45 protein-coding genes (2 of these 45 cut by a window edge) are annotated in these 57,671 nt (G+C 72.3%); 26 read left to right on the top strand and 19 right to left on the bottom strand.

Annotation, left to right across the window (positions count from 1 at the left end):
* The 10 genes from BM290_RS04230 to BM290_RS04185 form a co-directional block, all read left to right on the top strand.
* A protein-coding gene (locus BM290_RS04230; protein WP_093610195.1) for an extracellular solute-binding protein crosses the window boundary here: on the top strand, positions 1 to 337 show its end. The gene continues 977 nt to the left of window position 1, outside the view; only the last 337 of its 1,314 coding nucleotides appear in the window; its start codon lies beyond the left edge, outside the window; the stop codon is at positions 335 to 337.
* Positions 337 to 1,386, top strand: a complete 1,050-nt coding sequence (locus BM290_RS04225; protein WP_239143376.1) for a carbohydrate ABC transporter permease — start codon at positions 337 to 339, stop codon at positions 1,384 to 1,386. Before BM290_RS04230 ends, BM290_RS04225 begins: the two co-directional genes overlap by 1 nt.
* Positions 1,386 to 2,243, top strand: coding sequence for a carbohydrate ABC transporter permease (locus tag BM290_RS04220; RefSeq protein ID WP_093610193.1), 858 nt, complete (start codon positions 1,386 to 1,388; stop codon positions 2,241 to 2,243). The genes BM290_RS04225 and BM290_RS04220 overlap by 1 nt, the downstream gene beginning before the upstream one ends.
* Positions 2,244 to 2,258: 15 nt before the next feature.
* Entirely contained in the window at positions 2,259 to 3,704 is a 1,446-nt protein-coding gene (ngcE, locus tag BM290_RS04215) for an N-acetylglucosamine/diacetylchitobiose ABC transporter substrate-binding protein (protein ID WP_093610191.1), read from the top strand.
* Between the two features lie 46 nt (positions 3,705 to 3,750).
* Complete coding sequence (locus tag BM290_RS04210; protein WP_093610189.1) at positions 3,751 to 4,656, top strand: carbohydrate ABC transporter permease; 906 nt, start codon at positions 3,751 to 3,753, stop codon at positions 4,654 to 4,656.
* Between the two features lie 22 nt (positions 4,657 to 4,678).
* Entirely contained in the window at positions 4,679 to 5,584 is a 906-nt protein-coding gene (locus BM290_RS04205; protein WP_093610187.1) for a carbohydrate ABC transporter permease, read from the top strand.
* 42 nt (positions 5,585 to 5,626) lie between these two features.
* Positions 5,627 to 7,264, top strand: coding sequence for a bifunctional 3'-5' exonuclease/DNA polymerase (locus BM290_RS04200; RefSeq protein WP_275413145.1), 1,638 nt, complete (start codon positions 5,627 to 5,629; stop codon positions 7,262 to 7,264).
* A 119-nt stretch (positions 7,265 to 7,383) separates the two neighbouring features.
* Positions 7,384 to 10,983 carry a methionine synthase gene (metH, locus tag BM290_RS04195; RefSeq protein ID WP_093610185.1) on the top strand — a complete coding sequence of 1,200 codons (3,600 nt, stop codon included), beginning with the start codon at positions 7,384 to 7,386 and terminating at the stop codon, positions 10,981 to 10,983.
* Positions 10,984 to 11,223: 240 nt separating this feature from the next.
* Positions 11,224 to 12,447 (top strand): HEAT repeat domain-containing protein, encoded by a 1,224-nt coding sequence (locus BM290_RS04190; protein ID WP_093610183.1) that lies wholly within the window; start codon positions 11,224 to 11,226, stop codon positions 12,445 to 12,447.
* A 46-nt stretch (positions 12,448 to 12,493) separates the two neighbouring features.
* The gene (locus BM290_RS04185; protein WP_093610181.1) at positions 12,494 to 13,678 is read left to right on the top strand and encodes a zinc-dependent alcohol dehydrogenase; all 1,185 of its coding nucleotides are present in this window, start codon (positions 12,494 to 12,496) and stop codon (positions 13,676 to 13,678) included.
* A gap of 1 nt (position 13,679) precedes the next feature.
* On the opposite strand, the gene BM290_RS04180 is transcribed toward BM290_RS04185, so the two are convergent.
* Entirely contained in the window at positions 13,680 to 14,501 is an 822-nt protein-coding gene (locus BM290_RS04180) for a metal-dependent hydrolase (RefSeq protein WP_093610179.1), read from the bottom strand.
* A 111-nt stretch (positions 14,502 to 14,612) separates the two neighbouring features.
* Positions 14,613 to 15,041 (bottom strand): DUF1707 SHOCT-like domain-containing protein, encoded by a 429-nt coding sequence (locus BM290_RS04175; RefSeq protein WP_093610177.1) that lies wholly within the window; start codon positions 15,039 to 15,041, stop codon positions 14,613 to 14,615.
* A 226-nt stretch (positions 15,042 to 15,267) separates the two neighbouring features.
* On the opposite strand from BM290_RS04175, the gene BM290_RS04170 reads away from it, so the two are divergent.
* Positions 15,268 to 16,653: a sensor histidine kinase gene (locus BM290_RS04170; RefSeq protein WP_093610175.1), complete on the top strand. Its 1,386-nt coding sequence runs from the start codon at positions 15,268 to 15,270 to the stop codon at positions 16,651 to 16,653.
* A complete protein-coding gene (locus BM290_RS04165; protein WP_093610173.1) occupies positions 16,650 to 17,327 on the top strand; it encodes a response regulator in 678 nt (225 codons plus the stop codon). Before BM290_RS04170 ends, BM290_RS04165 begins: the two co-directional genes overlap by 4 nt.
* On the opposite strand, the gene BM290_RS04160 is transcribed toward BM290_RS04165, so the two are convergent.
* Both BM290_RS04160 and BM290_RS04155 read right to left on the bottom strand, forming a co-directional pair.
* Positions 17,328 to 18,794, bottom strand: coding sequence for a GGDEF domain-containing protein (locus tag BM290_RS04160; protein WP_239143375.1), 1,467 nt, complete (start codon positions 18,792 to 18,794; stop codon positions 17,328 to 17,330).
* 59 nt (positions 18,795 to 18,853) lie between these two features.
* Positions 18,854 to 20,662: an amylo-alpha-1,6-glucosidase gene (locus BM290_RS04155; RefSeq protein ID WP_239143374.1), complete on the bottom strand. Its 1,809-nt coding sequence runs from the start codon at positions 20,660 to 20,662 to the stop codon at positions 18,854 to 18,856.
* Positions 20,663 to 20,845: 183 nt separating this feature from the next.
* Here BM290_RS04155 and BM290_RS04150 point away from each other — a divergent pair, with 183 nt between their 5' ends.
* Positions 20,846 to 23,491, top strand: coding sequence for an MGH1-like glycoside hydrolase domain-containing protein (locus BM290_RS04150; RefSeq protein WP_093611165.1), 2,646 nt, complete (start codon positions 20,846 to 20,848; stop codon positions 23,489 to 23,491).
* Positions 23,492 to 23,563: 72 nt separating this feature from the next.
* A complete protein-coding gene (locus BM290_RS04145) occupies positions 23,564 to 24,298 on the top strand; it encodes a hypothetical protein (RefSeq protein WP_143133610.1) in 735 nt (244 codons plus the stop codon).
* Positions 24,299 to 24,347: 49 nt separating this feature from the next.
* Here the strand turns inward: BM290_RS04145 and BM290_RS04140 are convergent, their stop codons facing one another.
* The 3 genes from BM290_RS04140 to BM290_RS04130 all read right to left on the bottom strand — a co-directional run bounded on the left by BM290_RS04140 (position 24,348) and on the right by BM290_RS04130 (position 27,072).
* A complete protein-coding gene (locus tag BM290_RS04140; protein ID WP_093610167.1) occupies positions 24,348 to 24,620 on the bottom strand; it encodes a hypothetical protein in 273 nt (90 codons plus the stop codon).
* A gap of 179 nt (positions 24,621 to 24,799) precedes the next feature.
* Complete coding sequence (locus BM290_RS04135; protein WP_093610165.1) at positions 24,800 to 26,605, bottom strand: chorismate-binding protein; 1,806 nt, start codon at positions 26,603 to 26,605, stop codon at positions 24,800 to 24,802.
* 233 nt (positions 26,606 to 26,838) lie between these two features.
* Positions 26,839 to 27,072, bottom strand: a complete 234-nt coding sequence (locus BM290_RS04130; protein WP_093610163.1) for a hypothetical protein — start codon at positions 27,070 to 27,072, stop codon at positions 26,839 to 26,841.
* 184 nt (positions 27,073 to 27,256) lie between these two features.
* Between BM290_RS04130 and BM290_RS04125 the strand changes: the two genes are divergently transcribed.
* Entirely contained in the window at positions 27,257 to 27,631 is a 375-nt protein-coding gene (locus BM290_RS04125) for a response regulator (RefSeq protein ID WP_093610161.1), read from the top strand.
* 5 nt (positions 27,632 to 27,636) lie between these two features.
* Here BM290_RS04125 and BM290_RS04120 read toward each other — a convergent pair whose 3' ends face one another.
* A complete protein-coding gene (locus BM290_RS04120; RefSeq protein WP_093610159.1) occupies positions 27,637 to 29,841 on the bottom strand; it encodes a glycoside hydrolase family 3 C-terminal domain-containing protein in 2,205 nt (734 codons plus the stop codon).
* Positions 29,842 to 29,953: 112 nt separating this feature from the next.
* Here BM290_RS04120 and BM290_RS04115 point away from each other — a divergent pair, with 112 nt between their 5' ends.
* Positions 29,954 to 30,556 (top strand): TetR/AcrR family transcriptional regulator, encoded by a 603-nt coding sequence (locus BM290_RS04115; protein ID WP_239143373.1) that lies wholly within the window; start codon positions 29,954 to 29,956, stop codon positions 30,554 to 30,556.
* Here BM290_RS04115 and BM290_RS04110 read toward each other — a convergent pair.
* Complete coding sequence (locus BM290_RS04110; protein WP_093610157.1) at positions 30,553 to 31,791, bottom strand: NYN domain-containing protein; 1,239 nt, start codon at positions 31,789 to 31,791, stop codon at positions 30,553 to 30,555. The genes BM290_RS04115 and BM290_RS04110 overlap by 4 nt on opposite strands.
* A gap of 96 nt (positions 31,792 to 31,887) precedes the next feature.
* On the opposite strand from BM290_RS04110, the gene BM290_RS04105 reads away from it, so the two are divergent.
* A complete protein-coding gene (locus BM290_RS04105) occupies positions 31,888 to 32,385 on the top strand; it encodes a hypothetical protein (protein WP_093610155.1) in 498 nt (165 codons plus the stop codon).
* Between the two features lie 56 nt (positions 32,386 to 32,441).
* On the opposite strand, the gene BM290_RS04100 is transcribed toward BM290_RS04105, so the two are convergent.
* The 3 genes from BM290_RS04100 to BM290_RS04090 are packed head-to-tail and all read right to left on the bottom strand — an operon-like array spanning position 32,442 to position 37,435.
* Positions 32,442 to 34,211: a vWA domain-containing protein gene (locus BM290_RS04100; RefSeq protein WP_425319626.1), complete on the bottom strand. Its 1,770-nt coding sequence runs from the start codon at positions 34,209 to 34,211 to the stop codon at positions 32,442 to 32,444.
* A gap of 32 nt (positions 34,212 to 34,243) precedes the next feature.
* A complete protein-coding gene (locus BM290_RS04095; RefSeq protein WP_093611159.1) occupies positions 34,244 to 35,287 on the bottom strand; it encodes an ATP-binding protein in 1,044 nt (347 codons plus the stop codon).
* 60 nt (positions 35,288 to 35,347) lie between these two features.
* Positions 35,348 to 37,435: a sigma-70 family RNA polymerase sigma factor gene (locus tag BM290_RS04090; RefSeq protein ID WP_239143372.1), complete on the bottom strand. Its 2,088-nt coding sequence runs from the start codon at positions 37,433 to 37,435 to the stop codon at positions 35,348 to 35,350.
* Positions 37,436 to 37,920: 485 nt separating this feature from the next.
* On the opposite strand from BM290_RS04090, the gene BM290_RS49505 reads away from it, so the two are divergent.
* The 8 genes from BM290_RS49505 (at position 37,921) to BM290_RS04045 (ending at position 48,090) form a co-directional block, all read left to right on the top strand.
* On the top strand, positions 37,921 to 39,948 hold the full coding sequence (locus BM290_RS49505) for a DNA polymerase IV (protein ID WP_239143368.1): 2,028 nt from the start codon (positions 37,921 to 37,923) through the stop codon (positions 39,946 to 39,948).
* A 362-nt stretch (positions 39,949 to 40,310) separates the two neighbouring features.
* A complete protein-coding gene (locus BM290_RS04075) occupies positions 40,311 to 41,744 on the top strand; it encodes a sensor histidine kinase (protein ID WP_203779158.1) in 1,434 nt (477 codons plus the stop codon).
* On the top strand, positions 41,741 to 42,397 hold the full coding sequence (locus BM290_RS04070) for a response regulator (protein ID WP_093610151.1): 657 nt from the start codon (positions 41,741 to 41,743) through the stop codon (positions 42,395 to 42,397). Before BM290_RS04075 ends, BM290_RS04070 begins: the two co-directional genes overlap by 4 nt.
* 85 nt (positions 42,398 to 42,482) lie before the next feature.
* Positions 42,483 to 42,758, top strand: coding sequence for a DUF4190 domain-containing protein (locus BM290_RS04065; protein ID WP_143133609.1), 276 nt, complete (start codon positions 42,483 to 42,485; stop codon positions 42,756 to 42,758).
* A gap of 152 nt (positions 42,759 to 42,910) precedes the next feature.
* Positions 42,911 to 44,659 carry an aa3-type cytochrome oxidase subunit I gene (gene ctaD / locus BM290_RS04060; protein ID WP_093610147.1) on the top strand — a complete coding sequence of 583 codons (1,749 nt, stop codon included), beginning with the start codon at positions 42,911 to 42,913 and terminating at the stop codon, positions 44,657 to 44,659.
* A 135-nt stretch (positions 44,660 to 44,794) separates the two neighbouring features.
* A complete protein-coding gene (locus BM290_RS48070; protein ID WP_093610145.1) occupies positions 44,795 to 46,213 on the top strand; it encodes a hypothetical protein in 1,419 nt (472 codons plus the stop codon).
* An 85-nt stretch (positions 46,214 to 46,298) separates the two neighbouring features.
* Positions 46,299 to 47,459 carry a M20 family metallopeptidase gene (locus BM290_RS04050; RefSeq protein ID WP_093610143.1) on the top strand — a complete coding sequence of 387 codons (1,161 nt, stop codon included), beginning with the start codon at positions 46,299 to 46,301 and terminating at the stop codon, positions 47,457 to 47,459.
* Positions 47,460 to 47,616: 157 nt separating this feature from the next.
* Entirely contained in the window at positions 47,617 to 48,090 is a 474-nt protein-coding gene (locus tag BM290_RS04045; RefSeq protein WP_093610141.1) for a nuclear transport factor 2 family protein, read from the top strand.
* A 28-nt stretch (positions 48,091 to 48,118) separates the two neighbouring features.
* On the opposite strand, the gene BM290_RS04040 is transcribed toward BM290_RS04045, so the two are convergent.
* The 7 genes from BM290_RS04040 to BM290_RS04010 all read right to left on the bottom strand — a co-directional run bounded on the left by BM290_RS04040 (position 48,119) and on the right by BM290_RS04010 (position 56,692).
* Positions 48,119 to 49,930 carry an AfsR/SARP family transcriptional regulator gene (locus BM290_RS04040; protein ID WP_093610139.1) on the bottom strand — a complete coding sequence of 604 codons (1,812 nt, stop codon included), beginning with the start codon at positions 49,928 to 49,930 and terminating at the stop codon, positions 48,119 to 48,121.
* Positions 49,931 to 50,190: 260 nt separating this feature from the next.
* Positions 50,191 to 51,114, bottom strand: coding sequence for an NAD-dependent epimerase/dehydratase family protein (locus BM290_RS04035; protein WP_093610137.1), 924 nt, complete (start codon positions 51,112 to 51,114; stop codon positions 50,191 to 50,193).
* Positions 51,115 to 51,585: 471 nt separating this feature from the next.
* Positions 51,586 to 52,668, bottom strand: coding sequence for a cytochrome P450 family protein (locus BM290_RS04030; protein ID WP_093610135.1), 1,083 nt, complete (start codon positions 52,666 to 52,668; stop codon positions 51,586 to 51,588).
* An 80-nt stretch (positions 52,669 to 52,748) separates the two neighbouring features.
* Positions 52,749 to 53,519 (bottom strand): glycosyltransferase family 2 protein, encoded by a 771-nt coding sequence (locus BM290_RS04025; RefSeq protein WP_093610133.1) that lies wholly within the window; start codon positions 53,517 to 53,519, stop codon positions 52,749 to 52,751.
* The gene (locus tag BM290_RS04020) at positions 53,516 to 54,967 is read right to left on the bottom strand and encodes a class I adenylate-forming enzyme family protein (RefSeq protein ID WP_093610131.1); all 1,452 of its coding nucleotides are present in this window, start codon (positions 54,965 to 54,967) and stop codon (positions 53,516 to 53,518) included. Before BM290_RS04020 ends, BM290_RS04025 begins: the two co-directional genes overlap by 4 nt.
* Positions 54,968 to 54,977: 10 nt before the next feature.
* Entirely contained in the window at positions 54,978 to 55,715 is a 738-nt protein-coding gene (locus BM290_RS04015; RefSeq protein ID WP_093611155.1) for a glycosyltransferase family 2 protein, read from the bottom strand.
* Positions 55,712 to 56,692 carry a 3-oxoacyl-ACP synthase III family protein gene (locus tag BM290_RS04010; protein ID WP_093610129.1) on the bottom strand — a complete coding sequence of 327 codons (981 nt, stop codon included), beginning with the start codon at positions 56,690 to 56,692 and terminating at the stop codon, positions 55,712 to 55,714. Before BM290_RS04010 ends, BM290_RS04015 begins: the two co-directional genes overlap by 4 nt.
* 51 nt (positions 56,693 to 56,743) lie before the next feature.
* Between BM290_RS04010 and BM290_RS04005 the strand changes: the two genes are divergently transcribed.
* Positions 56,744 to 57,671: the 5' portion of a PAS domain S-box protein gene (locus BM290_RS04005; protein ID WP_093610127.1), read on the top strand. It continues 746 nt past the right edge of the window; only the first 928 of its 1,674 coding nucleotides appear in the window; it begins with the start codon at positions 56,744 to 56,746; the stop codon falls past the right edge of the window.

Genomic DNA, 57,671 nt, shown 5'->3' with positions numbered 1-57,671 from the left:
GGGCGTCACCGCCAAGAGCGGCAACAAGGAGCTGGCCGCTCAGTGGATCAAGGCCTTCACCGACGCCAAGTCGATGGAGGGCCTGGCCAAGGCCGGCGCGCTGCCGAACGCGACCAACCTGCTGGACAAGGCCGCGTCCGACAACCCGAAGATCGCCCCGGCCGCGCTCGCCGCGAAGAACAGCTGGTTCCCGCCGAACGCCGAGAAGTGGGCCGACGTGGAGAAGGCCAGCATCCTGCAGACCATGCTGACCGACGTCCTGACCGGCAAGAAGTCGGTGGCCGACGGCGCCAAGTGGGCTGACGAGCAGATCGCCGCCACGCTCAACGAGGCCTGATGACCCGTGCCGCCCGCCCGTCCTTCTGCCGGGCGGGCGGCACACCCCTCCTCACGGTGGAAGAGGAACTGAAGATGCACGCCGTCGACTCCCGGCCGACCCCGGCGGACACGCCGCAGGCACCGCCGCCGCGGCACGTGTCCCGGGTACGCAACCGCAGCCAGCGCGACTCTCGGGTGGCGTGGCTGCTCTCCCTGCCCACGCTCCTGATCCTGATCGGGATGCTGGGCTACCCGCTCTACCGCATGATCGTGCTGTCCTTCCAGAACATGCGGCTGAAGGAGCTGTTCTCCGGCGCGACGCCGCCGTGGGCCGGTGTCGACCAGTACACGAAGGCCCTGACCGACGGTGTCTTCTGGGGCGTCGTCGGGCGTACCGCCGCCTTCACCGTCGTCTCGGTGACCCTCTCGGTCCTGGCCGGTCTCGGCATCGCCCTGCTGATGCGCCGGGTGCACGCCAAGGTCCGGATCTTCATGATGATCGCGATGATGTTCGTCTGGGCGCTGCCGCAGCTCGTCGCGGCGCAGTCGTTCCGCTGGCTGACCGACTCCGACTTCGGTGTCCTCAACTACGTGCTCACCCAGCTGGGCTTCGACTACGCGACGCACAGCTGGTTCGTGAACCCGTGGGAGGGCTGGGCGGTGATCACCACGCTGGTGGTGTGGGCCGGCATCCCGTTCCTGGCGATCTCGCTGAGCGCCGGGCTCACCCAGGTGCCGAAGGAGCTGCTCGAGGCCGCCACGGTCGACGGCGCCTCGGCCTGGCAGGCGCTGCGCAACATCACCCTGCCGATCCTGAAGCCGCTCCTGATGATCGTCACCACGCTGTCGGTGATCTGGAACTTCGGTCTCTTCACCCAGAACTGGGCGCTGCGTGACGGGCACCCGGAGCCGGTCTACCAGACCCTGGCGACGTTCTCGTACACGCAGGCGTTCGGGCGGTCCAGCTACAGCTACGGCTCGGCGATCTCGGTGATCACCGTGTTGCTGATGCTCGGCGTGATGGTCTTCTACATCCGCCAGATGTTCAAGATCGGAGAGGTGGACTGATGGCGAGGCACGACGACGGCGTCGTCACCGTCGGGCGTAGCCGTATCGGTACGTTCTTCGCGAACACCACCGGTATAGTCTTCGGCCTGGTCATGATCTTCCCGGTGTACTGGGTGCTGAACACGGCGTTCAAGCCGGACTCCGAGGTCCGCAGCTTCACGCCGACGTTCTTCCCGAACGACTTCACCCTGGACAACTTCAGGTCGGCGCTCGGCGAGGAGCTGTTCATCCCGAGCATGATCAACGGCCTGATCATCACCGCCATGGCGGTCGCCGCGGCTCTGGTCGTGGGCTTCCTGGCGGCGCTCGCGATCGCCCGGTTCAGCTTCTACGGCCGCAAGGCGATCATCCTGATCATCCTGGCGGTCCAGCTGGTGCCCTTCCTCGCGCTGCTCATCCCGCTGTTCCTGATGCTGCAGGGCGCGAACCTGACCAACTCGCTCGTCGGCGTGGCCCTGGTCTACCTGGTGCTGCTGCTGCCGTACACGGTCTGGACCCTGCGTGGTTTCATCTCCGGCATCCCCCGGGAGCTGGACGAGGCCGCGATGATCGACGGCTGCACCCGCGCCCAGGTGTTCTGGCGGATCATCCTGCCGCTCACCGGCCCCGGTCTGGTGGCCACCTCCGTCTACGGGTTCATCCAGGCGTGGAATGAATTCATCATCATCAACACGCTGAACAACCCGCAGAAACAGAACCTGATGGCCTGGCTGCTCTACAACCAGACCGAACGCGGTACCGCCTGGGGCCCCCTCATGGCCGGTGCGATCATCACGTCCATTCCCGTGGTGGTCTTCTTCCTGATCATTCAGCGCAACATCGCCACCGGTTTGACGGCCGGCGCAGTCAAGGGTTGACCCGAGAGGAAATCAATGTCTGACATAACGAAGTCCGAGCTGGACCGTCGTAGCCTGCTGCGTCGTGCCGCGGCGGTCGGCCTGGCGGCGACCCCGGCGGTGGGCATGCTCAGCGCCTGTGTGGGCAGCGGCTCCGACGAGAAGAAGGACCAGGCGACCGGTACGAAGTCGGCGGACAACCCGCTCGGCATCGACCCGAAGGCCCCGGTCGAGATCGTGATCTTCGACGGTGGTCTGGGCACCAAGTACGCCACCGACGTCGACACCCCGATGTACAAGAAGAAGTGGGCGGAGTCCGAGGTCAAGTACACCGCGACCGAGCAGATCGCCACCACGATCAAGCCGCGGCTCAACGCGGGCAACGCCCCCGACATGATCAACAACTCGGGTGCGGACATGATGGACTTCGGCGCGATCGTCAAGGCCGGTCAGGCCGCCGACCTGACCGACCTGTTCGCCGCCCCGTCCTTCGACATCCCCGGCAAGACCGTCGGGGAGACGCTGGTGCCGGGCGCGATCGAGCAGGGCACCTACGACGTCGACGGCGGCCGCAAGCCGTTCGCGGTGAACTACTCCTTCACCGTCTTCGGCATGTACTACAACAAGAAGCTGTTCGACAAGAACAACTGGACCGTCCCGACCACGTGGGCCGACTTCACCGCCCTGTGCGACAAGATCAAGGCGGCCGGCATCGTCCCGTTCGCCTACGCGGGCGCCAACGCGTCGTACTACATGGTCCGCGCGATCATGACCAGCGCCGCCAAGATCGGCACCGAGCAGGTCCTCAAGGACCTCGACAACCTCAAGCCGGGCGCGTGGCAGGCGCCGGCCATCAAGCAGGCGGCCGAGGCGTGGGGCCAGATCGGCGTCAAGTACATGAACAAGAGCTTCCTCGGCCTGCGTCACACCGAGGTCCAGCTCCAGCAGAACCAGGACAAGGTCGCGTTCTACCCGTGCGGCTCCTGGCTGGAGAACGAGCAGGCCGCCAGCATCACGCCGAACTTCGAGTACGCGGTCGCGCCGTACCCGAGCGTCACCACCTCGGACCAGCTGCCGGCCACCGCCATCAACGCGGCCGCGGGTGAGATCTACTTCGCGTCCACCAAGGGCACCAACGTCCAGGGTGGCAAGGAGTACCTGCGGGTCATGCTCTCCAAGGCCGCCGCGCTGGAGTTCACCAAGCTCACCAAGTCGCTCACCGTGGTGGCCGGCGCCGCCGACGGCCAGACCATCTCGCCCGGTCTGACCAGCGGCAACGACATGCTGAGCAAGGCCGGCAAGGACGTCTTCATGGGCTACCTGTGGGACACCTGGTACAAGAAGATGAACGACGCCTCGCTCGAGGCCGTCAATGCCCTGATGTTCAACGGCGGCGACGCGCAGAAGTTCTGCGACACGATGGAGAAGGTGGCGCAGGACGTCGCCAAGGACTCCTCGATCTCCAAGAACACCCGCGCCTGAGCACCTTCGTAACCCCGTACCCCGAGTAGTAGGACGGTCGAGCGCCATGCGGCACGGCAAGTATCCCTTCATCATCGGTTTCCTTGCCGTGCCGGTGGCGCTCTACGCCATCTTCGTGGTGGGCGCCTACCTCCAGATGTTCCGGCTGTCGCTGACCGACTGGTCGGGCTACGGCACGTTCAAGGACATCGGCTTCGACAACTTCGTGAAGCTCTGGAACGACGAGGTCATCTGGACCGCTCTGCGGCACAACGGCTTCCTGCTGCTGGTCATGCCGATCGTCACCATCGCGATCGCGCTGCTGTTCGCCTTCCTGCTCAACGTCGGCGGCGGCTCCAAGGGCGGCATGACCCGCGGCGTCTGGGGCTCCAAGATCTACCGGGTGGTCTTCTTCTTCCCGCAGTTGCTGGCGCTGGCCCTGGTCGCGGTGATCTTCCAGCGCGTCTACGGCCCGGACAAGAGCGGCATGATCAACGGCCTGCTCCCGGACTCGTGGGAGCCGTGGCTGTTCCTGGCCGACGAGAAGTGGGCGCTTACCTGCATCCTGATCGTGCTGATCTGGCAGGCGGTCGGCTTCTACGTGGTGCTCTTCTCGGCCGGCATGGGCTCGATCGGGCAGGAGATCTACGAGGCGGCCGCCCTCGACGGCGCCAGCCGGATCACCCTCTTCTTCAAGATCACCCTGCCCCTCCTCTGGGGCAACATCCAGGTCGCCTGGATCTACCTGGGCATCGCCGCCTTCGACGCCTTCGCGCTGGTCAACATCATGACGGTGAACCAGGGCGGCCCGAACAACTCGACCCAGGTGCTGAGCATGCAGATCTATCTCAACGCCTTCAAGTACTCGCAGGCCGGTTACGCCTCGGCAATCGGCGTCGTGCTGTTCTTCCTGGCCCTGAGCTTCGCCTGGCTGACCCTGCGGGTCACCCGTAGCGACAGCGTCGAAGCCTGATCGGCGAGAGAGGCCGGAGACGATGACGAACCTCACCACCATCCCCAGCGCCGGCGCGACGACCGCCGAGCCGCCCGCCCCCGCCAAGGAGACCGGCCGCCGGGTCAACCCGCTCGGCGGGGTGGCGCACCTGGCGCTCTTCCTCTGGGCGCTGGCCACCGTCGGCCCGCTGATCTGGGTCGCGCTCGCCTCGTTCAAGACCAACGAGGAGATCTTCCTCGACGAGCCGTTCGGGCTGCCGCAGAGCTGGGCGTTCAAGAACTTCGCCGACGCCTGGAGCGAGGCGCACATCGGCCAGTACTTCCTGAACAGCGTCTTCGTCGTGCTGCTCAGCACGGCCGGGACGATGCTGCTCGGGTCGATGGCCGCCTACGTGCTGGCCCGCTACAGGTTCCCCGGCAACCGATTCATCTACTACCTGTTCGTGTCCGGGCTGGCGTTCCCGACCTTCATGGCACTGGCGCCGCTGTTCGGCATCGCCCAGGCCATGAACCTGCTGGACTCGTTCTTCGGCCTGATCGTGATCTACATCGCCTACTCGCTCTCGTTCACGGTGTTCTTCCTGGTCGCGTTCTTCCGGACGCTGCCGCACGAGATCGAGGAGGCGGCCACCGTGGACGGGGCCGGGCACGTGCGCCGGTTCTTCCAGGTGATGCTGCCGATGGCGAAATCCGGTTTGGTCAGCATCGCGATCTTCAACATCGTCGGCCAGTGGAACCAGTACCTGCTGCCGGTCGTGATCATGCAGAGCGAGGACAAGTACGTGCTCACCCAGGGCATCGCGAACATCAGCGTGTCCGCCGGTTACCAGGCCGAATGGGGCCAGCTCTTCGCCGCGCTCACGCTCTCCATCCTGCCGATGATCATCGTCTATGCCGTCTTCCAGCGGCAGATCCAGGCGGGTCTGACCTCGGGGGCCGTCAAATAGGCGCTGCCGGAAAGTGTCATACCCCCGGGTGACAATGACCCGGTGCTGATAGCTGTGGTGCCCGACCCGGACGGCCCTGGTGGCCGTCTGGGTCGCGCCGTTTCGGGGGAGCTGTGGCACGTTCCCGACCTGGCCGCCGCGATCGCCGCGCTGGAGTCCGCCGAGCAGCCACGCTGGCTCTGGACGTCGACGGCCGGCGTCTACCCACCCCTGCTGCGGTCCGGGGTCCGGGTGGCCCGCTGCCACGATCTGGAGCTCACCGAGGCGCTGCTGTCCGGCCATGCCGGCCGCTGGGGCGAGCCACGCGGTCTGGCGGCCGCGGTCGCCCGCCTGCGCGGCCTGCCGGTCCCTCCGGACCGGCCGCGGCCGGATGCCGAGCCGCCAGGTTTCGCGCAGGTCGCCCTCTTCGACGCGGTCCCGGCCGATCATCCCGAGATCGAAGACCTGATCGAGGTGTACGAGGAGCAGGCGCGCCGCATCGCCGCGACAAGCCATCCCGGCCGTTTCCGGCTCCTGGTGGCGGCCGAGTCCGCAGGCGCGCTGGTCGCGGCCGAGATGGGCCACACCGGCCTGCCCTGGCGGCCGGATGTGCACGACGAGCTGCTGCGCGAGCTGCTCGGCCCGCCGCAGCCGATGGGCCCGCCCCGCCGCCTGGCCGAGCTGACCGCCGAGATCAACGCCGCGTTCGGCACCCACGGGCTGCACCCCGACCTGCCGGCCGAGGTGGTCAAGGCGTTCCACCGGGCGGGCATCGACATCCCCAACACGCGGCGCTGGGTGCTGCGCCAGGTCGACCATCCGGCGGTGGCCCCGCTGCTGGAGTTCAAGGAGCTGTACCGGATCTGGACGGCACACGGCTGGGCGTGGTGCGACGCGTGGGTGCGCGACGGCCGGTTCCGCCCGGAGTATGTGGCGGGTGGCGTGGTGTCCGGCCGCTGGGCGACCCGGGGCGGCGGCGCCCTCCAGGTGCCCAAGGTGGTGCGCCGGGCGGTGATCGCCGACCCGGGCCGCCGATTCGTGGTCGCCGACGCGGGCCAGCTGGAGCCCCGGGTGCTGGCCGCCGTCTCCGGTGACGGGCGCCTGGCCAGGGCGGCGGCCGCCGGTGACCTGTATGCGGCGCTCGCCGCCGACTCGTTCGACGGCGACCGGGCCAAGGCCAAGATCGCCCTGCTCGGCGCGATGTATGGGCAGACCGGCGGCGACGCCGTCCCGGCCCTGGCCGTGCTCCGCCGGCACTATCCGACCGCGTTCGAGTATGTGGAGGCCGCCGCCCGTACCGGGGAGGCCGGTGGCCTGGTCCGCTCCTGGCTGGGCCGCACCTGCCCACCCGCCTCCGGGGCGTGGCGCGACGCCGGGCTGGACCCGCCCGACGAGGTGGCGCCGCCGCCGGGCCGCGCCCGTGGCCGCTTCACCCGCAACTTCGTGATCCAGGCCACAGCCGCCGAGTGGGCGCTGGTCCTGCTGGCGACGCTGCGTCAGCGGCTGGCCGGCACCGAGGCCGAGCTCGTCCTTTTCGTGCACGACGAGGTGGTGGTGCACTGTCCCGCCGAGCAGGCCGAGTCGGTGGTGGAGGCGGTCCGGGAGAGCGCGCTATCGGCGGGCCGGTTGCTGTTCGGCGACACGACGGTGCGTTTTCCTCTGGACGTCTCAGTGGTTGGTGCCTACGCCGACGCCAAGTGAAAGAGTCGGTATCGTTGACGGTCCGGCCGAGAGGCGCTGCAGCGGGCCCACCCGTCACGCTCGACCGGTGAAACACCCGAAACAAGGGCGCCTCCGACTCACTATCGGAGGTGTTGGCGTTGACTCAGACCGTCACGCAGCTGCGCGAGCTGCTCGCCGAGCGGATCCTGGTGCTGGACGGCGCGTGGGGCACGATGCTGCAGGGTGCCAAGCTCACCCCGGCGGACTACCGCAACGAGCTGATCCCGGCCGACCACCCGAAAGACGTCACCGGTGACCCGGACCTGCTGATCCTGACGCGGCCCGACGTGATCCTCGACGTGCACCGGCAGTATCTGGCGGCCGGCGCCGACATCACCACCACCAACACGTTCACGGCGACCAGCATCGCCCAGGCCGACTACGGGCTGGAGCACCTGGTCCGGGACATGAACGTGCAGGGCGCCCGGCTGGCCCGTCAGGCCGCCGACGAGGCGCAGGCCCGCGACGGGCGGCGGCGGTTCGTGGCCGGGTCGGTCGGCCCGCTCAACGTCACTCTGTCGCTGTCGCCGAAGGTCGAGGACCCGGCGTACCGTGCGGTCACCTTCGACCAGGTCAAGGCGACCTATGCGGAGCAGATGTCGGCGCTGGCCGAGGGCGGCGTCGACCTGTTCCTGATCGAGACGATCTTCGACACGCTGAACGCGAAGGCGGCCGTCGCGGCGGCTCGTGAGGTGGCGCCGGAGATCCCGCTGTGGATCTCCGTCACGATCGTCGACCTGTCCGGGCGTACCCTCTCGGGTCAGACCGTGGAGGCGTTCTGGCGCTCGATCGAGCCGGCGCAGCCCCTGGTCGTCGGAGTGAACTGTTCGCTCGGCGCGGCCGAGATGCGCCCGCACGTCTCCGACCTGGCGCGCCTGTCGAACGTCTACGTGGCCTCGCACCCGAATGCGGGCCTGCCCAACGCGTTCGGTGGCTACGACCAGACCCCGGACGAGACCGGCGAACTGCTCCGCGGGTTCGCTGCCGACGGCCTGGTGAACCTGGTCGGCGGCTGCTGCGGCACCAGCCCGGCGCACATCGCGGCGGTCGCCGAGGCGGTCCGTGGCGCGGCGCCGCGGGTGATCGACCCGCCCGCGCCGACCACCCGGTTCAGCGGTCTGGAGCCGTTCGAGATCGGCCCGGACACCGGGTTCGTGATGATCGGCGAGCGTACCAACGTGACCGGCTCGGCCAAGTTCCGGCGGCTCATCGAGGCCGACGACTACCAGGCCGCCGTCGACGTGGCGCTGGAGCAGGTGCGCGGCGGCGCCAACCTGCTCGACGTCAACATGGACGCCGACCTGCTCGACAGCGAGCAGGCGATGGTGACCTTCCTGAACCTGATCGCGACCGAGCCCGAGGTGGCCCGGATCCCGATCATGATCGACAGTTCGAAGTTCTCCGTGCTCGAAGCCGGCCTCAAGTGCGTGCAGGGCAAGGGCGTGGTCAACTCGATCAGCCTCAAGGAGGGCGAGGAGCCGTTCCTCGAGCACGCCCGCCGGATCCGTGACTTCGGCGCCGGCGTCGTGGTGATGGCCTTCGACGAGCAGGGGCAGGCCGACACCACCGAGCGCAAGGTCGAGATCTGTGCCCGGGCCTACGACCTGCTCGTGGCCGACGGCTTCGACCCGAACGACATCATCTTCGACCCCAACGTGCTCGCGGTCGCCACCGGCATCGCCGAGCACAACGGGTATGCGAAGAACTTCATCGAGGCGCTGCCGCTGATCAAGCAGCGGTGCCCGGGCGCCCGTACCTCCGGTGGCATCTCGAACCTGTCCTTCGCCTTCCGCGGCAACGACATCGTGCGCGAGGCCATGCACTCGGCGTTCCTGTTCCACGCCGTCAAGGCGGGGCTCGACATGGGCATCGTCAACGCCGGTCAGCTCGCCGTCTACCAGGACATCCCGGCCGACCTGCTGGAGCTCGTCGAGGACGTGATCTTCGACCGCCGGCCGGACGCCACCGACCGGCTGGTCACCTTCGCCTCCACGGTCACCGGCTCCGGCGCCAAGCGCGAGGTCGACCTGTCCTGGCGGGAGGCGCCGGTCGAGGAGCGGCTCAGCCACGCGCTCGTGCACGGCATCGTCGACTTCATCGAGGACGACACCGAGGAGGCCCGGCAGAAACTGCCCCGCCCGCTCGACGTCATCGAGGGCCCGCTGATGTCCGGCATGGGTGTCGTCGGCGACCTGTTCGGCTCCGGCAAGATGTTCCTGCCCCAGGTGGTCAAGAGCGCCCGCGTGATGAAGCGGTCGGTCGCCTACCTGCTGCCCTTCATGGAGGACGAGAAGGAGGAGGGCTCCCGCGGCCAGGGCAAGGTCGTCCTCGCCACGGTCAAGGGCGACGTCCACGACATCGGCAAGAACATCGTCGGCGTGGTCCTGGGCTGCAACAACTATGAGGTGATCGACCTCGGCGTGATGGTGCCGACCGCGAAGATCCTGGAGACCGCGATCGCCGAGGGCGCCGACGCGATCGGGCTGTCCGGCCTGATCACCCCGTCGCTCGACGAGATGGTCGCGGTCGGCGCCGAGATGCAGCGGCGCGGGCTCAAGCTGCCGCTGCTGATCGGTGGGGCGACCACGTCCAAGCAGCACACGGCGGTGCGGATCGCGCCGGCGTACGACGGGTCGACGGTGCACGTGCTCGACGCGTCCCGGGTCGTCGGTGTGGTTTCCGACCTGCTCGACCCGGAGCGGGCGGTCAAGCTCGACGAGGCCAACCGCGACGAGCAGCAGCGTCTGCGCGAGCAGCACGAGCAGCGTCACTCCAAGCCGCTGCTCACCCTCGCCCAGGCGCGGGCCAACCGGGAGACGGTCGACTTCAGCGACCTGCCCACCCCGCGGTTCACCGGGGTACGCGAGGTCGCGCCCACGATCGCCGAGCTGCGCGCCATGATCGACTGGCAGTTCCTGTTCCTGGCGTGGGAGCTCAAGGGCAAGTACCCGGCGATCCTGGAGCAGCCGGTCGCCCGGGAGCTGTTCGACGACGCCAACACGCTGCTCGACCAGATCATCGCGCAGGGCTCGTTCCAGGCCCGCGGGCTCTACGGGTTCTGGCCGGCGCACGCCGACGGCGACGACATCAGGCTCGCGAACGGCGCCTCCTTCCCGATGCTGCGCCAGCAGACCGAGAAACCGGCCGGGCGCGCCAACCGGTGCCTCGCCGACTACATCGCCCCGGCCGGGGACCACCTCGGCGGGTTCGCCGTCGCCATCCACGGCGCCGACAAGCTCGCCGCCAAGTACGAGGCCGAGCACGACGACTACCGGGCCATCATGGTGAAGGCGCTGGCCGACCGTCTCGCCGAGGCGTTCGCCGAATACCTGCACCTCAAGGCCCGCCGCGACTGGTTCGAGCCGGACGCGCAGCCGCTCCTGGCCGACCTGCACGCCGAACGGTTCCGCGGCATCCGGCCGGCGCTCGGCTACCCGGCCTGCCCCGACCACAGCGAGAAACGCGACCTGTTCGAACTGCTCGGCACCTCCGCCATCGGGGTGGGGCTCACCGAGTCGTACGCGATGACCCCGGCCGCCGCCGTCAGCGGCCTGATCTTCGCCCACCCGGACGCCAAGTACTTCACCGTCGGCCGGCTCGCCAAGGACCAGATCGAGGACTACGCGGTCCGCCGTGGCGTCCCGGTCGCCGAGGTCGAGCGCTGGCTGCGCCCCAACCTCGCCTACGCCATCGACTGACACGTACCCGGTGCGGCAGGCGCCGGTGTCTCGGCATTCGCGAGGCGCTGGTGTCTCGGTACCCGCGAGGCGCTGGCGTCTCGGTGTGCCCGAGGCGCTGGCGTCTCGGTACCCGCGAGGCGTTGGTGTCGCGGTGTGCCCGAGGCGCCGATGAAGGGCCGTACGGGGCTGGTTGTCAGGGCTGGGTAAGGGGCGCCGGGACAGCGTTCGGGACCAGCCGGGGTGCGTGAGAGTGGGGCCATGATCGGCGAGGGGGAGGCGCTGGGCCGCCTGCGGGCGTATGCGGAGCGGTTCGAGGCCGGACGGGAGACCGTCGAGCGGATCGCGTCCGCGGTGGCGGCCGGGGATCCGGCGGCGGGGCTGCGAGGACTGCTCGAACGGTTCCTGGACGAGCAGGATCACGACGGGCGGGACATCACGGCGATGCTGCTCGCCGACGTGGCCGGGGCGGGGGCGCTGCCCGTTCTGACGATGGCCGCCGATCGGGACCTCGGTGACACCCCGCACGATCTGACGTCCATGATCGACGACCTGGTCGGGCGGGAGCGGGCGGCAGCGCGGGAGGCGCTGCGCGGGATGGTGACCGGTGGGTCCGCCGAGCAGTGCCGGATCGCGCTGGAGTGGAGCGAGCCGGTGCTGACCGCCGCTGATGTCGATCTGCTCGCTGGATGCGCCGGCCGGCCGGAACGGGAGATCCGGGTGCTGGCCGTCGAGGTGGTTCCCGGGCCGGATGTGGACGGGCGGGCGTTCCGGGTGCTCACCGATGCGCTGCGGGACGTCGATCCGGGGGTGCGGCTCGCGGCGGTCACACGGCTCGGCGAGGTGCGCCGGTGGGACTGTGTGCCGCCGCTCGCGGCCCTCACCACCGACCCCGACCCCTCCGTCCGAGCCCGAGCCGCCTACGTGCTCGGCCGCATCGGAGCGGCGAGCCGGGCGAGCGCGGCGACGCCGGCGAGGGAAGCGGGCCGGGAGGGCGCTGGCCGGCAGGAGATGCTGCTGGCGGCGTTGCGGGTGTTGCTCGGGGACGAGGATGAGCGGGTGCGGGGCCGGGCCGGCGAAGCGCTCGGCGTGATCGGCGGGGATCCGGCGGTGGGGGTGCTGCTGGCCGAGGCGGAGGCCGGTGACCCGCGGCAGCGGGTGCGGGCGGCGAAAGGCCTGGCGCAGGTGGTCGACGACGACCCGAGGGCCGAGCCGGCGATCAGGGCGCTGGCCCGGGACGCGGACGCGTCGGTACGGGCTGCCGTGCTCAGCGGCCTGGCCACGGCCGGTGGCATCAGCGGGCGCTGGCAGCCGCTGGTGGACGAGCTGGCCGCGGACACGGACGTGACGGTCCGGCATCGTGTCGTGGGGACCGTGGCGCACCTTCACCCGTACCCCCGGAAGATCTTGACCGTGCTCGCCTCGGCGGACCCGAGCGGCTTCGTGCGGGAGGCGGCGGCGACGGCCCTCGCCGCGCTGCGCTGACGCCGGAGGCGGGATTGGACCGGTTTTCTGAGGGCATGCCGGAGGTATGCGAGCACTGACGTGGCAGGGCACCGGCAAGGTGTCCGTGGAGAATGTTCCCGACCCGAAGATCGAAGAGCCGACCGACGCGATCATCCGGATCACCTCGACCGCGATCTGCGGCTCCGACCTGCACCTGTACGACGTCCTCGGCATGTACCTCGACAAGGGCGACGTCCTCGGCCACGAGCCGATGGGCATCGTCGAGGAGGTCGGGCCCGAGGTGACGCACATCCGCCCCGGCGACCGTGTGGTGATCCCGTTCAACATCTCCTGCGGACACTGCTGGATGTGTTCGCGGGGCTTCTTCGCCCAGTGCGAGACCACCCAGACCCGCTCGCAGGGGACCGGCGCCGCGCTGTTCGGCTACACCAGGCTGTACGGCCAGGTCCCCGGTGGCCAAGCGGAGTACCTGCGGGTGCCGCAGGCCCACTTCGGCCCGATCAAGGTGCCGGACGGGCATCCCGACGAGCGGTTCCTCTTCCTCTCCGATGTCCTCACCACCTCGTGGCAGGCCGTGCGGTGGGCCGACGTCGAGCCCGGCGACTCGGTCCTGGTCACCGGCCTCGGACCGATCGGGCAGATGTCCGCCCGGATCGCCCGGCATCTCGGCGCGGCCCGTGTGATCGGCGTGGACAGCGTGCCGGAGCGCCTGGCGATGGCTTCGCGCAACGGCATCGAGACCATCGACACGGGTACGGTCGACGACGTCGGCGAGGCTGTCCGGGAGCTGACCGCCGGCCGTGGCGCGGACCGGGTGATCGAGGCCGTCGGCATGGAGGCGCACGGCACCCCGGTCCAGGCGGCGGCGATGAAGGTGGCCGGCATGCTGCCCGATCCGATCGCCCGCAAGGCGACCGAGACGTTCGGCGTGGACCGGATGGGCGCGCTGCGGACGGCGTTCGACGCGGTCCGCCGGGCCGGCACGATCTCCATCATCGGGGTGTACGGCGGCAACGCCGACCCGTTCCCGATGATGGACCTGTTCGACAAGGGCGTGACCCTGCGGATGGGCCAGGCCCACGTGAAGCGCTGGGTCGACGACCTGATGCCGCTGCTGACCGGCGACGGCGACCCGCTCGGCGTCGGTGACCTGGTGACCCACCGGGTGCCGCTGGAGCAGGCGCCGGACGCCTACGAGATGTTCAAGAAGAAGGAGGACGGCTGCATCAAGGTCGTCCTCAAGCCCTGACCTACTTGCTGGCCCACACGTCCAGGTTGAGGCGTTCCAGGACGCCCGGGATGAACAGGCCGGCGATGGAGAGCAGCGAGATGACCGTGAAGGCGGTGCGCAGGACGACCACCTCGACCTTGCCGCCGACCTTCACGGCCATGCTGTTCGGGATGCCGATCATCATCCACATGCGGCGCTTGATCGGGATCGGCCAGAGGATCGGCACGCCGTTCTTGGTGATCATGTCGCCGAGGATGTGCACGAAACAGCCGACCCCGCAGGCCAGCCCCAGCAACGGATAACCTCGGTCGCTGGGCAGGTTCGCGGCGGTGAACCAGGCGATCGCCGCCGACGCCAGGGTCACGATGACCCAGCCGGCCCGCTCCGCCCACTCGTCGAACAGGCCGCGCAGCGCCAGGCCGCCCATGAAGAAGACGATGCCGATGACCGCCCAGTAGCCGTACTTGTCGGCCAGCGCGGTGGTGCCCCACGCGAGCAGCGCGCAGAACGGCAGCGTGTGGGTGAACGTGCGGTGCCCGTTGTCCCGTCGCGGGTCGCGCTTCAGCTTCGTCGCCGTGTAGACGCCGAGCGAGAACTTCTCCACCACCTCGGCCACGAACAGCGACGCCACACCGAACGTGCGGGCCACCGTCGCGCCACCCTGGTTGCGGGTGACCTTGCCGGACATGTCCAGGTCGGGCAGGAGCGCGCCGCCGGCACAGATCGCCGTGCCGACCGCCACCTCCAGCGGCGTCTGACTGATGCCGGCGAACTGGTCGAGCGCCCAACTGCCTGCCAGCCAGGCGGCCGCGCCGGATAGCGCGTGCGACGGACCCATCATGTGCGTTGTCCCTCCCCGAACAAAACTCGGCCACTGTGGCAGAGAGAACGAAGAAGATCAACGATCGGATTGGCGTGTCGCACGTGGGGTCGGCCACCCGACAGCGGGCGGTCAGTGCCGGTGGTGGTGGCCGAACGAGTACTCGGGGCGCCAGCGGCCGTACCGGGCGTGCTTGAACAGGCCGATCACCAGGAACGTCAGCGGGATGGCCGGCCAGAAGAAGGTGGCGTTCGACAGCATCCACACTCCGGTGAGGACGCCTGCGATGATCAGGACGAGGCTGGCGTGCCGGCTCACCGAGCGGCGGGTCGCGGCCCGGGCGGCCGGGGTCCGGGCCAGCGCCTGCCGGCCCCCGAAAGGCAGGTCGGCGGTGAGCGGGGCCAGCTCGTCACGGAACTTGGCGGCGTACGCGGTGGCCAGCCGCTCCTCGCCCTCGGTCAGGTCCAGCCGGCCCTCGGCCATCGCGGCGCGCAGGATCTCGGCGACCTCCTCCCGCTCGGTGTCGGACGTACGCAGGCGGGCCGTTCCCTGGGGGTGCATGGCTTCTCCTCCGGCGGTTCTGTCGGGTACCGCTCCAGCATCGGCCGCGCGACGGCCGCCGGCGTCGGCCCGGGGAGGCATCCGTCCGGCGCATCCCGCGCCGTTTCCGATCTTCGGGGTACGCCCGGAGGAGTACGCGGGTGCGGCGGTGTGATCCCGGGGTCGTAGGCGTGAAGCGCGCCCGCCGGCCGATGCCGCGATCGTGTCGCTGACGTAGGTTCGGCGGATGAGGCAGGTGGGCCGGTGGCGGGCGCCCGGCGATCCGGAGTGGCCCGGCCGCCGGGGCGGTCCACCGTGGCAGCGTGCGCGGCGCCACGGGCACAACGGCTGGCCGCCCGGCGCGGTGATCGCCGCCTCGATCTTCCATCTCGCCGGGGCGGACAATCTCGCCGACCGAGGCGGCGTGCACCTCACCTCGCCGGTGCTGTATTACCTGCTGCTGGTCGCCGGCCCGGTCGCGCTGTTCTGGAAACGCCGCGCCCCGCTCGCCGTCTTCGTGGTCGCCGCGTCGGCCTCGCTGCTGTTCGCCACCCACGCCGACCCCTGGTGGATGTACGCGGTGGCCCCCGCCCTGGCCCTGTTCGCGCTGGCCAAGGCGGGCCGGCGGACCGAGGCGTCGATCGGCGCGGCGGTGGCCTGGCTGCTCTACCTGCTGCTCGACGTGGTCCTGGCCGGGCCGCTCGGCCTGCCCGCCGCAGTCACGCCCAGCCTGCGCGAGGCGCTGCTCGCCGGGGTCGGGCTCGCTGTGGCGGTGCTGGCTGGCACGGTGTCGAAGGTCCGGCACGAGCAACTGGCCGCCCTGGCCCGCGCCCACGAGGAGCAGGAACGGGCCCGGGCCGAGCAGAAACGCCGCCAGGCCTCCGAGGAGCGGCTGCGGATGGCGCGCGAGCTGCACGACGTCCTGGGCCACCACCTGTCGCTGATCAACGTGCAGGCCGGCGTGGGCCTGCACCTGATGGACAGCCGCCCGGAGCAGGCCCGTGAGGCCCTCTCCGCGATCAAGGCGGCGAGCGCGGAGGCGCTGCGGGAGGTCCGTTCGGTGCTGGGGGTCCTACGGACCGAGGGGGAGGCCGCGCCCCGCCAGCCCGCGCTGGGCCTGAGCCGGCTGAGCGACCTGACCGCCGACGCGGGGTTCCCGGTCCGCACCGCGATCCTCGGCGAGCCGCGGGATCTGCCCGCCGAGGTCGATCGCGCCGCCTACCGGATCGTCCAGGAGTCACTGACGAACGTCCGCAAGCACGCCGGGCCCGATCCGGCCGCGGTGGTCGAGATCCGGCACGCCCCGGGCGCGCTGCACCTGTCGATAACGAACACCGGGGTGATCGGCGCGGCCCCGCCCGCGGGGGATGCGAGCGGCCTGACCGGCATGCGGGCCCGGGCCGAGAGCCTGGGCGGCACCCTGACGGCCGGGCCGTGCGCCGACGGGACCGGCGATTACCGGGTCAGCGCGGTCCTCCCGCTGACGCCGGGCGCGGATCCGGGCGGGACGCCGGACGCGGCGCGCCCGGCCACCCCGGGTGCCGGGCGAGCGGGGAAGGCGGGCGTGGGCGAGACCGGCACGGCGGGTGGCAGTGTGGGGCCGGACAGCGGACGGACGGGGGAGGCCGGATGATCTCGGTGGTGCTGGCGGACGACCAGGCGCTGGTGCGGGCGGGCTTCCGGGCGCTGCTCGACGCCGAGCCGGGCATCGAGGTGGTCGGTGAGGCGGCCGACGGTCTGCGGGCGGTCGAGGTGGTGCGAGAGACCCGGCCGGACGTGGTGCTGATGGACATCCGGATGCCCGGGGTGGACGGGCTGGAGGCCACCCGGCGGATCGCCGCGGACCCGGCGCTGGCCGCCACCCGGGTCGTCATCCTGACCACGTTCGAGCTCGACGAGTACGTGTTCGAGGCGTTGCGGGCCGGGGCCTCCGGGTTCCTGGTGAAGGACACCGAGCCGGTGGACCTGCTGCGGGGCGTGCGGGCGGTCGCCGCCGGGGACGGGCTGCTGTCGCCGGGCGTCACCCGCCGGGTGATCGGCTCGTTCGCCGCCGCGGCCGTCGCGCACGGCCGCCCGCCCGCGCCGCCCCGCGACCTGGACCAGCTCACCGACCGGGAGCGCGAGGTGCTGGTGCTGGTCGGCGAGGGCCTGTCGAACGACGAGATCGCCGCCCGCCTGGTGATCAGCCCGGCCACCGCGAAGACCCACGTCAGCCGCACGATGATCAAGCTGGGCGCCCGCGACCGGGCGCAGCTGGTGATCGTCGCCTACGAGGCCGGCCTGATCCGACCGGGCTGGCTGGCCTGATCAGGCCCGGGTGGCCGGCACCGGGGCGTCGGCCAGCACGGAACGGTTGCGGCCCGCGGCCTTGGCGGCGTAAAGGGCCTCGTCGGCGGCGCGGAGCAGCGCCTCCTCGTCCGGCTGGACGGCCGCCGCGGCGCCCACCGAGACGGTCACCGACAGCAGGTCGCCGCCGATGTCGACGGGCAGGCCGGCGACCTCGGTGCGGAAGCGTTCGGCCAGGGTGAGCAGCTCGTCGGTGCCGGTGTGCGGGGCGAGCACCACGAACTCCTCGCCGCCGTAGCGGGCGACCACGCCACCGGCCCGGGACGCCGCGGTGAGACGGCGGGCCACCTCGCGCAGCACCTGGTCGCCGGCCGGGTGGCCGTACCCGTCGTTGATCCTCTTGAAGTGGTCGACGTCGATCACGAGCAGGCCGACCGGGTGCCCGGTCCGGGCGGCGCGCCGGCACTCCCCGCCGAGGGCCTCGGCGAAGAAGCGGCGGGTGCGCAGCCCGGTCAGCGAGTCGGTGATCGCGGCCCGGCGCTGGGCCCCGACGAGCCCCGCCATCCGGGCCATCACCAGCAGGAACATGACCGCGCAGCTGCCGCTGATCAGCGGGATGTTGAGCGGCCACCCGAGCAGCCAGACGGCGACCTGGACGCCGGGGGCCATCAGCACGGCGACGGCGAGGATGCCCAGCCGGGCCGGGGACGCGTCCGGCAGGGCGGTGCCGCTGCGCCGGTCGAACTGCCGGACCCCGGGGTGCAGGGCCGCGCTGCCGAGCAGGCCGAGCGACGCCATCCAGACGGCGTCCAGGTACGTCTCGGACACCCCGCCGCCGTCGACGATGTTCTGCACCAGGTAGCAGGTGTCCACGGCGAGCATCAGGACCAGGCTGCCGAGCAGCAGGTAGAGGACCGAGCCGCGGGTGCCGGTGCCGATCGCCAGGCGGACCGCGAGGATCAACAGCATCAGATCGAGGACGGGGTACGCCGACTGGGTCAGCTTCGCGGGCAGCGGCAGCTCGGAGTTCGAGGTCAGCGGCTGGAGCACGAAGACCCAGGTGATCAGGCCGGCGCTGACCGCCACGATCAGCGCGTCGATCATGCTCGGCATGTCCCAGCCGGGGCTGCGGCGCCGGATGAACAGCAGCACCGCCGACGCGATGAGCAGGTAGTAGGCGAAGTACAGCAGGTCGGCCGGGGTGGGTTCGAGGAACTCGCCGGACAGCCAGTCGTCGAGCACGGTCAGGGTGTCGGCGGCGGCGTAGAAGAGCTGCGCGGCCACCATCAGGAACCAGCCCGCCCGGTGCGGTGGCCGGTGCCGCAGCGTGCCGGCCAGGATGACGAACGGGGTCGCGAAGCTGACCAGCATGTACGGCGCCACCGTGACCAGATAGTCGTAGCCCGCGCGGTCGAGGACGACCCGCAGCACGATGCTGATCACCAGGGCGCTCAGCCACGCGCTCTCGGCCCACCGGTCTCGTCGCACCAGATGAGCCTGCCGGAGCCGGGTTGCCGCCCGGGTGCAGAACCGGGGCGGTCCGGGTGTCAGAGCCGCCGGGCGCGCAGGTGCTCGGCCACCGACCAGGCCTGGAAGGGACAGCCGGTGGCCCGGTGCGGCGGGTCGCCGTCGGCGGTCTCCGAGATCGAGCCGAGCCCGTGCTCGGACAGGTGGGCCTCGGCGTCGGCGAGCAGGTCCTCGCCGCTTGCGCCGACCCGGCGCAGGGCGGTCACCCACGGCCCGGTCAGCCACGGCCAGACGGTTCCGGTGTGGTACGCGGTGTCCCGCTCGGCCGGTGTGCCGCGATGCCGTCCGGAGTACCCGCGCTCGCCCGGCGCCAGGCTGCGCGGCCCGAGCGGGGTGAGCAGCACGGCGCCGAGCCGGTCGAGGACGGCCCGGTCCGGGCGGGCCGGGGCGTGCGGCAGCGACCAGGCGAGCAACTGGTTGGGGCGCAGCACCGGGTCGGCGCCCTCGGCCCCGCCGACCACGTCGTGCAGCAGGCCGCCGGGCGCCGGATAGCGCCTGCCGAACCCCTCCCGGGCCTGCGGGCAGGCGCGTTCGGCGGGGCCGGGCGGGATCCCGGTACGGGCGGACAGCTCCATCACCGTCGCCAGCCCGTTGATCCACAGTGCGTTCACCTCGACCGGCTTGCCGGCGCGGGCGGTCACCGGAACCCCGTCGACGCGGGCGTCCATCCAGGTCAGAGCCGCTCCCGGCGCACCCGCCCGGAGCAGCCCGTCGGCCGGGTCGGCGCGGATCCCGTACCGCGTGCCGGACAGGTGGTGGGTGACCACGTCACGCAGCAGCGGCAGCAGCTCGGCGGCCAGGTCGTCGTCGCCGGCGACCGCCACGTGCCGGCCGATCGCGTGCAGGAACCACAGCGTGCCGTCGACGGTGTTGTACTCGACGGCGCCGGTGTCCGCGGTGTTCGCCAGCATCCCCTCGGACAGCGTGCCGGCGTAGGCGCGGAGCAGCTCCCGCCCCTCGGCGGCCCGGTTGGTGGACAGGAACAGCCCCTCGTAGGCGATCATCGTGTCCCGTGACCACGACCCGAACCACGGGTAGCCGGCCACCACGTCCGGCCCGGTGCCGGTGCGCACCACGAACGCGTCGGCGGCCAGCGCCAGCGTCGCCTGGGTCTCGTCGGCGGGCGCGGCAGCGGCCACGACCTCCCGGTTGCGCAGCCGCGCGGCCGTCACGGACCGGCCGGCCGCCGGCGGCGGGTCGTCCAGCCCGCCCGCCCACGCCGACACCTCCGCGATCTCGCCGGGACGGCCCAGATCGGCGTGGAAGCTCCCCGCGTACCACAGATCCTCGGCAGGGTTGAGGCCCCGCTCGTCCTCCGCCCGGTGCCGGACGCCGCGGAACCACTCGCCGCCCGGGGTGAAGCCCGGCCCGCTGATCCGGTAGGCGCCCTCGACCACGCAGCCGTCCGCCGTCGCGGCGACCGCCGGGGGCGGGCCCTCCGCGGTCCGCTCGCCGTGCACGTCCCGCCAGGTGCAGAGAGCCTCCAGGGTGAGCCGGACCGGGCCGCCGGCGACCAGGCGGTGCACGATCGCGATCGCGGGCCGGCCGGGCACGGCGGCGATCTCCCGCTCCACCACCACGTCGCCGAGCCGCCACCGCCACCGCGGCACCCCGTCGATCAGCGTGAACCCGGCGAGCAGCCGGTGCCCGGCCGGAGCGACCGCGCCGTCCGACCACTCGTGCACGCCGAGCCGGACGACCGCGCCGGACGGCAGGGTGACGACCGGATCGAGGGCGGCCAGGCCCAGACGGCGCGACGCCGGAGTGTCTCCCGCGACGATCAGCAGGCCGTGGTAGCGCCGGGTACGCAGACCGCTGACCGTTCCCATGGCATACCCACCGGCTCCATCGGGTACCAGCCACTCCCGTGTGGAGCCCTCAGCGAGGCGGGCACAGACCTGAGGACCGAAGCTGATCGGGCGGGCCGTAGGCACGGGACAAACCCCTAACCGGTCGGAGCCTTACACGCTTGACACATCGGCGTGACAGTCTTCAGTGTGATCGACTCCGGGATGGTGGGGGTGAGAACGGACGTGTCGGAACGCGTACGCCTGGCGCAGGCCGATTCCGGTGAGCAGCCTTGGCGGGCGTGGGGTCCGTACCTGGCGGAGCGTGCCTGGGGGACCGTCCGGGAGGACTACAGCGAGCACGGCACGGCCTGGGACTACTTCCCGCACGATCACGCGCGCTCCCGGGCGTACCGCTGGAACGAGGACGGCATGGCCGGCCTCTGCGACGACCGGCAGACGTTCGCCTTCGCGCTCGCCCTCTGGAACGGCAGGGACCCGATCCTCAAGGAGCGGATGTTCGGCCTCGGCGGCGACGGCGGCAACCACGGCGAGGACGCCAAGGACTACTGGTGGTATCAGGACTCCACGCCCACCCACTCGTGGATGCGCTGGCGGTACCACTACCCGCAGGCCGCGTTCCCCTACGACGAACTGGTCCGGGTCAACGGCGCCCGCACCCGCAACGAGGCGGAGTACGAGCTGGTCGACACCGGCATCTTCGACTCCGACCGGTTCTGGGCGGTCACCGTCGACTACGCCAAGGCGGGCCCCGCCGACGTCTGCATCGCGATCACCGTCAGCAACCGCGGGCCCGACCCGGCGATCCTGCACGTGCTGCCCACCCTGTGGTTCCGCAACACCTGGTCGTGGGGGCTGCCCGGGCGGCAGACACCGGCCATCACCGGCACACCCGGGCGGCTCCAGGGGCAGCACCGGTCGCTCGGCCACATCACCCTCGACGCCCACGGCGCGCCGGTCGCGCTGATGTGCGACAACGAGACGAACTCGCAGCGCCTGTGGGGGCTGCCGGGGCGCAGTCCATACCCGAAGGACGGCATCAACGACCACCTGATCCACCACACGCCGACGGTCAACCCGGACGGCGTCGGCACCAAGGGGGCGCTGCACTACCGGCTGTGGATGGGGGCGGGCGAGACCCGTACCCTCCGGCTGCGGCTGACCCAGAGCGAGCGCCCGTTGCCGCCCGCGGACCTGGGGGACGGCTGGGCCGCGGTGATGGCCGCGCGCAGCGCCGAGGCCGACGAGTTCTTCGCCGAGGTGCTGCCGGAGACGGCGACCGCCGCCGAGAGGGACGTCGCCCGCCAGGCCGTCGCCGGTCTCATGTGGGGCAAGCAGTTCTACCACTTCGACGTGAAGCAGTGGTTGCACGGCGACCCCGGCAACGCGCCGCCGCCACCGGGCCGGCGCTACGGGCGCAACCACAACTGGTGGCACATGAACAGCTTCGACGTGATCAGCATGCCCGATCCGTGGGAGTACCCCTGGTATGCCGCGTGGGACCTGGCCTTCCACTGCGTCAGCATCGCGCGCGTCGATCCCGGCTTCGCGAAGTCCCAGCTCCTGCTGCTTCTCCGCGAGTGGTACATGCACCCCAACGGGCAGATCCCGGCGTACGAGTGGTCGTTCTCCGACGTCAACCCGCCCGTACACGCGTGGGCGGCGCTGCAGGTGTTCAAGATCGACGGCGGTCGTGACTTCGACTTCCTGTCCCGGGTGATGCACAAGCTGCTGCTCAACTTCACCTGGTGGGTCAACCGCAAGGACGTCGGCGGCAACAACGTCTTCGAGGGCGGCTTCCTCGGCCTGGACAACGTCGGCCCGTTCGACAGGTCGGCGGCGCTGCCGGTCGCCGGTGTGCTCGAACAGTCCGACGGCACCGGCTGGATGGCCATGTACGCGCTGAACCTGCTCGACATGGCGATCCTGCTGGCGCTGCACGACCGGGCGTACGAGGACATGGCCACCAAGTTCTTCGAGCACTTCACGTACATCGCGGAGGCCGCCTACCGGCAGGGGCTGTGGGACGAGGAGGACAGCTTCTTCTACGACGTGCTGCGCCTGCCCGACGGCCACCGGGTGCCGCTCAAGGCACGCTCCATCGTGGGCCTGCTGCCGCTCGCCGCCACCACCCGGCTCACCGCGGACACCCTCAACCGGCTGCCCGAGATCAGCGCCCGGGTCCGCTGGATGCTGCACCACCGCGGCGAGTTCGGCGACGTGATCAGCGCGCGGCGGCTCGGCGGCGCCGACCGGCGCCGGCAGCGCCTCCTCAGCATGGTGGGCCAGGACCAGCTGTTGCGGATCCTGGCCCGGCTGCTCGACCCGGAGGAGTTCCTCTCGCCGTACGGGCTGCGCACCCTGTCCCGCGCGCACCTGGAGAAACCGTTCACCGTGACCCTCGGCGGCTCGCACTTCACCGTCGGCTACGAGGCGGCCGAGAGCACCAGCGGCCTGTTCGGCGGCAACTCCAACTGGCGCGGCCCGGTCTGGATGCCGGTCAACTATCTGCTGGTCCAGGCGCTCCGGGAGTACGCCGAGTTCTACGGCGACGACCTGAAGGCCGAGTACCCCACCGGTTCGCAGAGCAAGGCCGGGCTCACCGAGATCGCCGACGACCTGTCGCGCCGGCTGATCGCCCTGTTCGTGCCCGACCCGGAGACCGGACGGCGGCCCATCTACGGCGCCACCGACCTGTTCCAGAACCACCCCGACTGGAAGGACCTGATCGTCTTCCCGGAGTACTTCAACGGCGACAACGGGGCCGGGCTCGGGGCGTGGCACCAGACCGGGTGGACCGCGCTGGTCATCGACCTCGTCTTCAACCTCCGCCGGCACCCCGGGATGTGAAGATCGGCATTTGTCGCTAAAGTGGCCCACTCGGACGCCCGGCCCGTGCCGGGTCTCAACGGGGAGGCAACTGTGAAGAAGCTTTTGGTGCTCGTCGCTGCCGGGGTGCTGGCGGCCGGCGGCTGCGCCGGCTCGACGGAGGGCGGCTCCACCACCGGCGGCAGCGCGCCGGCCGCGGCCGAGAAGCAGAAGGACGCGACCGCCGCCCTCGCCGCGGCCACCGCCGAGCTGCAGAAGGACTCCTACAAGACCACTGTCGGCCTCGGCGCCCAGGGCACGATGACCGGCATCGCCGACCCGAAGAGCAAGAACGCCGAGTTCGTCCTGGAGAGCACCTCGGCCGGCGCCGAGGGCACCACCACGCTGCGCGTCGTCGACGGCGTCACCTACGTCAAGATCGCGCTGAAGGAGTCGGGCGGGCTGCCCGGTTTCGACGGCAAGAAGTGGCGCAAGCTCGACAGCTCCGGGCAGCTCGGCACCCTCGGCAACTTCGACGCCACCCAGATGGCGAAGAGCCTGGAGTCCGCGGCCGAGGTGGCGTGGGTCGACGACGACACCGTCAAGGGCACCATCGACCTGACGAAATCGGCCAAGCAGCTGGGCATCGGCACGGAGGCGCTCGGCAAGATGGCCACCACGAAACTGCCGTTCCAGGCCGACATCGAGGACGGCCGCCTGGTCGCCTACAAGTTCACGATGCCGGCGGTCGGGTCGGAGCCGGCCTACGAGTTCGACATGAAGTACTCCGACTTCGGCACCCCGGTCGACCTGAAGGCCCCCGCCGCCAAGGACATCATGTCCTCCTGACCGCACCCGTCGTGCACGTGCCGGCCCGGCACGTGCACGATCGCGGCCGTCAGTGGGCTCGGTTGACGATCACCTCGGCCACGTGGCGCAGCTGCTCGTGGTCGGGGTGGAAACCGACGGCGATGTCCGGGTGCAGGCCCGCTCTGGCCTGCTCCAGGAGCATCGCGGTGACCTGCTCGACGCTTTCTCCGGCATAGTGCTGCTCGACCTTGACGGTCGCGGCCTGAAGCGCGGAACTGAGCTGGTCCTCCAACGGCCCGCGAAGCTTCTGCTCGACCGGGGTCAGCGTCCGCGGGTCCAGGGTGATGTGTGGCTCGGCCAAGGTTGTCCTCCGGAGGTCAGCGACGCCAGCCGGATACCCGTATCCCTCGCGACCATAAACCCGCCGGGCCCCACTCCGCCGGGCTTTCCCTCCACGGAGCAGCCGCGGGGCCGTACCGGAAATGGGTCGGTGGTCCAAGGTGAGGCTCTCGATCACCTTGGACCACCGACACTGTCTCGCTACCCCGGAATCGCCGGGCTAACCACATCGGTGAGAAGTGGCGGGAGGAGTTCTTGGAGGATCTCCACGCCGTCGCGGCTCAGCACCGACTCCGGGTGGAACTGGACGCCGGCGAAACCGGGGCCGCGGAGGGCGTGGACGGTGTCGTCGGACGGGTCGACGGCGAGGGTGACCGGGCCGTAGGGGGTGGCCGCCACGCTCTGCCGGGCGACCGCCGAGAAGCTGGAGTAGAAGCCGACCCGCCGCGGCGTGCCGAAGAGGTCGATGTCGCGGGCCAGGCCCTGATACGGCGAGTCCCGGCGGCGCAGCGGCAGGCCCAGCAGGGAGGCGAGGATCTGCTGGCCCAGGCAGACCGCGAAGAGGGGCCGTCCGGCCGCCAGCACCGCGGTGACGAGCCCGTTCAGCGCCGTCATCTTCGGGTCGCCGGGGTCCGACGGGTCGCCGGGGCCCGGGCCGAACACCGCCAGATCGGCCGCGTCGAGCAGGGACCCGGCGGTGACCGACCGCCACGGCCGCACGGTCACCGCCAGGCCGAGAGCCTTCAACTGGTGGGCCAGCATGGCGGTGAAGGTGTCCTCGGCGTCGACGATCACGGCGCGCCGGCCCGCCAGCGACGGGACCGTCAGGGCGCCGGGGGCACGCGAGTCGAGCCAGAAGCGGGCCAGGTCGTCGTTGCGGGCGGCGAGCAGGCGCTGGACCGCCGGGGACTGTGCGGTCGCCCGTACCGCCGCGGGGTGGGAAGGAACCGCGCCGAGCGCGGACAGCAGGCCGGCCGCCTTGGTGTGGGTCTCGGCCACCTCGCCCGCGGGGGTGGAATGGCGGACCAGCGTGGCGCCGACCGGCACCCGCAGCAGGCCGTCGGGGGTGATCTCGGCGGTACGGATCAGGATCGGCGCGTCGAGCGTCTGCCGGCCGGCCTCGTCGTGGTCGAGCAGCGCCAGGACCCCGGCGTAGTAGCGGCGGCCGCGGCGCTCGTGGCGGGCGATGACGCGGCAGGCGTTCTCGATGGGGCTGCCGGTGACGGTCGGGGCGAACATGGTCTCCCGCAGGACGCGGCGCACGTCGAGGGAGCCGCGCCCGGCCAGCAGGTATTCGGTGTGGGTGAGGCGGGCCATCTCCTTGAGGTACGGCCCGGCGACCTGCCCGCCGTGCTCGGCGACGCGGGCCATCATCTTGAGTTCCTCGTCGAGGACCATGTACAGCTCCTCGATCTCCTTGGGGTCACGCAGGAAGTCGAGGATGTCGCCGGATCCGTGCCGGAACGTGCCGCTGATCGGGTTCATCATGACGATGCCGTCGAGGACGCTGACGTGCCGTTCGGGGGTGGCGCCGATCAGGATCCGGTTGCCGGTGTCGACCAGGAACGTCCAGTAGGTGCCCTGTTCACCGTGCAGCAGCCGGCCGAACGCGGCCCGCGGGTCGCCCTCGAAGCGGGCCTGATAGGTGCGGTGGACGACGAAGTTGGCGCCTTCGCCGTGCCCGATCTCGTCGCGCAGCACATCCTCGACGACCGCGGCGTACTCCTGGTCGGACAGATCGAAACCGCCGTCACGCAGGGCGATCTCGCCTGGCGGGAAGTTCGACAACGGCTCGGTGTGGCGTGCCCTGACCAGCAGACATTCGAGCGGCGTGCCGTCGTCGACGCACTCGAAGCCACGCTCAGTGATCTGCCGGTAGGGGATGACGGCGAGCACCGGCGTGCCGGGCGTCATCGGGATGTCGTCGAGTGCCGCCACGGTGACGACGTCGCCGGTGAGGACGTCGACGTGGTCGGCGCCGTCGCGGTGCAGCAGTGCGTAGGGCATGGTCCCTCGTTTCGGTGAGGGCCACCGGGCCGAGATCCGGCCACGAAAAAGGCCGCCTCAGCGAGGCGGCCGCGGGATGCGCGGGAGATGGCCGCCGGTCAGGCGGGCCACCACATGGTCAACTGTGCGCGCATGGCGGCAAGCTTACGGTCGGGCGGCCGGTCGCGCCAGACCCCTTCAGAGGTACGGGCTACGCGTACCCCGTGGTCGAAAGAGGCCCGGCGGACCGTCCGTCATGCGGCGAAGGCCAGCCGGATCGCGTCGCGGGCCCAGCGCATCCGCCCGATCGCACAGTCGGGGTGCTCCCCGAACTCCTGGGCGACCAGTTCCGCGCATCCGTTCTCGCCGATCCGGTGCACGACGTCCGTGACCGCGTCCCGGATCGACTCCGCCGTGGGCGCCCAGGAGCGCTGCAGGTCGGAGGCGAAGAGGGCTTCGCAGCGGATGTCGTCGATCGTGGCGTTCATCGGTTCCTCCCAACCGTGGTGGTGCGCTGTGTGGTCTGGCTCTCAGCACACCGTCCGCCGGCTGCAGACCGGGCGCACGCCGGTTGCGGCCCGGTTGCGGAGCAGATTTACAAAGATCACCCGACATCACCGTGTTCGCCGGTATATGGTCCGAACAACAGTGCAACGGATCGGGGGAAGCCGCGTGACTACCGTCCTGGTGGCTGACGACGACGCCGACATCCGCGACCTGGTGGCCTTCAAGCTGGAGCAGGCGGGCCTGGAGGTTCTCGCGGTCGGTGACGGTCAGGCCGCGGTGGACACGGCGCGCGCCCGGCTGCCGACGCTGGCGGTGCTGGACGTCTCGATGCCCGGGCTCTCCGGCATCGACGTGTGCCGGATGCTGCGGGCCGATCCGTCCACCGCCGGCATGCTGATCATCATGCTCACCGCCCGCGTCCAGGAGCAGGACGTCGAGGGCGGGTTCAGCGCGGGCGCGGACGACTACGTGACGAAACCGTTCAGCCCGCGCGAGCTGGTGTCCCGGATCCAGGCACTGCTCACACGGGCGCGAACGTAACGTCCTCAGTTCGCTGCTTCGACCAGTTTGTCCAGGTCGCCGGCGTTCAGCGGGCTGCCCGGGAAGGCGGCCATCCGGCTCAGCGGCAGACTGCCCAGCATCATCAGCATCTCCGGGTTGGCGGTCATCGCCGACATCAGCCCGCCCCCGGCCTGCTCGCTCGCGGCCGCCGCGAACGCCGCGCCCAGCACCTCGGCGCCGCGCGGATCGGCGAACCACTCGCCCACACTCGACTCGGTGGTCAGCGGCACCCGCGCCGGGTCGCCGGCCACGTGCACGGTCACCGACGCGCGCACGTCCCGCGACGACGAGCCGACCTCGATCAGGTATTCGCCGTCCTCGACGATCCACCGGCCGAGCCGGGTGTCCCAGTAGGCGAGGTCCTCGCGCTCGACGGTCAGCCGCACCTCGGCGGTGTCGCCGGCGCCGATCTCGACACTGGCGAACGCCTTCAGCTCGCGCGGGGCACGGCGCACCGCCGAGCCGGGCAGGCTCACATACACCTGCACCACCTCGCGGCCGTCACGCCCGCCGGTGTTGGTCACCGGGACGCGCACCTCGACACCGGCGGCGGTCGCCGACGCGCGGGCCGCGCCGTAGCCGAACGTGGTGTACGACAGCCCGAAGCCGAACGGGTACGCCACCTCCTGCCCGCGCGCGTCGAACCCGCGGTAGCCGACGTGCAGGCCCTCGCCGTACCGGACGTGGCCGTGCTCGCCGGGGAAGTCGAGGTAGGACGGGTGGTCGGCGAGCCGCACCGGGATGGTCTCGGCGAGCCGCCCGGACGGGTTGACCCGACCGAACAGCACGTCGGCCAGCGCGCTGCCGCCGGCCTGCCCGAGCAGCCAGCCCTCGACCAGGGCGGGAACGTGCTCGTCCCACGGCCGGGTGGCGAGGACCGCGCCGTTGGAGAGCACCACGATCGTGTCCGGATTGGCGGCGGCGACCCGCTCGATCAGCGCGACCTGCGGGGCGGGCAGGTCGATCGACTCCCGGTCGGCGCCCTCGGTCTCGTGCACGCTGCCGACGAAGACGATCGCCACGTCCGCGCTCCGGGCGGTCGCCACCGCCTCGGCCAGCAGCGCCTCGTCGGCCTCGCCCTTGACGGTGTAACCGGGCGCGAACGTGACGGCCGCCGACGTCGACGCGGTGATCTCGGTGAGCGCGTCGTCGAGCCTCGTCGGGGTGATCTGCGAACTGCCGCCACCCTGGTATCGGGGGGTGCGGGCGAACTCGCCGAGCACCGCGACGGTCTTCTCGCCCGGTGCGAGCGGCAGCAGGCCGTCGTCGTTCTTCAGCAGGACGATCGCCCGGGCGGCGATCTCCCGGGCGAGCGCGTGGTGGGCGTCCGCGTCGTAGCTCCCGGCGGGCCGCTTCCCGGCCTTCTCCACCAGCGTGCGTACGAGCTCCGCGCTCCGCTCCAGCAGCGCCGGGTCGAGCCGTCCCGACGCCACGGCGTCCACCAGCGCGGCGTCGCCGGTCGCGTCCGGCCCCGGCATGGTCAGGTCGAGCCCGGCCGCGACCGACGCGACCCGGTCGACCACGGCGCCCCAGTCCGAGACGACCAGCCCCTCGAACCCCCACTCGCCGCGCAGCACCTGGGTGAGCAGCCAGTGGTGCTCGCTCGCGTAGATCCCGTTGACCCGGTTGTAGGCGCACATCACGGTCCACGGCTGGGCCCGGGTCACCACCTTGTGGAACGCCCGCAGGTACATCTCCCGCAGGGTGCGCTCGTCGACGTCGGCGCTGATCCGCATCCGGTCGGTCTCCTGGCTGTTGACCGCGAAATGCTTGAGCGACGCGCCGACCCCCTTGCTCTGCAGGCCCTGCACCCAGGCGGTGGCGAGCACCCCGGTGAGGATCGGGTCCTCGGAGAAGTACTCGAAGTTGCGGCCTCCGAGCGGGCTGCGCTTGAGGTTGACGCCGGGTCCGAGCAGCACCGCCACGTCCTGCGCGCGGCACTCGTCGCCGAGCGCCTCACCCATCCGCCGCAGCAGCTCCGGGTCCCACGTGGAGGCGCCGGCCACGGCCGGCGGGAAGCAGGTGGCGGGCACGCCGGCCAGCACGTCCTCGCTGGAGGCCTGCATCCGGACCCCGTGCGGGCCGTCGGTGACGGTGACCGAGGAGATGCCCGCGGACTCGACGCCCTCGGTGTGCCAGAAGTCCTTGCCACTGGTGATCGCGGCCTGTTCCGAGGTGCTGAGTCCCATCGGTCCCGTCCTTACTGAGCATCCACTACCTAGTACCTACTAGGTATTAACTCCTCAGAAACATAGCCAGGTCAGAAGTGGTGTGGCAAGGGTCTGCTGGTAGGAAAGAGCTGTGCAGACCTCCCCACCGTTCCGCCGCGACCGCGCCCGGTTGCCCGCCGCCGAGCGCCGCCGGCAGATCCTCGAGATGACCACGAAACTGATCGCCGAGCGGGGCTTCTGGGGTCTGTCGATGCAGGACGTCGCCGACGGATGCGGGCTGACCGTGCCCGGCATGCTGCACCACGTCGGCTCCAAGGACAGCCTGCTCGTCGCCGTCCTGGAGTACCGCGACGAGCAGGACGCCCGCTCGCTCGCCGAGAAACTGGGCCGCCCCGCCCACCAGCTCTGGGCCGACGGCCGGATCACCCTCGCCGAGGTGTGCGACGCCGTGGTCCGGCGCAACGCCGAGCAACCGGAGATCGTCCGGCTCTTCGCGGTGCTGGAGGCCGAGTCGCTGGCCCCCGGCCACCCGGCGCACACCTACTTCAAGACCCGCCAGCGGCGCACCCTGGAGGAGTTCGCCGCCCTCGCCGACGGCGTCGTGGACGACCCCCGCGAGCTGGCCGCCCAGGTCGTCGCCATGATGGACGGCCTCCAGATCCAGTGGCTGCGCGAGCCGGAGACCGTCGACCTGGTGAAAGCCTGGCAGGCGGCGGCCCGGCGACTCTTCTAAGCCTTCGGGTCGGGGGCGCCCAGCCAGCCGCGGACCTCGGCGCACTCCTCGTCGGTGAGGGCGATCGCGGCCGCGTCCGCCCTGTTCAGCACATTGTCGGCGAACGCCGTGGCGATCTCCTCGGCATCCGGCGGCGGCTGCCGGTAGAGCGGCGCCCCACCGAACGCGGTGCCCCGGGTGACGAACGCGATCGCCGACCGGCTCACATCCACCCCCTGCTCGGCCAGCAGGTCACGGGCCCAGCGGGTGGCCTCGGTCAGGTTGAAGTGGTGCGACGACGCATACTCGGCGAGCGCCCGGTAGACCGGCGGCCACATCTCCCGGGGCAGCCGCGGCAGGCCGAGCGGAGCACTGAGCCGCACCACCGACTCCGGCGCGGGGCCGGCCGTCCCGGTCGACTCCGGCGGGCCGTGCCGGCTGTCGTCCCAGACGAAATGATTCGAGAACTTGGCGTACGGCAAGCGCAGGCTCTCCAGCGCGCGGACGAACCCGCCGAAGCCGAACCAGTTCGTCGAGTCGACCCCGGTGCCCAGCTGCCGGCGCAGGTCGTGGGCGAGCGAGGCCAGGTTGAGCGGGCCGGGCGCCGCGGTGAACCGCCACGTCACCAGGTCACGGAACTGCTCGTAGGACGCCTCGGACTCCGGCTCCCCCGGCCCCGCGACCGGCACCTCCTCGCTCTCCACCGGCTCGCCCTGCACCAGCTCCAGCAGCTCCTGGCTGGTGATCAACCGGTCCGCGATCGAGGTGAACGCCAGCGCCGCGTCGGCCGGGGACACGATCGTGGTCCGCCGGTCCGAGCGCCGCAACCGCACCAGCAGCGGCGTCATGTCCGAGTCGCCTGACGCGATCACGAACTCGTCATACGTCACCGGGTCGGCCAGCGCGTCCACCGCGTCGACCACCATCCGGATGTCCGCCGCGTTCTTCGTGTGCGTCAGCCGCGGGCAGTCGATCACCTCGAAGCCCGCGTTCACGAAGAACGGCCGGAACCGCGAGTAGTAGAGCCGCTGCAGGCCGGAGGCCGGATCGGGGTGCGGCACCCAGCCGCCCGGATTCATGTAGCACCGCAGGATCAGCCAGCGCCGGGGCCCCTCCACCGTCAGCGAGGTGGTCAGCCGGGAGAGCCAGGCGCCCGGCTCCTCGGCGAACTGGATGGCGACATCCGGGTCCTGCCTGATCAGCGCGCTGAACACGTTGTCGAAGTCCAGGTACAGCGCGGCACGTACGCGGTCCATGACCGAAACCTACCCCGCGTCGCACACGGTGGGCGGTCGGCCCGCGCCGAAAGCCGGTTGACTCGGCGACACCGCCGGACGATCGGAGCCCCGCCGTTGCGCCTCAACCAGGTCCTCGACGTGATCGACAAGCTTCTGCGCGGCTGTGCCCACCCGGAGATCGAGGCGGTCGAACGCTTCGGCACGGACGGCGCCCCCGGCGGGCCGTCACCGGCGGGACTGCGGATCCGGTACGTCAACGGCGCTCTCGCGTACCTCTGGGGCGCGATCTGGCCGCAAGAGACCGACCTGCCGGCGCCGGACCGCCTGCCGCCACCCCTCGGCAACCGGCCGGACCGCGCCGCGGTGCTGGTCGTGCTGCTGCTGGACGCCGTCCGCCCGCCGGAGTTCCGCTCCTGGCAACTGGTCGCCCTGCCCGACCTGGGACCCACCGGGCAGCGCGGCAAGGTGCCCCGCGGCCTGCGGATCGTCGGCGCCGACGGCACGTCGCTGCTGCTGCGCGCCACCGCCGCAGGCGGGCCGGACCGCGACCCGGCGGACGAGCCCTACCCGGCCTGGATCGTCCCGGCGAACCTCGGCGCACGCCTCGGCTGACATCTCCGCGAACCTGTCCGCGGGCTTCTCTTCGGGCGTCTCCCTCGCGGCGTCTCTCAGCGGACGGTGAACACCGGGCCGCGCGGGGTGAACGGGAGGCGGGCGCCGCGCGGCACGAGGTAGGCGTGCGGGCGCCGGATCCGCAGCACGTCGCACTCGCCGTCGGTGATCACCAGGATCGGGCCGCCCGGCGGGAAGTCGTCGGCGCGTTCCAGCAGGTCGATCGCGGGCTGCAGGACGGTGCCGCCGCGGCCGCGCACCCGGACCCGGCCGGCGATCCCGTCCACCGGCAGGTAACCGGCGTCGTAGGCGGCCGCGTCGCAGAACACCACCCGCGCGGCCGGCACGTCCCGGGCCGTCGCGTAGGACGCTATCGCGCCGAGCGCCTTGCCCATCAGCACCGTGCCCATCGAGCCGGACGTGTCCACCACCACACCGAACGTGCTGCGCCGGACCGCCTCCTCCGGCCGGTGCCGCCCGGGACGCGGAATGTCCGGGGTGGCGGCCTGGCGGCGCGAGGGCCGGGCGTACGTCCGGACCGGCTCGACCAGCGGCACGAACTCCTCGAACCACCGGGCCAGCCGCACGTCCCACGGCACCGGCGGCTGCTCCAGAACCCGGATCTCGGCGACCAGCCCGGCCGGCAGCAGGCCCCGCCCACTGCTCTGGTGATAGGCGAAACCGGTCAGCAGAGCCCGGCGGCAGTACTCGTCGAGGTCCACGCCGCCGCCCCGCCGCCCGGCCCACGGCAGCGGGGCGCCGAGCATGTCCCCGGCCCCCTGACCGCGCAGCGTCGACAGCTTCCGCATCCGGCGCAGGTCACCGGCGATCCGGTCGTACACCTGCTCGGCCGACGAGCCGGCGAACGCGGGATCGTGCAGCACCCCGTCCGGCAGCACGCCGACCCCCATCTCCACCAGCCAGCCGTTGATCACGAAGTCGCAGGCGACGTTCCACAGGTACGGGTCCCGGCCGCCGCCCCGGTCGGCGTGCCGCAGCGCCACGTGCAGCAGCTCGTGGGCCAGCACGAACCGCCACTCCTCCTCGCTCAGCGTCCGCCACGGGTTCACGTAGATCTCGCCGGCCTCCGCCGACACCGCCGCGATCGAGATGCCCCACGCCCGGGCCAGCGGCCCCTCGGCGACCAGGGTGAACCCGGCCGCCACCCCGCCGAGCAGCGGGTACGACCCGAGGAACCAGCCCATCGCCCGATCCCACGGCTCCCGTCGGGTGGCCCGGCCGGTCACCGACTCACGGGCGCCGCCGGCCACCTCGACCCCGGCCACCGCGGCCGCCGACAGGCCCAGCGCGAACCGCTCCGGCCAGCGCGGCTCGGCGCCCGGCCGGCACCGGAACGGGGTCAGGTCCAGGTCGGGCGCGGCGGCCAGCTCCGGCGGCACGCCCCGCCGGCGCCACCGGGCCGCCAGCTCGTCCTCCTCGGCCGTGGGCAGCAGGTCCGGCAGCGGATCCGGCTCCCGGCCCAGCTTCACCGCCCGCTGGAACCGGGCCACCGCGAGGCAGGCCGCCGCCCGGAAAGCGGCGTCGTCCTCCTCCTCGGCCCGCGGCGCGAGATGGTCGAAGCCCAGGTGCAGCAGGCAGTGCGCGAGCACCCAGCGCCACTCCTCCTTGTCCAGGCGGCGGGCCCGGCTCACCACGATCGAGCCGTCCGCCGACACCCGGGCCGGAGCGGGCAGCGGCGTCGTCACGAGCTCCACCGTCGCGTGCGGCCGTGGATAATCGAATTCGGTCATCGGCTCGAACAGCGGGTGCCCGGCCAGCTCACCCCACGCCTCCTGGACGGCCAGCGTGTTCGGGTCCGCCTCCACGCTCCGCTTCGGCTTGCGCGCCACGGCCGGCCTCAGGCCCGGGCCGCGACCAGGCGCGGCAGGTCACGGCTCACCTCGACGAGGAACCAGGCGGGCAGCACCGGGTTGCCGTCCGGATCCGGGGCGATCACCAGACGGCCGCACTCCAGCGACAGCTCGGCCAGCTCCACCAGCATCGCCTTGGCCCGGTGCGCGAACTGGCGCAGGTTCGCCGAGGCGTGCGTCTTGCCGGCCGGCAGGTCCTTGATCAGCCGGGCCCGGAACGCCTCGGCCAGGAAGTAGAGCAGGTCCCGGTCGTCCGGGCGGGACGGCCAGCCGGCGTCGCCACGGACGATCGCGTCCAGCCCGTACCGATGCCTGACGATCTTGACGTAGCCGCCGAAGGCGGTCGCGTGCGCCGGGCTGAGCGTGCCCGCCGCCAGCAGGCCCAGCGTCTCCTCGCTGATGTCGTCGCCGTAGGAACGCAGCGCGTCGGAGAGCATGTGCCAGCTGCGCGGGGTGGAGAATGCCTCCTCCACCTTGGGCGGCGCCGACCACAGGTGATCCGGGCGCTCGGTGAGGTAGCCGGTCACCCAGTGGTGGATGCCGGCGTCGCCCGCCCAGGCCGACCAGTCCGCCCAGGACGCCCGCAGGTGCACGTGGATCAGCCGGTTGACCAGCGCCGAGGCCATCGGGCGGGCGAGCGCGTTGTCGCTGGTCCGGTTGCCGGCGCCGATCACGATCGACCCGGCCGGCAGCTCGTAGGCGCCGATCCGGCGGTCCAGGATCAGCGAGTAGAACGCCTTCTGCACCTCCGGGCTCGACGAGTTCAGCTCGTCCAGGAACAGGCAGTACGGCTCGTCGCGCGCGATCGACTCCGGCGGCGCGAACCGGCTGCGGCCGTCGTGCAGCTCCGGCACCCCGATCAGGTCCTCGGCGGCCAGCTGGGTGCCGACCAGGGTGACGCACTCCAGCCCCAGCGAGGCGGCGAAGTCACGGACCAGCGAGCTCTTGCCGATCCCGGGAGCGCCCCACAGGAACACCGGCCGGGCCACCGCGACATGCAGGAGCAGGTCGGGCAGCTGCGCCGGGGTCACCGTGATCGCGGAGTGCATGCGGGCCAGTGTGACCTCTCCGTCGATCAGCGTGCATCTGTATTACTCGCCGGACATCGAGGCCCCGATGCCGTTGCCGGTCGACAGGTAGTCGGTGCCGGGCAGCCCGCCGGCGGCCGTCCGGGCGCCCTCGGCCACCGACGCGTCCTCGGAGCGGAACGGGAACGCGTCCACCTGCCAGCTGTTGTTGTTCGGCTTCGCCCCGGCCGACAGCGCCTGATCGCCACGGTCGTTGCCGGCCGCCGCGTTGTTGCGCAGCACCGCCGGCGCTGTCGTCATCGAGAAACCCAGCCCGGTGTTCGCGAAAGCGGTGTTGTTGGCCAGCTCGATCGCGGCCGTGTTGCCCTCGTCGACGAAACCGTGCCCGTCGTTGCCCCACGCGGCGTTGTGCCGGACCGTGTGCGCGGCTGCCGCCGCCGGACTGCCGCCACCCAGCGCGAACCCGTTGGCGCCGTTGCGGTACGACCAGTTGTGCTGCACGTCCACCCGGCTGCGGAACGAGCCCAGGTCGATGCCGTCCTGGCGGTTGCCCCACGCGCGGTTGCCGCGCACCACGTTGCCGTCGCCGTCACCGAACTGCACCGACAGCCCCGAACCCTGGTTGGCGTAGAAGTCGCTGTCCAGCACCTGATTGGCCGCGGTGCCGGCGTCGCGCAGCATCAGCCCCACCCCCGCGTTGTCGTGCACGGTCAGCCGCTGGAACGTGTTGTTCGTACAGGCCAGGCAGGTCCAGGTGGCGTTGCGGGCGCCGGTGACCTCCAGATCCCGCACCGTCCAGAACGACGCCTTCTGAGTGATCGCCCACTGGTCCGCGGGGATCGCCGAGGCGTCGATGATGGCGCGCTCGGAGCCGTACCCACTGATCGTGATCGGCTTTTCCGCGGTGCCGCTCGTGGTGATCGAAATCGGACCGGCCGGGCGGTAGGTGCCGGCGCGTAAGGCGATCGTCTGCCCCGGCTTCACCACCGCGACGGCCTTGGCCACCGACGCGTACGGCCGGGCCTGCGTGCCGTCCCCGTCGTCCGAACCACCCGGCGCCACGAAGATGTCCGTCGTGCCGGCCCTCGGGGCCACCGGCGCCTTGCTCACGGCGCCGGCGGTCGGCGTGGGCGCGGCCGCCGACGGCAGCGCCGGCGGAGTCGTCGCGGCAGCCGGCGGGGGAGCGGCGGCCCGCGGCGTGTCCGGCTCGTTCACCACCGCGAACGTCAACCCGCCGCCCACCGCCACGGTCGCCGCCGCCACCGCCGCGACCAGCGTCTTGTGCTGCGCCACGTGAACGGCCAGCGAGGCGGTCGTGATCAGCGGCGGAGCGGTCGCCCCGGCCTGGAACGCCGCCTGGATGCCGGCCCACAGCGCCACCGGCACCGGCAGCGCGGCCATCCCCAGCAGCAGCCGCTCCGGCGACACCATCCCGGCCTGGTGGAAGTGGCACTTCGGGCAGGCCCGCACATGCCGGGCCAGCCGCTTGCGCCACACCGAGTCGACGGTCCCGTCCCAGAACCGGATCGTGCTCGACAGCTCCGGGCAGATCGGCTTCGCCCGCAACGCCCGTACCACCCCGCGGGAGAGCTCCAGCTGCGCCTTCATCCGCTGCACCTTGACCGCGGCGTGCTTCGGCTTCACCTCCAGCGCCGCCGCCAGCTCGGCTCGGGTCAGATCGCCGCGCGCCTCCTGCCACCAGAGGCCCAGCAGCTCCCGGTCACCGTCCTCCAGCCAGCGGGTAGCCTCGGCCAGCTCCCGCCGCTGATCGGCGACGACCAGCTCGGCGGTGGTCCGCTCGGCGAAATCGCCGCCCGGGTCCGGCACGTCCACCGGCTCCGGCAGGTGACGCATCAGGGTCATCTTCCGGGTACGCATGTGCATCTGGACCCGGCGGTACGCGATCGCCACCAGCCACGACCGGAACCGCTCCGGGTCACGCAGCCCGCCCAGCGCGTTGATCGCCTGGAGCATGGTGTCCTGCACCAGATCGTCGACATCCGGATGCCCGTGCAGCGCGCGGCCGATGATGTTGTAGATCAGCGACAGGTGGCCGGTGATCAGCTGATCCAGGGCGGGAACGCTCCCACGCTGCGCGTCGCGGACCAGGTCCGACACGCCCCGCGCCGCCGTGATCTGACTGTCCGTCACCGTCTCGCTTCCTTCGTCGAAATGGCCACGCTCGACCGGCAGATATCGAAGATAATGCGTGTTGTGTGCCCGCTAGCTGGGAGAATGTCCACTTACTTCTGATCGAGCCGTATCGTGGCACAGCTTTCGGAGACCTGTAAAGCGGCTCCCGGAGTCGCCCGGCGAGTTTTTGTTATCGCTCCCAAGGGTGTGCATCTACTCTCCGCCACCATCCGCCGAAGGCGGAATCCGCTGGAGAGGAGCGCTTCATGCCGCCGTCGCGCATCGCCCTTGTGTCGCCGCCCGCGCGTCGCCTTCATGTCGCTGCCCGCGGCCCGTCCGTGTGTCGCCTTGTTGCGGCGCCTGCGGCCCGTCCGTGTGTCGCCTTGTTGCGGCGCCTGCGGCCCGTCCGTGTGTCGCCCTGTTGCGGCGCCTGCGGCCGTCTGCCGGGTGGCCGTCGTCGGTGGTCGGACGGGATTGTCATACCCCGCGCATAGGCTGCGGGGGTGAGGAGGGAAGCGAGCATTCTCCACGTCGACCTCGACGCGATGTTCGCCGCGGTCGAGCAGCGCGACAAGCCGTCGCTGCGCGGCAAGCCGGTGATCGTCGGCGGTGTGGCCGGGCGTGGTGTGGTGTCCACGGCGTCGTATGAGGCGCGGGCTTTCGGCGCCCACTCGGCGATGCCGATGGCCCAGGCCCGTCGTCGCTGTCCGCCGAACACGGCTTTCCTGTCGCCACGGTTCCCGGCGTATCAGAAGACCAGCGCGGTCGTCATGGAGCTGCTGGCCGGGGTGTCGCCGCTGGTCGAGCAGGTCAGCATCGACGAGGCGTACATCGATCTGGCCCCCACCGGCACCGACCTGAGCGTCCCCGCGGTGACCGCGCTGGCTCTCCGGCTGAAAGCGGACATCGCCGCCGCCACCGGCGGGGTGACCGGCTCGATCGGGGCCGCCTCCAGCAAACTGCTCGCCAAGATCGGCTCCGACCTGCACAAGCCCGACGGCCTCACGATCGTCCCACCCGGCGACGAACTGCTGGTCCTGCACCCGCTGCCGGTCCGCCGCCTCGGCGGCGTCGGACCCGCCACCGAGCAGCGCCTGCACCGGTCCGGCATCCGCACGGTCGGCGACCTGGCCGCCGCCTCCTTGGAGGATCTGGTCGACTGGTTCGGCACCGCGCACGGCCACGGCCTGTTCCGCCTGGCCCGGGCCGACGACCCACGTCCGGTGGTCAGCTCCCGGGAGGCCAAGTCCGTCTCCGCCGAGGAGACCTTCGACATAGACGTCCGCGATCCGGCCCGCCTGACCCACGAGCTGGACCTGCTCTCCGCCCGGGTGGCCGGCCGTCTCCGCCGCAGCGGCCTGACCGGCCGCACCGTGAACATCAAGGTCCGTCACCCCGACTTCACCACGGTCACCCGAGCCGTGACCCGCGACCAGCCCACCGACGACGGCGCCCTGATCGCCCAGCTGGCCCGCCGCCTGCTGACCGAGGTCCCCACCGCGGGCGGTATCCGCCTCCTCGGCGTGGGTGTCTCCACGCTGTACGACTTCGCCCAGGACGACCTCTTCTCCGCCGCCGGCGAGGATCCACCACCGTTCAGCTTCCCCGAGGACCCCGCACCCACCCCGCCGTCCGCCGCGCCGCCGTCCGCCGCGCCGTCGTTCGCCGCGCCGTCGTTCGCCCCACCCGCTCCGACGCCGTCCCGAGTCGCTACCTCGCAGCCACCGTCAGGCCGGCCACTCGACGCGGAGCCCGTCTCGCCGGGATCGAGCGCCGCCGGTCCGGTTGTTCCGGGATCAGCGCCGAGCACGGGATCCGCTTCGCCGGCGTCTGTCCCACATCCGGACTCGTCGGAGCAGCCATCCGACGATGCTGCGTCCGTCTCGGCATCGCCAGACGGTGGGGCTGGTCCACTACGGGCGCGGCCTGCTGCCGGGTCTGATCCGCCGGGGGCTCCGTCCACCGCCGGGCCCGGTTCGATGGGGTCCGCGCCCGTTACGGGGATTCCTCCGGTGGGGTCCGCGCCCGCTACCGGGGCCGGCCCGTTGGCCGCTACCGGGGCCGGCCTGCAAGGGTCCACCTCCGCTACGGGAGCTGGTCCGGTGGAGTCGCCGCCCGCTGTCGGCGCTGGTCGGCCGGGATCGTCGTCTACCGCTGGGTTCGCTACCTCCGCGGTCGCAACCGGTCAGGCGTTCGCTTCGTCGTCTGCTGACGGCCCCGGCGCGGCGGTGCCGTCGGGTGCCGGGCCGGTCGCGGCGGTGCCGTCGGGTGCCGGGCCGGTCGCGGTGGTGCCGCCGTCGGGTGTGGCGGCCGTGTCGCCTGTTCCGGTCTGGCGCTCCGGTCAGGACGTCCGGCATGACGAGCACGGCCCCGGCTGGGTTCAGGGCAGCGGCATCGGCCGTGTCACGGTGCGATTCGAGGGCCCGCTCACGCCCGTCGGCAGGGTCCGGACCTTCTTCGTCGACGATCCCCAGCTGCACCCCGCCGACCCACCCGACTGGTCGGACCCAGGCCCTTCGTCCTCACCCTGACCTCTTCCGACGTGGCAGAACCGTGCTGTATGACGGCCATGTTCCTCAGCCTTCCCGTAACGCGGTAACGGGGGAGTCGGAGGTGTGTGAGCGGCGGTTCGCCGTCGTTGGTGGCGGGCGGGGCGAGGATCGGCTGAGCTTGTGCGGGAGGGGGCGGGATGGAGACGAAGGCCGGGTCGGTGGTGGCGGATGGCCGGGACGGGCCGGGTGCCGGGTCGGTGGTGGCGGATGGCCGGGACGGGTCGGGTGCCGGGTCGGTGGTGGCGGATGGCCGGGACGGGCCGGGTGCCGGGTCGGTGGCGGCGGAAGGAGGGGACGGGCCGGGCGCCGGGGTGGAAGCGCCCGTGGACCGGGTTCGGCAGATGGTGACGCGACAGTTCGAGCTGGGGACGGTCGCTCGGCGGGGGCAGCTTGCGGTCGACGGTGGGATCGCGGTTCTGGCGTTCGTGATCAGTCTGCTGCCGCTGACCGCCGATGCCGCTCCGGGCTGGGCTTTCGTTGTGCTGGCCGGGAATACTCTTCCGCTGGCTCTGCGCCGGCAGAGTCCACTGCTGACCAATCTGCTCATCGCACCCAGTGCGGTGATCTTCGGCCTCGCGGGGTGGCCCAGCCCGCTCGTTCCGGTCGGGCCACTCGTCGCCCTGCACGCGATCGCCGCCTACGGACGGCGTACCCACTCGTATGCCTTTCTGACGCTCGCGCTGCTCGCCGCGCCGGCTGTGTTGATGCTGCGCCCCGCCGAGTACGAGCCCTACGAATGGCTCAACCTCGCCCTGGCCGCGGTCGTGGCCTGGCTGGCCGGCACCCTGACGGCTGCCCGCCGCCGCGAGACGAGACAGTTCGAGGAGCGGATGGCCGCCGAACGAGCCCTCCGCCACGCCGAAACCGAACGAGCCACGGCCGAGTCCGAACGAGCGACAGCCGAGTCCGAACGAGCCACGGCGGAGGCGGAGCGAGCGGCGGCCGAGTCCGAACGCGCCGCGGCGGAGTCCGAACGAGCGACAGCCGAAGCCCGGAGGGCGGCCGCCGAGTCGGAGCGTGCCGCGGCCGAGGCCGAGCGTGCCGCGGCCGAGGAACGTAACCGGATCGCGCGAGACATGCATGACGTGCTGGGGCATTCGGTCGCGGTCATGGTCGTGCTGGCCGAGGGCGCTGCCGCCGGCGCGGAGGCCGGTCGGGTGGACCCCGCGACCCTGGAGCTGATCGCCGCCACCGGCCGTCGCACGATGGCTGACCTGCGTGCCACTCTCGGCCCGCTGCGCTCCTCCACGCCGGCATCGGCGGCCTCAGGCGTGGAAGCACCGGTGGACGGCGAGGAAAGGCCGTGTGCCGCGGACTCGCCGGCGGCCTCGGGCGCGGGGGAACTGGTGGACGGCGGGGCGGAGGGGGCCTGCGGCCCCGGTGGGCTGCGGGAACCGCCCGGAAGTGGGGACATCGCGGCGCTGGTGGCGACCGTCCGGCGGGCCGGGACCGTGGCTGAGCTGCGTGATGAGCTTGCCGCGCCGATCGGTGGGGCGGCGGGGCTCGCCGCCTACCGGATCGTTCAGGAGGCGCTCACCAACGCGCTGAAGCATGCGCCCGGCGCGGCCGTCACGGTGGAGATGGCCGAGGGGGACGACGGGCCGTGGATCACGGTCGGCAATCATCGGGGGGACGGGGGCGGGCCGGTCACCGAAGGGCAGGGGCTGCGGAACATGCGGGAGCGCGCGACCGCCGTCGGGGGCACGGTGGAGCAGGGGCCGGTCGGGGACCGGTGGCTGGTCACCCTGCGACTGACCAGGGGGTACGGCCGATGACGATCCGCGTCGTGCTGGTCGATGACGAGGAGCTGGTGCGGGTCGGGCTGGGGCTGATCCTGGCGGCGCAGCCGGGGATCGAGGTGGTCGGTGAGCTCGCCGACGGGGCGGGCGCGGCCGCGCTGGTGCTCGAGACACGGGCCGATGTGGTGTTGATGGATCTGCGGATGCCCGGCGTCGACGGGATCCGTGCCACCGCCGAGACGGTGGCCGCCGCCCCGGACGCGCGGGTGATCATCCTGACCACGTTCGACCTGGACGAGAACGTGCTGGACTCGTTGCGGGCCGGGGCGTCCGGGTTTCTCGTGAAGGACACGCCGCGGGCCGAGCTGATCACCGCGATCCGGGTGGTCGCCGACGGGGACGCGCTGCTCACCCCGCGGGCGACCCGGCATCTGCTGGCCGAGTTCCTGCGGGTCGCCCCGCGCGAGCCGCGCCGCCCGGCGAGCACCCCGCTGACCGGCCGTGAGCTGGAGGTCCTCACTCTTCTGGCCCGGGGCCGCAGCAACGCCGAGATCGCCGCCGACCTGACGCTCAGTGAGCACACGATCAAGACGCATGTCGGCAGCATCCTGGCCAAGCTGGGTCTGCGCGACCGGGTCCAGGCGGTGATCCACGCCTACGAGCAGGGCATCGTCACCCCGGCCGGATAGTCACCCGCCTAGCTCTCAGGGACCAGGCCGGAAGCCGCTCTCGACGGCGATTCGCCGGAACGTCCGGATCCGTAGCGTGACCGGCATGACTGAGACACGAACCCTGGCCTGGAGCTCGCTCGTCGCGGGCCTGTTGAGTTTCCTGCCCGCTCCCGGTCCGCTGGCCGGACTGCTGGCGATCGTCCTCGGGTTCCTGAGCCCGACCGGCGCGGACGGCCGGCGTCCGGGGCAGGCCCGGGTGGGCATCCTGCTGGGCACGATCAGCTTCCTGCTCTTCGCCACGTTCTGTGTGGTCTATTTCGGTGTGCTGGGCTATCCGTTCCCGCGGCTCGAGCCGTACCGCCCGGAACCGGGCCGCTGACGACCGGGCGGGCCGCCGGACGCGGGAGTTCGGCGGACCCGTTTACGCGTACCGGATGGGGGAACGCCGACCGAGGCCGCGGCACGGCGCCGGGTTTGCCGGGTTGTGATGATCTTTGCCGGGGAGTACGAACAGTCCAGGGAGGACTTTCGATGACCGCTGTTTCCCCGCGCCCTGTGCAGTCCCGGTCGTGGCCTCTGCGGCGACAGGTCAGAGGTTCCTGGCTGGCCCGGACGATCCGCACCACCGACGCGAAGCAGATCGGGATCATGTATATGGTCACGGCGTTCGCGTGGTTCGTGCTCGGCGGCGCGATGGCGCTGCTGATGCGGGCCGAGCTGGGCCGTCCGGGCATGCAGCTGCTCTCGCCGGAGCAGTACAACCAGTTGTTCACCATGCACGGCACGATCATGCTGCTGTTCTTCGCGACGCCGATCGTGTTCGCGTTCGCCAACTACGTGGTGCCGATCCAGATCGGCGCTCCGGACGTGGCGTTCCCACGGCTCAACGCGTTCGCGTACTGGCTGTACTTCTTCGGTGGTCTGATCGCGTTCGGCGGGTTCCTGGTGCCGGGCGGGGCGGCCGACTTCGGCTGGACGGCGTACACGCCGCTGAGCACGTGGCAGCACTCGCCGGGGGTCGGCGGCAACATGTGGATCGTCGGGCTGGCGATCTCCGGTGTCGGCACGATCCTCGGCGCGGTCAACATGATCACCACGATCCTGTGCCTGCGGGCGCCCGGAATGACCATGTTCCGGATGCCGATCATGACGTGGAACATCCTGCTCACCAGCGTGCTCGTGGTGCTGGTCTTCCCGTTCCTGGCGGCGGCGCTCTTCGCCCTGGCCGCCGACCGGGTGCTCGGCGCGCAGGTGTTCGACGTGGCGACCGGCGGCCCGATGCTGTGGCAGCACCTGTTCTGGTTCTTCGGTCATCCCGAGGTGTACATCATCGCGCTGCCGTTCTTCGGGATCATCACCGAGGTGGTGCCGGTCTTCAGCCGCAAGCCGGTCTTCGGGTACAAGACGCTGGTCGCCGCCACGGTCCTGATCACCATGCTGTCGATGAGCGTGTGGGCGCACCACATGTTCGCCACCGGGCAGGTGCTGCTGCCGTTCTTCAGCCTGCTCAGCTACCTGATCGCGATCCCGACCGGGATGAAGTTCTTCGTCTGGATCGGGACGATGTGGCGTGGCCAGCTGACGTTTGAGTCGCCGATGCTGTTCGCCGTCGGGTTCATGGTGACGTTCCTGCTGGGCGGTCTGACCGGAGTGCTGCTCGCGTCGCCGCCGGTCGACTTCCACGTGACCGACAGCTATTTCGTGGTGGCGCACTTCCACTACGTGCTGTTCGGGACGATCGTGTTCGCGGTCTTCTCCGGCATCTACTTCTGGTTCCCGAAGATGTTCGGCCGGATGCTCGACGAGCGGCTCGGCCGGGTGCATTTCTGGCTGACCTTCGTCGGTTTCCACACCACCTTCCTGGTGCAGCACTGGCTCGGCAACGAGGGCATGCCCCGGCGGTACGCCGACTACCTGCCCGACGACGGCTTCACCACTCTGAACATGGTCTCCACGATCGGCTCGTTCGTGCTGGGGGCGGCCACGCTGCCGTTCCTCTACAACGTGTGGAAGTCGTACCGGATCGGCGCGGTGGTCACCGCCGACGACCCGTGGGGGCACGGGAACTCGCTCGAGTGGGCGACGTCCAGTCCGCCGCCGCTGCGCAACTTCGACCGGATGCCCCGGATCCGCTCCGAGCGGCCCGCCTTCGATGCGAAGTTCCCGCAGCTCGCGGCCGGTGGGCAGTCGCCTGCTGGGCCGCCCGAGGGTGGTGCCCGGCCGTTGACCGAGGAATCCACCGGCGGCGCCAGCTATCCGGAGGACCGTACCGATCGTTGAGAAAGGCGGTTAAGGGGGGAACTGTCGGTTTTGGGCATAGACGCTCACTGTGAAAGAGGTCCTAAGGGTCCGTACCTAGCAAACTGCGCAAGGCGATGAGAGATCGGACAACCCGCCCCTTCCGGAAGGGACCTCATGCCGATCGCTCTGCACGCTCTGGTGGCCGCCGCGCTCGCCGTTCCCGCCGCGCCCGTCGCCGCGACGACGCCCCGGGACTGCGCCGGGAACTTCACCGCGCGCTCCCGGGCCGACCTCGCGACCATCGCCGTCCTCGACCCGGGACCGCTCGCCAGAGGACTGCCCGCCCTCACCGGCGTGCACCTCGCGAGCGCGGAGGGCACCGTCGACAGCGCCGGCCGGCCGCGCAGCATCGCCTCCGGGCGGCACGCCGACGCCCGGATCCTCGGACTGCCCGGCGGTGGCGCCGGCGCCCGGCACGTCGCGCCCGGCCCGCGCGGCCCCGACGAGAAGACCCTCGTCCCCTTCCGGGCCGCCGGACTCGCCACCGTCGCCGCCGGCCGGTCGACGGCCCAGGCGACCTGGGACGACGGCTACCTCTGCGGCAAGATCGGGCCGCTGACCAGGGCGGCGACCATGCTCGGCGGGCTGTCCGTGCTGGACGGCGCCGTCAACGCCAACGGCCTCCCGACCAGCCTGCTCAAGATCGGGCCGACCGGCTCCACCCAGAGCGCCACCGACCTGGTCAGACTGCGCAACGGCAAGGTCGGCGTACGGTCCGGCGCCGGCGCCGCCCTCGGTGACCTCACCCTCTTCGACGGGACTCCGCAGGAGATCTCGGTCGAGGTCGTCAACCAGCCGACCCTGGAGGTCGTCGCCGGCGCCGGCCCCCGGGACGCCACGGTGACCTACCGGCCGGCGGTGCTCCACGTCGCCACCTCCGGCAAGCCGGTCCACGTGCTCCGGGACTCCGGCGACGCCGTCTCCCTCGCCCTGCTCAGCGGGGCCGCGCAGGGCCCGCCCGTCAGGCTCGAGGTCCGCGTCTCCCTCGGCCGCCCCGACGAGTCCCGCCGCGGCCGCATCGTCTCCGCCGAAGCCGGAACCGTCCGCGTCGAGATCAAGCTCGGCGCGGCCCGCCTGCTCGACATCGTCCTCGGCCGGCTGTCGGTCACGGCCGCCGCGCCCGACGCCGCCGGGCACAGCGGCCCCGGGACACGACCCAGCCCCCACCCTGGCCGGCCGTATCCGGGCGGTTCGTACCCGGGCGGTTCGCACCATGGTGGCTCCTACCCGGGCGGCTTTCCGGGCAACGACGGTGACGGTACCGACGGCGGTGACGACGGTACCGACGGTACCGACGGCGGCGACGGCGGATCCGGTTCGCCCGTGGCCTCGGCATCACCGTCCGGCGCCACCGACGATGACGGTCCGGTCCTGGTCCCCGACACGGCAGGCCCCACCGACGACGGTACGGACGGCGGCGCCCTCGCGCTGACCGGCTCCGATGTGACGGTGCTCGGATTCGCCGGCGCCGGTCTGCTCCTGGCCGGCCTGATCTCACTCGTCCTGACCAGGCGACGGCCCCGCCGCGACTGACCCGATCGCCGGACCGGCCGTGGGAACGGCCGGCCCGGCGTCGTGTGGAAATGCCCTGGCCGCGGCCTCGGCCTACGATGACGGGATGTCGGTGGGGACGGACGCCGCGGTGGACGAATGGCAGGCCCGGCTGATCGGGCTCAGCCACAGTCTGCACGCCGAGCCGGAGATCGCGTTCGACGAGCACGCCTCGGTGGCGAAACTCGCGGCCCTCATGACCGAGGCCGGGTTCGACGTCACCGAGGGCTTCTGCGACCTGCCGACCGCGCTGCTCGCCACCTACGGCGACGGTGATCTGACCATCGGCGTCTGCGCGGAGTACGACGCGCTCCCCGGCATCGGTCACGGTTGCGGCCACAACATCATCTGCGCGTCGTCGGCCGGCGCCGCCATCGCGTTACGTGCCGCCGCCGACCGGTACGGGTTCCGGATAGCCCTGCTCGGCACCCCCGCCGAGGAGAGCGGCGCCGGCAAACAGCTGATGCTGGAGCGTGGCGCCTTCGACGACGTGACAGTGGCGATGATGGCCCACCCCGGAGCCACCGCCGACACCGCCGGCCCGGGCGACAGCACCCAGGCGTGCAGCCGCTTCGCGGTCACGTTCGAGGGCCGTCCCGCCCACGCCGCGGGCGCCCCGTGGGACGGTGTCAACGCGTCGGACGCCGCGGTCGTCTCCCAGGTGGCGATCGGCTTGCTTCGTCAGCAGACCCCACCCGGTTACCGGATCGCCGGCTTCGTCCGGTCCGGCGGCGACAAGACCAACATCATCCCCGAGCGCAGTGTTCTCGAATACGAGGTCCGCACCCCCGACGCCACCCAGCTCGACGCGCTCCGCCGCCGGGTGAACGCCTGTTTCGAGGCCGGCGCCCTGGCCACCGGCGCCAGCGTCGAGTTCCGCCGCACCGAACCCGACTACCTCGATCTGCGCAACGACCCCTGGCTGATCGAACGCTACAGCGGCCACCTGGCGGCGTTCGGCCGCACGGCGGTCGCTCTGCCGCACGGGTTCGCGGCGGCCTCCACCGACATGGGCAACGTCAGCCACGTCGTGCCGTCGATCCACCCGATGATCGGGCTCCGTGGAGTCACCGCCATGCCGCACACGCACGAGTTCGCCGCCGAGACCGCGGGCCCGGCCGCCGACGAGGCCCTTCTGCACGCGGCGAAGCTGCTCGCCCGTACCGCCGCCGACCTGGCCGCCACCCCCGGCCGCCGCGCCGCCTACCTGGCCCGCCGCCGTTCCTGACCGGGCGCCCGGCCCGGGCCGTCCCGGCCACCGGGGTGCCCCGCCCCGCCGGTCACGACGTGCCCCGGCAAGCCGCGTGCGGCCGGTGCCCAGAGTGGGGGCGGGACGTCATCGTCCTGTCGGCGTCGCGTATGCGCGCGGCGGGTCAACTGGATCCATGACCGACATCTCCACCCTCATCGATCACGCCGCCGTCGTCGACACGCTGCACCGCTACACCGCGGGGCTGGACCTCGGCGATGCCGATCTGCTGGCCTCGTCGCTGACCGAGGACGCCGTCGTCGACCTCGGCCCGGCCATGCGGCGCATCGGCTACGACTTCCCGCCGCTCGCCCCGCGCGACACCGTCGTCTCCGCCCTCATCGGCGCGGTGGGACCGCTGGACAGCAGCCACGCCATCAGCAATGTACGGGCCACCTTCGACGGCGACGTCGCGACCGTGTACGCCTACGCCCAGGCGCAGCACTACAAGCCCGGCACCGGCTCCGACCCGTCCGTCACACGCCACGCGCTGATGATGAACCGCTACACCGCCACGATGGTCCGCGACGGCGAGCGGTGGCGCATCAGTCACCTGGAGATCGCCAACGCCTGGTTCGACGGGGACCCGCTGATGCTGCTCGGCGAGTGATCCGGACCGGCCGCGGGAGCGCCCGGACCTACACCGTGACGGTCGTCGGCGCGTGTCCCGCGGCCAGCCGCGCGAGCGCCGTCCGGCAGTCGCCGGGGCCCTCGACCTGCTCGGCCCGCCGCCGCGCGTAGGCCTGCACCAGCACCGGGTAGCGATAGAGATCGGCGGCGGACTCCTCCACGAGGTGCGCGTCGACCAGATCCTCCAGGGCGGCGCGCGCCTGCGGCCGGGACAGCCGCAGCATGAGCATCACGTCCTCGACGCTGCGCTCGGCCGTCGCGGGCAGAGCGCCGATCCGGAACACCCGCGCGGCGGAGGGGCGCAGACCGGCCTCCGCTCGTCGGATCGGCGCGTCGACGATCTTGCAATCCTCGTGCATCACCACGGGCCGGCGCAGGTCGTCGTCGAGTTGCGCCATGATCCGCTCGACCGTCCAGCCGGGCCGGTCGAGCAGCCGGGCGGCGGCCACCCGAACCGACAGCGGCTGGTGTGAACAGGCGCCCACCAGCCGCGCGGCGGCTGCCGGCTCACGAGCCACCCGATCGTGGCCGGCGATGGCGCCGAGCAGGTGCAGCGCCTCGGCGGCGCTCAGCGCGCCGAGCCGGCGCCAGCGCGCCGTCGGCAGGTCCAGCAACCTGCGCACCGCGGTCACGAGCACCGCGCAACCGGCGCCACTCGGCAGCAGCGGCGCCACCTGGGCGCTGTCCGCGGCGTCGTCGAGCACGAGGAGCAATCGGCGCCGGGCCGATGTCGTGCGCCACAGCGCGGACCGCTCGGCGAGCGAGGCGGGCAGCGGCGACGTGGGAGAGACGCTGCGCAACAGACCGCCCAGCACGTCGAAAGGCGATGCGGGGGAGCCGGTCCGCGTCCCCAGATCCACGAACAGACGACCTTCCGGAAACCGGTCCCGCAGGCGGTGCGCGACGTGAACCGCCAGCGTCGTCTTGCCGGACCCGCCGAGCCCGGTGATGCCCACCACGGCGGGGCCCGGACCGCTCACGACGGCGCCGAGCCAGGCGGTCTCCTCGGCACGACCGGTGAAGACCGGCAGGTCGGCGGGCAACTCGTCGGGCGCGGAGGGGGGCGCGACGGCGGCCGGAGCCGGGTCACCGCGCAGGACCCGCTGGTGCAGCGCCTGGATCTCGGCGCCCGGCTCGATGCCCAGCTCGTCGGCGAGCGCCGACCGGTACGTGCGGAAGGCGTCGAGCGCCTCCGCCGTGCGGCCGCCGCGGTGCAGGGCCGTCATCCACAACTCGATCAGCCGGCCGTTGAGCGGCTCCTCGCTGACGGCGGCGGCCAGCTCCGCGCCGGCCGTCTCGTGCGCGCCGAGCGCCAGCTGCAGATCGCACCACTGCTCGCGGGCGGTGCGGCGCAACCCGTCGAGACGCACCCGCTGGGTCGCGGCGAACTCGCCCTGCGCGCCGCCGAGCGCCGGGCCGGACCACAGGTCGAGGGCCCGGCGCAGCGCCGCCGCCGCGGCCGGCAGATCACCGGAACGGCGCAGCGCGGCGGCCCGATCGAGCAGGCCGGTGAACTCCACGGTGTCGAGGGTCGCCGCCCGGCGGTCCAGCCGGTAACCGGCGGCCGTGCGGTGCAGCAGCGGGCCGTCCGGGCCGGCCCCGGCGAGGGTCTGCCGCAGCCGGGAGGCATAGGTGCGCACGGTGCTGCGGGCCGAGGCGGGCGGGCGCTCACCCCACAGCGCGTCGACGATGTCGTCGATCGGCACCGGGGCGTCCCGGAGGAGCAGCAGGGCCAGCAGCCCTCGTTGCTGCGGGGTGCCGACCGGCAGATCGGCCGAGCCGGTGAGAGCCGCGACCGGGCCGAGCAACGAGAAACGCACGGCACAGATTTAGCCTGCCGCCGTGAGCACGGTCAACGTGGGAACACCGGCTGCCGTGCGCGTCACACCAGCATCAGCAAGCTCCGATGCGCGGGAAGAGGACCGGCTTCACCGCCGCCACCGGGAACGAGGCGGCCGTCCGCCGGCCGGAGGTTCACCGGCTCGGGCACCGCGGCGACGTCCTGCGCCGCAACCACGGCGGCTGCGTCCTGCGCCGCAACCACGACCTCGTGGCCCGGCGGCCGAGCGCGGCGGCCCCGTCAACGCCGCAGCGGCGTGCTCAGGAAGTCGGCGAGGGACCGGCGCGGCCGCCAGCCCCGTTCCCGGGCCCGGCCGATGTCGAGGACGACCGGGTGGACGAGCTGTTCCACCGCGTACCGCGACAGGACCGGCGGGCGCCGGGTGACCCGTGCCGCCGCTGTGGCCAGCGCGGCGGCCGCGGTGAACACCGGAACCGGCAGATGCGCCACCGGCACCCCGCACACCGCGCCGACTACGGCGTCGCGCCGATAGACGACGGCGTCCGCGATGTTGTAGGCCCCCGCCGGCCAGCGAGCCTCCACCGAGCCGTCCACCGGCAGCCCCGCGGCGGCCAGGCAGGCATCGGCCAGGTTCTCCACAGCGGTCAGGCTGAGCGGCACGTCCGGGCCGGGCAGCAGCGCCCGTCCGCCCCGGACCACCCGCCGTAACCGGGGCAGCAGATGTGGATCACCGGGTCCGTAGACGGCCCGCGGCCGCAGCACCACCGCGCTCGTGTCGAGCGCCAGCCGCTCCCCGGCGGCTTTGGTCCGGCCGTAGGCGGTCAGGCCACCCAGCGGATGGGCCTCACTGATCGGCTCCGGTCCGGCCGGCGCGTACACGCTGGCGCTGCTCACCCACACGACCGGACGGTCCCCGGCGGCGTCCAGCAGGCGGGCGGTCCCGTCGACGTTCACCGCCCGGAAGGCGGCCTCCGACGCGCGGCCGGGCGGCGGGTCACCGACGGCCGCCGCGAGATGCAGCACGATGTCGGCCCCGGTCAGATCCGGCGTGGTACGGCCGGCGTCCCAGTACCGATGCTCCCCGACCGGCCCGGGCCGCCGCCCCAGACAGACCACAGCGGCCCCGGTGGCGGCGACGGCCCGCGCCACCGCACTCCCGCAGAACCCGCTGCCACCGGTGACCGCCACCACCGCCGACTCCATCCCCGGATCCTCTCACCCGGTCGTCCGCGGACCGGGTGCTCATCCCGGCCGGCTCGGCCGATGGGCCCCCGGGGGTGGCGGCGCGCGGTGAGCGGTGAGTGGCAGGCCGCGGGCGGTGGACCGCGGGAGTGGACGGAGCGGTGAAGCGCGGGCGTGGGCTGCGGCGAGTGCGGTGAACGGCGAGTGGCGGACCTCGGGCGGTGGAGCGCGGGCGCCGGGTGCGGCGAGTGCGGTGAACGGCGAGTGGCGGACGGCGAGCGGTGGAGCGTGGGCGTGGGCCGCGGGGGTGCGGTGAGTGCGGTGAACGGCGAGTGGTGGACGGCGAGCGGTGGAGCGCGGGCGCAGGGTGCGGCGAACGGTGAGTGGCGGACCTCGAGCGGCAGGTCGCGCGGGGTGGGCCGCGCGGCCGGTGGCGAGTGATGGCCCGGGGCGATCGGCCGCCTGCGGCCCGGCGGTGAGTGGTGGGGCCGGTCAGCGGGTGGCGGTCACGGTGAGGACGGCCCAGCCGGGCAGGGCGCTGCGCCGGTCGGCGCGGGCCGTGGCGACCACCGGCCGGAACGGGGCCAGCGCGGACAGGGTGTCGGTCAGCTGCGCACGAGCCAGGCGGGCTCCGGGGCAGGCGTGCGGGCCGGCGCCGAAGACCAGCTGGGCCGTCTGCGGCGGGGCCGGGTCGGACACCGACGGGTCGCGGTCGTGCGCGCCGGCCGCGTGGCGGGCGATCAGGATCAGCCGGTCACCCCGGCGGACACGGCGTCCCGCCACGGTTCCGGCGGCCGCGGCCACCCGGGGCAGCAGCGGTGTCGGGGCGGTGACGCGCAGGAGTTCGCCGGTCAGACTCTCGGGACTCGTTTCGGCGTACCCCCACAGGTTGGCGTCGGCGCACCAGGCAGCGGCGCGCGGCAGCCCGGCGACCGTCGTGTTGATCGCGGCCACCGCGAGCATCGCGGCCAGACCCGGTCCCGCCCCGGCGGCCGGGCTGACCAGCGCGTTCAGGTGAGCAGCGGCATGCTGGGCGGCACTCCGGCGGGCCGGTGACGGCAGGCCGGGCAGGTGCTCGCGGGCGGCGGCCGCGGCGGCGGCACGGGCCGCCGACGCCAGCGTCAGGGCATCGACGGTGAGGCCGAGAAGGGCGGCGGCGGTGGCGCCGGAGAGTTCCGCGGCCACGTCCACGAGGTCGACCGGACGGCCGGCGGCGAGTGGCCGGAGCCGGCGGTCCAGCACCTCGGTCCAGACCGGCCGCAACCGGGCGACACCGTCGGCGCCGAGCGACCCGGCCAGTCCGCGACGGGAGCCCCGGTGATCGTCGCCCTCCTGGTCGAACAGCAGACCGCCGCCAGCGAGCCGGCCGGCTGCCCCACCGGTCGTGCCCTCGGCGGCACGATCCAGCGGCACCCGGGTCAGCGCATCGGTGAAAGCCTCCCGCGAGTGGGCGACGACGGTCCCGCCGAGACGTGCCGTCGGCCGCCACCGGGTGGCCGCGAGCAGCGCGAACAGCACCGGGTGGCTGCGCAGGTAGACCTGCCGGTCCCGGCGTCGTGCCCGCTTCTGTGACATGCCGGCCTCCGCCCGTGTCGCCTGCAGCGCACGCGATCATCGTCGCCGCGGGTGGCGACGGTCAATTCGTGGCGGGCGGGTCAGCGGACGTGGACCTGGGCGGCGTCCGGCGGCCGGTATCGCCGGTCCCAGTACCAGAGCAGGGTGCGGCGCGCGCCCCAGGCCCGCAACCGCCGCAGGCTGGATTCGACGATCAGGTCCTCGGCGCGGGCGATGCGGTCGGTGACGCGCCGCGCCCGGTTGAGCAGGGTGACGTCCTCGGAGCCGTCCTCCAGGGCTTCCCGGGCGGTGCCGCCGCAGCGCAGGTACAGGTCGGCGGTGAGGGCCAGGTTGTGGCCGTGGACGAGGACGTAGGGGCTGCGGAATCCGGGTCCGCGGTGCGCCGCGCGGTAGCGGCCGTACACCGCCGCGAGGCGGACGGCGGCGGGGAAGACGTGGCGTTCGGCCCAGGTGGGCCGCTCGTCGTGGCGCGGGACGCTGCGGCCGCAGACGAGATCGAAACCCTGGCCGAGGTACGCCCGGAGTGTCGCCACCCAGTCGGGGGAGGGCAGGCAGTCGGCGTCGGTACGGGCGAGGAGCCGCGCGCCGGTGGTGATGGCGTGCCGGAATCCGGTGTCGGCGGCGGTGCCGGCTCCGCGTTCGGTCTCGGTCACGAGCTCGACGGGGAACGGCGCCGTGGCGGCGAAGCGGCGCACCACGTCCACGGTCGTGTCGGTGGACGCGTTGTCGACGACGATCAGCCGGAACCCGGTGTCGGTCTGCCGGGCCAGCGCCGCCAGGGTGGCCCCGATCGAGGCGGCCTCGTCGTAGGCGGGCACCACCACGGCGATCCGGTCGGGCGGGGTGCTCACGACCGTACCCTCTGATGGGGTATGCCCGAGGCCAGGGATGCCGCGGCGTGCCGGTCGGGTTTGCGGGATCGCCCGGCCAGCGGCACCGTGGCGAACAGGACACGGTCGGGCCGGGCCGAGCCCATCCGGTCGAGCGGCCCGCGCAGCGCCGCCTCGACGGCGACCCGGCTCGCGCCGGGCGTGGTCTCGACGATCGCGACCACGTGCTCGTCACCGTCGCCGGCGGGGACCCCGACGAGGACGGCGAGGGAGACGCCGGGCACGTGCAGCGACGGCTCGTACAGGCCGGGGTAGATGTTCTCGGCCTTGCGCAGGATCATGTCCTTGCTGCGGCCGCCGAGGACCGCGCGACGGCCGGTCAGGGTGGCGATGTCGCCGGTGGCGACCCATTCGTGAGGGTCGGCGCCGAGGTAGCGGTCGCAGACGCCGGCCCCGGCGAGCAGCAGCTGCCCGTCGTCGCCGATCCGCCCGCGCACGCCCGGCAGCAGGTCGCCCACCAGGTCGCCGTCACCGGTCCAGGCGTGTTTCTCCCGGGATTCGACGGCCGCCGCCGGGAACACCTCGGTGAGCGCGTAGACGCCCCACGCCTCGTCGGCGCCGGCTGCCCGGACCCGGTCGAGCAGGTGCGCGGAGACCGGCGCCGACCCGCTGTAGACGCGTCCGTGGAACGGCACCGCGCCGTCGAGCGCGGTCCGCAGCTGCGGCGGCGTCAGGTAGACGGCCTGCGGCCGCAGGGTGGTGATCTGCCGGGCCAGCGCGCGCGGCCGGCGGTCGGGGGTGGCGACCGGCGCCCCGGCGGCCAGCGACGGCACCATCACGAAGAACGTGCCGCCGAGCACCGGCACCCCGGCGGCCGGCCGGACCAGCTCGGCGACCGACCGCAGCCCGGTGTCGAGCCCGGCCCGGGTGTGCACGACCGCGCGGGGGCTGCTCGTCGTGCCCGAGGTGAAGATGATCACCGCGTCGCCGTCGCCGTCGTAGGCGCGCGGCACCGGCCCGGCGGCGGGTCCCAGGGCGGGCGCGTTGCCGGGCAGGCGGCGGCCGACGGTGACGGTGGGCCCGAGCCGCGTGAAGTCGGGCAGTGCGAGCCCCGCCCGGCGGGCCAGCGGGGCGGCCCATCCGGCGACGGCCTGCGCGGCCGCGTCGGCGACGATCAGCGCGGGCCGGGCCAGCGACAGCCGCGCGGTGAGCACGTCGGGGCCGGCCGTCGGGTCGAGCAGCGCCACGCGTACGCCCAGCCGGTACGCCGCGAGCACCATGGCCACCGCCCGTGGCCCGGGACGGATCGCCAGTCCGAGCGTGTCGCCGGGGCCGAGGCCTCGGGCGTGCAGGGCGGTCGCGTACCGGTCCCGGAGGGCGGCCAGGTCGTCGCGGGGGACGGTGCGCCGGCCACGGATCAGGGCGGGGGTGTCGCCGGACAGCGAACCGGTGCTCAGCGCGTCGAGCAAGGGGCTCCCCTCATCGTGGGTCCGGGGTCAGGGGGCCACTGCCACGGTCGAGGTACCAGCGGGCGGTCCGCAGCACCCCGTACGCGCGCAGCCGCCGGGTCGAGTTCTCCACCACCATCGACCGGCTGTGCACGATCGATGAGGTGGTCCGGCGTACCCGGTTGAGGAAGAGCCGGTCGGTCGGCGACGGCCGCCGCGGCATCCCGCCGCACGCCTCGTAGAGCGCCGCGGTGATCGCCATGTTGTTGCCGGCGTGCATCCGGTACGGCGCCCGGAAGCCGCTGTCCCGGTGGGCCGGCCGGATCCGCCCGAACGCCGCCGCGAGCACCACCAGCAGCCCGAACACCGCCCGCCCGGCCGGACCGTGCTCGTCGCGGCGGGCCGTGATGCGCCCGCACACCATGCCGGCGCCACCGGTGAGGGCGGCCCGTGCCGCCGCCACCCAGCCGGGCCGGGGCAGGCAGTCCGCGTCGGTACGCGCCAGCAGCTCCGCCCCCGCCGCGACGGCGTGCCGGAACCCGGTGTCGACGGCACACCCGACGCCCTTCTCGGTCTCGGTGAGCACCTTCACCGGGAACGGCGCCCGCTCCCGGAACGCCTCGGCCACGGCGGCGGTGGCGTCGGTGGACCCGTTGTCGACGACCAGGAGCGTGAAGCCGGTGTCGGTCTGGGCGGCGAGCGCCTCCAGGGTGGCGCCGATCCGGGCGGCCTCGTTGTAGGCGGGCACGATCACCCACAGGCCGCTCACGACCGCTCCCACACCATGGTCATCATGCTGACACCCCCGCCCAGCCCGATGAACAGCACCCGGTCACCGGCGATCAGCTGCGGGAACGTTCGGCTCAGCTGCACGCCGAGGGTGGCGCTCGCCATGTTGCCGAACGAGGTGACGGTGATGTCGAGCCGGTCCTTCGGCACGCCGGTGACCTCGATGAACCGCTCCAGGTACGGCAGCGTCACCTGATGCACCAGGATCCGGGCGTAGTCGGTGTACGCCATGCCGGTGCGCTCCCGGACCCGGTCCAGGATGCCCGCCCCGATCGTCTCGAACACGCCGCGCAGCCGGTGCCCGTCCCCGGTGAAATAGGTGTGCTCCTCGCCTCGTGGATGCCGTGACCCGCCGCCCGGGATCCCGCCGACCGTCCAGTGCTCGGAGTGGGTGGCCGTGTCGACGTCGATGATGCCGCCCCGCTCCACCGGCTCGACGACCACGGCCGCCCCGGCGTCGCCGAACGTGTACCCGGCGAACGCCCGCCGCGCCTCGGCCAGCCCCGCCACCCGCGGCCGCATCACCCGGCTCGGTGTCTCCCCGGTGACGACCAGCGCCCGCCGGGCCCGTCCGGCCAGGATCATCGACCGGGCCAGGTCGATCCCGTTGACGAAGCTGTTGCACGCGTTGGTGACGTCCAGCGCGTGGGCCCGGCTGCCGAGCGCGTCCTGCAGGATGTGCGCGGTGGCCGGCTCGACCATGTCCCGGCTGGCCGACGCGAACAGCAGCAGGTCGACGTCGCCGGGGCGGGCGCCGGCCGCGTCGAGGGCGGCGCGGGCGGCGTGCAGGCCCAGCGTGGAGGCGTACTCCCCGTCGGCCGCGAACCGCCGCCGTTCGATGCCGGTGAGCCGGGCGAGCAGGCCGCGGGGGAGCCGCCCGATCCGGTCCTGCAACTCGGTCGTGGTGACCTCGTGCTCCGGCAGATGGGCGCCGACCCCGGTGATTCCGACTCGCACTGTCCCCCCAGAGATGGCTCAGCCCCTCAGCATGACCGAACAGTTTCCGATATGACGACCGTGCCGGAACAGCTTTTTCTGCTGGGCAACCTGGCGATCCTGCTCACGTACGTGGTGGTCACGGCGGTCGTCGTGGTCTGGGCGGTACGGCGGCGCGGCCGGCTGCAGGACGAGGCCGACGCGCATCGGGCCACCCTGCAGGCCGTGGCCGAGCACACCGACGACGCGATCATCGGGTCCGACCTCGACGGCGTCCTCACGGCCTGGAACCGCGGCGCCGAACAGATCTTCGGCTGGACCGCCGACGAGGTCGTCGGCCGGCACGCCCGGATCCTGACCGACGAGGCCGGTGCCGCGGAGCAGCGCGACATGATGCGGCGGATCCGGGAGGGCGAGAAGGGTGTGCCGTACGAGACACGCCGGTTCCGCAAGGACGGCACCCCGGTCGAGGCGTCGTTCAGTGTGGCCCTGGTCCGGGACCGTTTCGGGCAGCCGATCGGGTTCTCCGCGGTGGTCCGGGACATCACCGCGCTGAAGGAGGCGGCCGAGCGGCAGCGGGCCGTCGAGGAGCGTACCCACCAGGCGCAGCGGATGGAGAGCCTCGGCAAACTGGCGGGCGGGGTGGCGCACGACTTCAACAACATCCTGGCGATCATCGTGAACTACACCGACTTCGCGGCCGAGGAGGCGGCCGGCAACGACGCCCTCACCGCCGACCTGCGGCACGTGCGCACCGCCGCCGACCGGGCCATCAACCTGACCCGTCAGCTGCTGACCTTCACCCGCGGCGACACCATCCAGCCCCGCGACGTCGACCTCTCTGCCGCTCTCGCCGAGGTGCACGCCATGCTCGGCCGCACCATCGGCGAACACATCAACCTGATCATGGTGCCGTCGGCGGCGCCGGTCACCGTGCACGTCGACCCCGGCCAGCTGCAGCAGGTGGTGCTCAACCTGGCGATCAACGCCCGCGACGCGA

This window comes from Actinoplanes philippinensis (assembly GCF_900113015.1).
Lineage (GTDB): Bacteria > Actinomycetota > Actinomycetes > Mycobacteriales > Micromonosporaceae > Actinoplanes > Actinoplanes philippinensis.
This window is presented reverse-complemented; position numbering and strand designations above follow the sequence as displayed.

What these genes read in the sequence shown, in the direction of transcription:
- BM290_RS04045 (WP_093610141.1), top strand. Translation starts at nt 47,617, where the DNA reads ATGACCGACATCTCCACCCTCATCGATCACGCCGCCGTCGTCGACACG.
- BM290_RS04065 (WP_143133609.1), top strand. Translation starts at nt 42,483, where the DNA reads ATGACTGAGACACGAACCCTGGCCTGGAGCTCGCTCGTCGCGGGCCTG.
- ctaD (WP_093610147.1), top strand. Translation starts at nt 42,911, where the DNA reads ATGACCGCTGTTTCCCCGCGCCCTGTGCAGTCCCGGTCGTGGCCTCTG.
- BM290_RS04185 (WP_093610181.1), top strand. Translation starts at nt 12,494, where the DNA reads ATGCGAGCACTGACGTGGCAGGGCACCGGCAAGGTGTCCGTGGAGAAT.
- BM290_RS04220 (WP_093610193.1), top strand. Translation starts at nt 1,386, where the DNA reads ATGGCGAGGCACGACGACGGCGTCGTCACCGTCGGGCGTAGCCGTATC.
- ngcE (WP_093610191.1), top strand. Translation starts at nt 2,259, where the DNA reads ATGTCTGACATAACGAAGTCCGAGCTGGACCGTCGTAGCCTGCTGCGT.
- BM290_RS04135 (WP_093610165.1), bottom strand. Translation starts at nt 26,605, where the DNA reads ATGCCCTACGCACTGCTGCACCGCGACGGCGCCGACCACGTCGACGTC.
- BM290_RS04035 (WP_093610137.1), bottom strand. Translation starts at nt 51,114, where the DNA reads ATGGAGTCGGCGGTGGTGGCGGTCACCGGTGGCAGCGGGTTCTGCGGG.
- BM290_RS04070 (WP_093610151.1), top strand. Translation starts at nt 41,741, where the DNA reads ATGACGATCCGCGTCGTGCTGGTCGATGACGAGGAGCTGGTGCGGGTC.
- BM290_RS04050 (WP_093610143.1), top strand. Translation starts at nt 46,299, where the DNA reads ATGTCGGTGGGGACGGACGCCGCGGTGGACGAATGGCAGGCCCGGCTG.
- BM290_RS04225 (WP_239143376.1), top strand. Translation starts at nt 337, where the DNA reads ATGACCCGTGCCGCCCGCCCGTCCTTCTGCCGGGCGGGCGGCACACCC.
- BM290_RS04165 (WP_093610173.1), top strand. Translation starts at nt 16,650, where the DNA reads ATGATCTCGGTGGTGCTGGCGGACGACCAGGCGCTGGTGCGGGCGGGC.
- BM290_RS04110 (WP_093610157.1), bottom strand. Translation starts at nt 31,791, where the DNA reads ATGGACCGCGTACGTGCCGCGCTGTACCTGGACTTCGACAACGTGTTC.
- BM290_RS04120 (WP_093610159.1), bottom strand. Translation starts at nt 29,841, where the DNA reads ATGGGACTCAGCACCTCGGAACAGGCCGCGATCACCAGTGGCAAGGAC.
- BM290_RS04175 (WP_093610177.1), bottom strand. Translation starts at nt 15,041, where the DNA reads ATGCACCCCCAGGGAACGGCCCGCCTGCGTACGTCCGACACCGAGCGG.
- BM290_RS04205 (WP_093610187.1), top strand. Translation starts at nt 4,679, where the DNA reads ATGACGAACCTCACCACCATCCCCAGCGCCGGCGCGACGACCGCCGAG.
- BM290_RS48070 (WP_093610145.1), top strand. Translation starts at nt 44,795, where the DNA reads ATGCCGATCGCTCTGCACGCTCTGGTGGCCGCCGCGCTCGCCGTTCCC.
- BM290_RS04180 (WP_093610179.1), bottom strand. Translation starts at nt 14,501, where the DNA reads ATGATGGGTCCGTCGCACGCGCTATCCGGCGCGGCCGCCTGGCTGGCA.
- BM290_RS04190 (WP_093610183.1), top strand. Translation starts at nt 11,224, where the DNA reads ATGATCGGCGAGGGGGAGGCGCTGGGCCGCCTGCGGGCGTATGCGGAG.
- BM290_RS04030 (WP_093610135.1), bottom strand. Translation starts at nt 52,668, where the DNA reads ATGTCACAGAAGCGGGCACGACGCCGGGACCGGCAGGTCTACCTGCGC.
- BM290_RS04075 (WP_203779158.1), top strand. Translation starts at nt 40,311, where the DNA reads ATGGTGACGCGACAGTTCGAGCTGGGGACGGTCGCTCGGCGGGGGCAG.
- BM290_RS04210 (WP_093610189.1), top strand. Translation starts at nt 3,751, where the DNA reads ATGCGGCACGGCAAGTATCCCTTCATCATCGGTTTCCTTGCCGTGCCG.
- BM290_RS04130 (WP_093610163.1), bottom strand. Translation starts at nt 27,072, where the DNA reads ATGAACGCCACGATCGACGACATCCGCTGCGAAGCCCTCTTCGCCTCC.
- BM290_RS04170 (WP_093610175.1), top strand. Translation starts at nt 15,268, where the DNA reads ATGAGGCAGGTGGGCCGGTGGCGGGCGCCCGGCGATCCGGAGTGGCCC.
- BM290_RS04155 (WP_239143374.1), bottom strand. Translation starts at nt 20,662, where the DNA reads ATGGGAACGGTCAGCGGTCTGCGTACCCGGCGCTACCACGGCCTGCTG.
- BM290_RS04150 (WP_093611165.1), top strand. Translation starts at nt 20,846, where the DNA reads ATGGTGGGGGTGAGAACGGACGTGTCGGAACGCGTACGCCTGGCGCAG.